General features: G+C 74.1%; 45 protein-coding genes and 1 riboswitch (2 of these 46 only partly in view). Of the genes, 36 read left to right on the forward strand and 9 right to left on the reverse strand.

What is annotated here, in order from left to right; translation table 11 throughout:
• On the reverse strand, positions 1 to 104 hold the start of the coding sequence (locus KV205_RS16100) for a (2,3-dihydroxybenzoyl)adenylate synthase (protein WP_265865045.1). 1,528 nt of this gene lie to the left of the window's left edge; only the first 104 of its 1,632 coding nucleotides appear in the window; it begins with the start codon at positions 102 to 104; its stop codon lies off the left edge, out of view.
• A gap of 218 nt (positions 105 to 322) precedes the next feature.
• On the opposite strand from KV205_RS16100, the gene KV205_RS16105 reads away from it, so the two are divergent.
• The 11 genes from KV205_RS16105 to fabV all read left to right on the forward strand — a co-directional run bounded on the left by KV205_RS16105 (position 323) and on the right by fabV (position 25,289).
• Complete coding sequence (locus KV205_RS16105) at positions 323 to 562, forward strand: phosphopantetheine-binding protein (protein ID WP_265865046.1); 240 nt, start codon at positions 323 to 325, stop codon at positions 560 to 562.
• Positions 563 to 634: 72 nt separating this feature from the next.
• Positions 635 to 1,696, forward strand: coding sequence for an LLM class flavin-dependent oxidoreductase (locus KV205_RS16110; RefSeq protein WP_308404084.1), 1,062 nt, complete (start codon positions 635 to 637; stop codon positions 1,694 to 1,696).
• Positions 1,693 to 2,838: an N-methyl-L-tryptophan oxidase gene (solA, locus tag KV205_RS16115; protein WP_265865048.1), complete on the forward strand. Its 1,146-nt coding sequence runs from the start codon at positions 1,693 to 1,695 to the stop codon at positions 2,836 to 2,838. The genes KV205_RS16110 and solA overlap by 4 nt, the downstream gene beginning before the upstream one ends.
• A gap of 26 nt (positions 2,839 to 2,864) precedes the next feature.
• Positions 2,865 to 9,311 (forward strand): non-ribosomal peptide synthetase, encoded by a 6,447-nt coding sequence (locus KV205_RS16120; protein WP_265865049.1) that lies wholly within the window; start codon positions 2,865 to 2,867, stop codon positions 9,309 to 9,311.
• Positions 9,304 to 13,536, forward strand: coding sequence for a type I polyketide synthase (locus KV205_RS16125; RefSeq protein WP_265865050.1), 4,233 nt, complete (start codon positions 9,304 to 9,306; stop codon positions 13,534 to 13,536). The genes KV205_RS16120 and KV205_RS16125 overlap by 8 nt, the downstream gene beginning before the upstream one ends.
• A 95-nt stretch (positions 13,537 to 13,631) precedes the next feature.
• Positions 13,632 to 20,963: an alpha/beta fold hydrolase gene (locus tag KV205_RS16130; protein WP_265865051.1), complete on the forward strand. Its 7,332-nt coding sequence runs from the start codon at positions 13,632 to 13,634 to the stop codon at positions 20,961 to 20,963.
• Between the two features lie 29 nt (positions 20,964 to 20,992).
• The gene (locus tag KV205_RS16135) at positions 20,993 to 21,217 is read left to right on the forward strand and encodes an MbtH family protein (RefSeq protein WP_265865052.1); all 225 of its coding nucleotides are present in this window, start codon (positions 20,993 to 20,995) and stop codon (positions 21,215 to 21,217) included.
• Positions 21,214 to 22,422 (forward strand): cytochrome P450, encoded by a 1,209-nt coding sequence (locus tag KV205_RS16140; RefSeq protein ID WP_265865053.1) that lies wholly within the window; start codon positions 21,214 to 21,216, stop codon positions 22,420 to 22,422. The genes KV205_RS16135 and KV205_RS16140 overlap by 4 nt, the downstream gene beginning before the upstream one ends.
• Positions 22,423 to 22,444: 22 nt before the next feature.
• Entirely contained in the window at positions 22,445 to 23,566 is a 1,122-nt protein-coding gene (gene hisC / locus KV205_RS16145; protein ID WP_274710481.1) for a histidinol-phosphate transaminase, read from the forward strand.
• Positions 23,563 to 24,084, forward strand: a complete 522-nt coding sequence (locus tag KV205_RS16150; protein ID WP_265865054.1) for a flavin reductase family protein — start codon at positions 23,563 to 23,565, stop codon at positions 24,082 to 24,084. Before hisC ends, KV205_RS16150 begins: the two co-directional genes overlap by 4 nt.
• Entirely contained in the window at positions 24,081 to 25,289 is a 1,209-nt protein-coding gene (gene fabV / locus KV205_RS16155) for an enoyl-[acyl-carrier-protein] reductase FabV (RefSeq protein WP_265865055.1), read from the forward strand. The genes KV205_RS16150 and fabV overlap by 4 nt, the downstream gene beginning before the upstream one ends.
• Before the next feature lie 70 nt (positions 25,290 to 25,359).
• On the opposite strand, the gene metE is transcribed toward fabV, so the two are convergent.
• Positions 25,360 to 27,678 carry a 5-methyltetrahydropteroyltriglutamate--homocysteine S-methyltransferase gene (gene metE / locus KV205_RS16160; protein ID WP_265865056.1) on the reverse strand — a complete coding sequence of 773 codons (2,319 nt, stop codon included), beginning with the start codon at positions 27,676 to 27,678 and terminating at the stop codon, positions 25,360 to 25,362.
• Positions 27,679 to 27,845: 167 nt separating this feature from the next.
• Positions 27,846 to 28,068, reverse strand: a riboswitch (cobalamin riboswitch).
• 389 nt (positions 28,069 to 28,457) lie between these two features.
• Here metE and KV205_RS16165 point away from each other — a divergent pair.
• Positions 28,458 to 30,452, forward strand: a complete 1,995-nt coding sequence (locus tag KV205_RS16165) for an RICIN domain-containing protein (RefSeq protein ID WP_265865057.1) — start codon at positions 28,458 to 28,460, stop codon at positions 30,450 to 30,452.
• A gap of 108 nt (positions 30,453 to 30,560) precedes the next feature.
• Positions 30,561 to 31,199, forward strand: coding sequence for a hypothetical protein (locus KV205_RS16170; RefSeq protein WP_265865058.1), 639 nt, complete (start codon positions 30,561 to 30,563; stop codon positions 31,197 to 31,199).
• A gap of 18 nt (positions 31,200 to 31,217) precedes the next feature.
• On the opposite strand, the gene KV205_RS16175 is transcribed toward KV205_RS16170, so the two are convergent.
• Positions 31,218 to 32,843 carry an acyl-CoA carboxylase subunit beta gene (locus KV205_RS16175; protein ID WP_265865059.1) on the reverse strand — a complete coding sequence of 542 codons (1,626 nt, stop codon included), beginning with the start codon at positions 32,841 to 32,843 and terminating at the stop codon, positions 31,218 to 31,220.
• An 81-nt stretch (positions 32,844 to 32,924) separates the two neighbouring features.
• Complete coding sequence (locus KV205_RS16180; RefSeq protein WP_265865060.1) at positions 32,925 to 33,731, reverse strand: AfsR/SARP family transcriptional regulator; 807 nt, start codon at positions 33,729 to 33,731, stop codon at positions 32,925 to 32,927.
• Positions 33,732 to 34,038: 307 nt separating this feature from the next.
• Here KV205_RS16180 and KV205_RS16185 point away from each other — a divergent pair, with 307 nt between their 5' ends.
• The 4 genes from KV205_RS16185 (at position 34,039) to KV205_RS16200 (ending at position 38,826) form a co-directional block, all read left to right on the forward strand.
• Entirely contained in the window at positions 34,039 to 34,218 is a 180-nt protein-coding gene (locus tag KV205_RS16185; protein WP_265865061.1) for a hypothetical protein, read from the forward strand.
• Positions 34,215 to 36,530 (forward strand): TOMM precursor leader peptide-binding protein, encoded by a 2,316-nt coding sequence (locus KV205_RS16190; protein ID WP_265865062.1) that lies wholly within the window; start codon positions 34,215 to 34,217, stop codon positions 36,528 to 36,530. Before KV205_RS16185 ends, KV205_RS16190 begins: the two co-directional genes overlap by 4 nt.
• A 195-nt stretch (positions 36,531 to 36,725) precedes the next feature.
• Positions 36,726 to 38,183 carry a sensor histidine kinase gene (locus KV205_RS16195; protein ID WP_265865063.1) on the forward strand — a complete coding sequence of 486 codons (1,458 nt, stop codon included), beginning with the start codon at positions 36,726 to 36,728 and terminating at the stop codon, positions 38,181 to 38,183.
• Positions 38,184 to 38,211: 28 nt separating this feature from the next.
• On the forward strand, positions 38,212 to 38,826 hold the full coding sequence (locus KV205_RS16200) for a DNA-binding response regulator (protein WP_265865064.1): 615 nt from the start codon (positions 38,212 to 38,214) through the stop codon (positions 38,824 to 38,826).
• Between the two features lie 68 nt (positions 38,827 to 38,894).
• Here the strand turns inward: KV205_RS16200 and KV205_RS16205 are convergent, their stop codons facing one another.
• The 4 genes from KV205_RS16205 to KV205_RS16220 form a co-directional block, all read right to left on the reverse strand.
• Positions 38,895 to 40,127: an acyltransferase domain-containing protein gene (locus KV205_RS16205; RefSeq protein WP_265865065.1), complete on the reverse strand. Its 1,233-nt coding sequence runs from the start codon at positions 40,125 to 40,127 to the stop codon at positions 38,895 to 38,897.
• Between the two features lie 78 nt (positions 40,128 to 40,205).
• Positions 40,206 to 41,915, reverse strand: a complete 1,710-nt coding sequence (locus tag KV205_RS16210; RefSeq protein ID WP_265865066.1) for a fatty acyl-AMP ligase — start codon at positions 41,913 to 41,915, stop codon at positions 40,206 to 40,208.
• A 185-nt stretch (positions 41,916 to 42,100) separates the two neighbouring features.
• A complete protein-coding gene (locus tag KV205_RS16215; protein ID WP_265865067.1) occupies positions 42,101 to 42,316 on the reverse strand; it encodes an acyl-CoA carboxylase epsilon subunit in 216 nt (71 codons plus the stop codon).
• A 266-nt stretch (positions 42,317 to 42,582) separates the two neighbouring features.
• Complete coding sequence (locus KV205_RS16220; RefSeq protein ID WP_265865068.1) at positions 42,583 to 43,152, reverse strand: hypothetical protein; 570 nt, start codon at positions 43,150 to 43,152, stop codon at positions 42,583 to 42,585.
• Between the two features lie 415 nt (positions 43,153 to 43,567).
• Between KV205_RS16220 and KV205_RS16225 the strand changes: the two genes are divergently transcribed.
• The 8 genes from KV205_RS16225 (at position 43,568) to KV205_RS16260 (ending at position 49,365) form a co-directional block, all read left to right on the forward strand.
• Positions 43,568 to 43,810 (forward strand): hypothetical protein, encoded by a 243-nt coding sequence (locus tag KV205_RS16225; RefSeq protein WP_265865069.1) that lies wholly within the window; start codon positions 43,568 to 43,570, stop codon positions 43,808 to 43,810.
• A gap of 50 nt (positions 43,811 to 43,860) precedes the next feature.
• Positions 43,861 to 45,576 (forward strand): acyl-CoA dehydrogenase family protein, encoded by a 1,716-nt coding sequence (locus KV205_RS16230; protein ID WP_265865070.1) that lies wholly within the window; start codon positions 43,861 to 43,863, stop codon positions 45,574 to 45,576.
• A 29-nt stretch (positions 45,577 to 45,605) separates the two neighbouring features.
• Positions 45,606 to 46,388: a 4'-phosphopantetheinyl transferase superfamily protein gene (locus KV205_RS16235; RefSeq protein ID WP_265865071.1), complete on the forward strand. Its 783-nt coding sequence runs from the start codon at positions 45,606 to 45,608 to the stop codon at positions 46,386 to 46,388.
• 122 nt (positions 46,389 to 46,510) lie between these two features.
• Positions 46,511 to 47,302, forward strand: a complete 792-nt coding sequence (locus KV205_RS16240; RefSeq protein WP_265865072.1) for an alpha/beta fold hydrolase — start codon at positions 46,511 to 46,513, stop codon at positions 47,300 to 47,302.
• A gap of 27 nt (positions 47,303 to 47,329) precedes the next feature.
• Positions 47,330 to 48,145 (forward strand): AfsR/SARP family transcriptional regulator, encoded by an 816-nt coding sequence (locus tag KV205_RS16245; protein ID WP_265865073.1) that lies wholly within the window; start codon positions 47,330 to 47,332, stop codon positions 48,143 to 48,145.
• Between the two features lie 77 nt (positions 48,146 to 48,222).
• Entirely contained in the window at positions 48,223 to 48,483 is a 261-nt protein-coding gene (locus KV205_RS16250; RefSeq protein WP_265865101.1) for an acyl carrier protein, read from the forward strand.
• 43 nt (positions 48,484 to 48,526) lie between these two features.
• A complete protein-coding gene (locus KV205_RS16255) occupies positions 48,527 to 48,916 on the forward strand; it encodes a SchA/CurD-like domain-containing protein (protein ID WP_265865074.1) in 390 nt (129 codons plus the stop codon).
• A complete protein-coding gene (locus KV205_RS16260; protein WP_265865075.1) occupies positions 48,913 to 49,365 on the forward strand; it encodes a DUF1772 domain-containing protein in 453 nt (150 codons plus the stop codon). The genes KV205_RS16255 and KV205_RS16260 overlap by 4 nt, the downstream gene beginning before the upstream one ends.
• Positions 49,366 to 49,426: 61 nt before the next feature.
• On the opposite strand, the gene KV205_RS16265 is transcribed toward KV205_RS16260, so the two are convergent.
• Positions 49,427 to 49,810, reverse strand: a complete 384-nt coding sequence (locus KV205_RS16265) for a SchA/CurD-like domain-containing protein (protein ID WP_265865076.1) — start codon at positions 49,808 to 49,810, stop codon at positions 49,427 to 49,429.
• Between the two features lie 181 nt (positions 49,811 to 49,991).
• Between KV205_RS16265 and KV205_RS16270 the strand changes: the two genes are divergently transcribed.
• The 11 genes from KV205_RS16270 to KV205_RS16320 all read left to right on the forward strand — a co-directional run.
• Complete coding sequence (locus KV205_RS16270; RefSeq protein ID WP_265865077.1) at positions 49,992 to 50,327, forward strand: TcmI family type II polyketide cyclase; 336 nt, start codon at positions 49,992 to 49,994, stop codon at positions 50,325 to 50,327.
• Positions 50,324 to 50,761: a cupin domain-containing protein gene (locus tag KV205_RS16275; RefSeq protein ID WP_265865078.1), complete on the forward strand. Its 438-nt coding sequence runs from the start codon at positions 50,324 to 50,326 to the stop codon at positions 50,759 to 50,761. Before KV205_RS16270 ends, KV205_RS16275 begins: the two co-directional genes overlap by 4 nt.
• Positions 50,758 to 52,029 carry a beta-ketoacyl synthase gene (locus KV205_RS16280; protein ID WP_265865079.1) on the forward strand — a complete coding sequence of 424 codons (1,272 nt, stop codon included), beginning with the start codon at positions 50,758 to 50,760 and terminating at the stop codon, positions 52,027 to 52,029. Before KV205_RS16275 ends, KV205_RS16280 begins: the two co-directional genes overlap by 4 nt.
• Positions 52,030 to 52,040: 11 nt before the next feature.
• A complete protein-coding gene (locus KV205_RS16285) occupies positions 52,041 to 53,267 on the forward strand; it encodes a ketosynthase chain-length factor (RefSeq protein WP_265865080.1) in 1,227 nt (408 codons plus the stop codon).
• Between the two features lie 36 nt (positions 53,268 to 53,303).
• Positions 53,304 to 53,768 (forward strand): SRPBCC family protein, encoded by a 465-nt coding sequence (locus tag KV205_RS16290; RefSeq protein ID WP_265865081.1) that lies wholly within the window; start codon positions 53,304 to 53,306, stop codon positions 53,766 to 53,768.
• 10 nt (positions 53,769 to 53,778) lie between these two features.
• Positions 53,779 to 54,234 (forward strand): DUF1772 domain-containing protein, encoded by a 456-nt coding sequence (locus KV205_RS16295; protein WP_265865082.1) that lies wholly within the window; start codon positions 53,779 to 53,781, stop codon positions 54,232 to 54,234.
• A gap of 39 nt (positions 54,235 to 54,273) precedes the next feature.
• Complete coding sequence (locus KV205_RS16300; RefSeq protein ID WP_265865083.1) at positions 54,274 to 55,029, forward strand: SDR family NAD(P)-dependent oxidoreductase; 756 nt, start codon at positions 54,274 to 54,276, stop codon at positions 55,027 to 55,029.
• Positions 55,029 to 55,358 (forward strand): antibiotic biosynthesis monooxygenase family protein, encoded by a 330-nt coding sequence (locus KV205_RS16305; RefSeq protein WP_265865084.1) that lies wholly within the window; start codon positions 55,029 to 55,031, stop codon positions 55,356 to 55,358. The genes KV205_RS16300 and KV205_RS16305 overlap by 1 nt, the downstream gene beginning before the upstream one ends.
• Complete coding sequence (locus tag KV205_RS16310) at positions 55,348 to 55,665, forward strand: antibiotic biosynthesis monooxygenase family protein (RefSeq protein ID WP_265865085.1); 318 nt, start codon at positions 55,348 to 55,350, stop codon at positions 55,663 to 55,665. The genes KV205_RS16305 and KV205_RS16310 overlap by 11 nt, the downstream gene beginning before the upstream one ends.
• A 75-nt stretch (positions 55,666 to 55,740) precedes the next feature.
• Entirely contained in the window at positions 55,741 to 56,634 is an 894-nt protein-coding gene (locus KV205_RS16315) for an NAD(P)-dependent oxidoreductase (protein ID WP_265865086.1), read from the forward strand.
• Between the two features lies 1 nt (position 56,635).
• On the forward strand, positions 56,636 to 57,671 hold the 5' portion of the coding sequence (locus tag KV205_RS16320; protein ID WP_265865087.1) for an FAD-dependent oxidoreductase. 614 nt of this gene lie beyond the right edge of the window; the window shows 1,036 of its 1,650 coding nt (coding positions 1–1,036); the start codon lies at positions 56,636 to 56,638; its stop codon lies off the right edge, out of view.

Genomic DNA, 57,671 nt, shown 5'->3' on the forward strand with positions numbered 1-57,671 from the left:
GCCCAGCCGCGCAGCAGCCGCCCCAGCGTCTCCCCCCGCCAGTATCCGGCCTCCCGGTACGCCGCTGCGGTGGCCTCCGGCCAGGGAACGCATCCGTCCTGCATTTTCAGTCCTTTCTCCTGTCAACACAATCGATGGTTTCCGGGGCTGATATTTTGGTGATGCTAACCGAGCCGTCAGAGTTTCGGCACCGCCAATATCCGACGCTTTAGGATCTGGCACAACGCGTCAATAGCCCCTTTTAAGGGGCCTTTTAGGGGCGGCGGCTAGGGTTGATTCCCGGTTGAGCCGTCAGACGGATCCGAATGGTGCGGTGTGGAAATTGAGTAACCAAGGTGTCATTCCGGGGGACAAGGCGGAGCTGCGGCGGGTGCTCGCCGACCGGCTCGGTGTCAGCGTCTCCGAGGTGACGGACGACGTGAATCTCCAGGATCTCGGACTCGACTCGATCGGTGTCATGGGCATCGTGTCGGGCTGGCAGCGAGGCGGGCTCCAGGGCGAGATCGCCGAATTCGCCGCGATGCCCACCCTCAAGGCCTGGTGGGAACTCATCTCCCGGTAAGTCACGGGGCGGCCCGCCCGGCGGCGCCTGTCATTCCCTCAGCAAGCCATTGGAGTCACGATGCAATTCGGCGTGAATTTCTTTCCCGTTGTCGACCCGGCGAAGAAGAGCGCGAGCGACTACTTCGACGAGGCGCTCCGCCTGGTGTGCCTGGCCGAGGAGCTCGGCTTCGAGCACGCCCAGTGCGTGGAGCACTACTTCTCCCCGTACGGCGGCTACATGCCGGACCCGGTCACCTTCCTCACCGCGGCCGCCGCGCGCACCAGCCGGATCCGCATCGGCACCGGAGCGGTCATCCCCGCCTTCACCCACCCGCTGAAACTGGCCGGCAAGCTCGCGATGCTGGACAACCTCTCCCACGGGCGGCTCGACGTCGGCTTCGGCCGCGCCTTCCTGCCGCAGGAGTTCGAGGCCTTCGGCATCGACATCGACGAGAGCCGGGCCCGCTTCGCCGAGGGCGTCGAGGTCTGCCGTCGCCTGTGGTCCGAGCGGGACGTGGTCTGGGAGGGCTCCTTCCACCGGTTCGGCCCCGTCACGATGCTCCCGGAGCCCGTCCAGAAGCCGCACCCGCCCATTTTCATCGCCTCCGCGATGAGCCCGGACTCGTGCGCCGCCGCCGGACGCGCCGGACACCACCTCCAGGTGGTGCCGTCGGTGACCTCCCGCGAGCAGCTCCAGTCGATGCTGGCGGGCTACCGCGAGGCCTGGCGGGAGGCCGGCCACCCGGGCAGCCCGCGCATCCAGATCAAGTACACCTGCTACGTGGCCGAGGACCGCGCCAAGGCGCTCGACCTCGCCGAGACCTTCGAGGTCAACTACGTCGAGCACATGGCCGAGGCGGTGGCGAGCTGGGGCCGGACGCGCAGCGACGCGTACCGCGGCTACGAGCAGTTCGTCGAGAAGGTCAAGAAGTACGACTTCCGACAGTCGCACGCCGACAACAAGGTGCTCGCCGGCACCCCGGACGAGGTGCGCGAGCAGATCGCCGTCCTCGTCGACTGGTTCGGCGCGGACCCCACGCTCAGCCTCCAGTTCAACCCCGGCCACATGCCCTACGAGGACGCCGAGCGCGCCATGACGCTCTTCGCCGAGCACGTGATGCCCGCCTTCACCGGCCCGGAGCAGCCGGCATGACCCGGACGCCCGACGCGGACGTCGCGGTGGTGGGGCTCGGCGCCTGGGGTGCCTCGGCCCTGTGGCAGCTGGCCTCGCGCGGCGTACGCGTGCTCGGCTTCGAGCGGTACGGGCTCGGCCACCCCTTCGGCGCGTCGCACGGCGGCACCCGGATGTTCCGCGTCACCTGCCTCGAACACCCCGGACTCGTGCCACTGGCCAAGCGGTCCCGGCAGCTGTGGCAGCAGCTGGAGACCCTCACCGGCCGCGCCCTCTTCGACCAGGTGGGCGCGGTCCTGATGGGCCCCGCGGACGGACACATCGCGGGCGGTTCGCTGCGGGCCGCCCGGGAGCACGACCTGCCCGTGGAGACCCTGACCGCCGGCGAGCTGAGCCGCTGGCTGCCGCAGCACGCGGCGTTCCAGGACGGCGACATCGGCGTCCGCGAGCCGGAGGCCGGGCTCATCCGGCCGGAGGCGGCCGTCCGCGCCGCCGTCGGCGCGGCGGCCGCGGCCGGCGCCCGGGTCCTCACCGACACCCGGGTCACCGCGATCGAACCGGCCGGCGACGGCATGGTCGTCCGCACCCCCGCCCGTGACTTCCGGGTCGGGCAGGTCGTGGTGACCGCGGGCCCCTGGCTCGACACGCTGGTGCCCGGACTGCCCCTGGAGACCGTACGGGTCCCCCAGACCTGGTTCCGGCCGGCCGGCGACCCCGCGCCGTTCACCCTCGACCGGCTGCCGCCCTTCATGCGGGAGCTCGGCGGCCGCGGCGCCATCTGGGGCCACGGCTCCCACGACGGCCCGGACGTCAAACTCGGCCTGGAGGACGGCGGAAGCGCGTTCCGGGTCACCCCCGCCGACGACTGCGACCGCGGCGTCACCCCGGAGGACTGGACCGCGGTCTCCGGCCTGCTTGCCGAGGCGGTGCCCGGCATGGGGGCCGTGCCGTCGCGGACCGAGGTCGGCATGTTCAGCCGCACCCCCGACAAGCAGTTCCTCATCGGCCGCCCGCACGGCGACCCGCGACTGGTCGTCGCCGGCGGCTGCAACTTCCACGGCTTCAAGCACTCCACCGGCATCGGGGAGGCACTGGCCGACATCGTCCTCGGCCGGCCGACCGGCTGTCCGCTGGGCTTCGCCGATCCCAACCGATTCCTGTAAGTCCTCGCCGGGAGAAAGTCTCAAGCATGCGCGATCGGGAAGAGACACGCCGGCCGCTCACCGGAGCCCAGCTCGGTGTGTGGTTCGCCCAGCAGGTCGACCCTGCCAACGCGGCCTACAACACCGCCCAGTACGTCGAGGTCGCCGCACCCGCCGACGCGTCCCGCCTGGAGCGGGCGCTGCGACGCGCGGTGGCCGAGACCGACGCCCTCACCGTGCGGTTCACCGTGCACGACGGGCAGCCCCGGCAGACTCCGGCACCGCTCGCCGGGCCGCTGCTCGACGTCGTGGACCTGAGCGCCGAGCCGGACCCGGCCGCCGCGGCCGACCGGTGGATGCGCGAGGACGCCGCCACCGCCGTCGACCTGCTGCGCGGGCCGCTCTTCCGCAACGCCCTGCTCGTGCTCGGACCGGACCGGTTCCGCTGGTACCTGCGCTGCCACCACACCCTCCTGGACGGGTACGGCTTCCAGCTGCTCGCCGCCCGCACCGCCGAGATCTACACCGCCGAGGCGGCCGGCGCGGAGCCCCGCCCGCGCTGGTTCGGCACCCTCGACGACCTGGCCGGCGCCGAGGCCGCCTACCGGGCCTCCGAGCGCTTCGGCGCCGACCGCGCCTACTGGGCCGACCGGATGGCCGGCGCCTCGGACGCCGTCACCCTGGCCCGCCGGCCCTTCGACGGCCCCGCCGTCGACCCCCTCACCACGGGCCCGGCCCGGGTCCTCGACGCGCGGCGGACCGACCGGGGCGCGGCCGACCGCGCCGCACTCGTGGTCGCCGCCCTCGCCGGCTATCTGCACCGCATGACGCAGGCCGAGGACATCACGCTCGGCGTCCCCGTGGCCGGCCGCTGGGGCGCCGCCGCCATCACCCCCGGCGTCGTCGTCAACGTGCTGCCGCTGCGCCTCTCGGTGCCGCGCGGCACCACCGTCGCCGCCCTCCTCGACCAGGCCGCCGATCGGCTGCGCGAGCTCCGGAGCCACCAGCGCTACCGCGGCGAGGACGTCCTGCGCGACCTCGGCATGGTCGGACGGCAGCTCACCGGCCCGCTGGTCAACATCAAGTACTACGACCGGGAGCTGGACTTCGCCGGCGGCCGGGCGACCGTCGCCACCGTCGCGCCCGGACCCATCGACGACCTGTCCGTCGTCGTCGGCGACGACCCGGCGACCGGCGGCCTCACCGTCGCCTTCGAGGCCAACCCCGGCCGCTACGACGAGCCCGAACTGGCCGCCCACCACCGGCGGTTCACCGGCTTCCTCACCGCCCTGGCCGAGGCGGACCCCGACACCCCGCTCGCCCGGATCCCGGTGCCCGCCACGGCCGTGCGCCGGTCCGCCCGCCCGGCCCGCCCCGCCGCCCCGCGCGGCGCCACCCTGCACGAGGCGTTCGAGGCCCAGGCGGCCCGCACGCCCGACCGCACCGCGGTGACCAGCGACGGGACGCGGCTCACCTACCGGGAGCTCGACGCCCGCGCCAACCGCCTCGCGCGCCTGCTGCTGCGCCGGGGCCTGGGCCCCGGCCGGCTGGCCGCCCTGGCCCTGCCGCGCGGCGCGGACCTGGTGACCGCGCTGCTCGCCGTACTCAAGACGGGCGCCGGCTATCTGCCGCTCGACCCGCAGTACCCCGCGGACCGCCTGCGGTTCACGCTGGAGGACGCCGCCCCGGCCCTGGTGCTCACCGACAGCGGCGCCGCCGACCGGGTACGGGGCGTGGTGGACCCGCTGCTCCTGGACGACCCCGCGGTCGCCGCCGAGCTGGACGGACTCCCCGAGACCGACCTGACCGTCGCCGAGCGCGGGTCCGACACCGGACCGGCGAGCCCGGCCTACGTCATCTACACCTCCGGCTCGACCGGCCGGCCCAAGGGCGTGGCCGTCACCCACCACAACGTCCTGCGCCTCTTCCAGCAGACCGACCACTGGTTCGGCTTCGGCGCCGACGACGTGTGGACGCTCTTCCACTCGTACGCCTTCGACTTCTCCGTGTGGGAGATCTGGGGACCGCTGCTGCACGGCGGCCGGCTCGTCGTGGTGCCCTTCGACACCAGCCGCTCCCCGGCCGACTTCCTGCGGCTGCTCGTCCGGGAACGGGTGACCGTCCTCAACCAGACCCCGTCGGCCTTCTACCAGCTCGTCGCGGCCGAACGGGAACACCCCGACCTGTCCGGGCGGCTGGCGCTGCGCTACGTCGTCTTCGGCGGCGAGGCCCTGGAGACCCACCGCCTGGCGGACTGGTACACGCGCCACGGCGACGACGCGCCGCGCCTGGTCAACATGTACGGCATCACCGAGACGACCGTGCACGTCACCTACGCCGCACTCGACCGCGAGACGGTGCGCGCCGCCCGGGGCAGCGTGATCGGCGAGCCGATCCCCGACCTCGACGTGTACGTCCTCGACCGCGAGCTGCGGCCGGTGCCGGAAGGCGCCACCGGCGAGATGTACGTGGCAGGGCCGGGCCTGGCCCTCGGCTACCTCGGGCGGCCCGGCCTGACCGCCGAACGCTTCGTGGCCGACCCCTTCGGCGCCCCGGGCAGCCGCATGTACCGCACCGGCGACCTGGCGTGCGTACTCGACGACGGGAGCCTGTGCTACCTCGGGCGCGCCGACAGCCAGGTGAAGATCCGCGGCTTCCGCATCGAACTCGGCGAGATCGAGGCCGCGTTCGAACGCCACCCCGGCATCGACCGGTGCGCGGTGGTCGTCCGCGAGGACCGGCCCGGCGACCGGCGCCTGGTGGCGTACGCCGTGCCGGCCGCCGGACCGCGACCCGACCCCGCCGGGCTGCGCCGGCACGCCGCGGGGATCCTGCCCGCCCACATGGTCCCGTCCGCCGTCGAACTGCTCGACGCGCTGCCGCTGACCGCGAACGGCAAGCTCGACCGGCGGGCCCTGCCCGCGCCCGCGGCCCCCGCTCCGGCCGCCGCCCCGGCGTCCGGGGACACCTCGCGGGAGGCGGTCGTCGGCGCGCTGTTCGCCGAGATCCTCGGCCTGCCCGCGGTCGGCGCGGGCGACAACTTCTTCGACCTGGGCGGGCATTCGCTGCTCGCCGCCAAGCTGATCAGCCGCATCCGGACCGAGCTCGGCGTCGAGCTCGCCATCGGCGCGCTGTTCGAGAACCCGAGCGTCACGGGCATCGCCGCCCTCCTCGGCGACGCGGAATCGGCCGTGCCCGCGCTGCGGCGGGAGCCCCGCCCGGAGACCGTGCCGCTGTCCTTCGCCCAGAGCAGGCTGTGGTTCCTCAACCAGGTCGAGGGCCTCTCCGCCACGTACAACGTCCCCGTCGCGATCCGGCTGTCCGGCACCCTCGACCGGGACGCGCTCGACAGCGCGCTCGGCGACGTGCTCGCCCGGCACGAGAGCCTGCGCACGCTCTTCCCGCAGACCGCGGGCGTCCCGTACCAGCTCGTCAGGCCCGCCGGGGAGTGCCGCGTCGAGACGACCCTCGTCGCCTGCCGGCCCGAGGAGCGGCCGGAACGGATCCGTGCCGCCCTGGCCCAGGGCTTCGCGCTGGAGACCGAACTCCCGCTGCGCGCCGTCCTGTTCCGCACCGGACCCACCGAGCACACGCTCCTGGTGGTGCTGCACCACATCGTCGCCGACGGCTGGTCCGTCACCCCGCTCACCGAGGACCTGGCCACCGCCTACGCGGCCCGCTGCCAGGGCCGCGAACCCGCCTGGCGGGCCGCGCTGCCCGTGCAGTACGCCGACTACAGCCTCTGGCAGCGCCGGGTGCTCGGCGACGAGCGCGCCCCCGGCAGCCGGATGGCCCGGCAGCTCGCCCACTGGACCGAGCGGCTCGCCGGCCTGCCCGAGGAGCTCGCGCTGCCCGCCGACCGGCCACGCCCGCTCACGGCCGGCTACGGCGGCGGCACCGTGCACGGCCAGGTGGACGCCGCCCTCCACAGCCGGCTGCTCCGCCTGGGCCGGGACCGCGGCTGCACCCTCTTCATGGTGCTCCAGGCCGGCCTCGCCGCCCTGCTCACCCGCCTGGGCGCGGGCGAGGACATCCCCCTCGGCACCCCCGTCGCGGGCCGCGGCGACGTGGCGCTCGACGACCTCGTCGGCTGCTTCGTCAACACCCTCGTGCTGCGCACCGACACCTCGGGCTCCCCGACCTTCCACGAGCTGCTCGACCGGGTCCGCACCACCGACCTGGCCGCCTACGAGCACCAGGACCTGCCCTTCGACCGGCTGGTGGAGGTCCTCAACCCGCCCCGGTCGCTGGCCCGGCATCCGCTCTTCCAGGTGATGCTGGCGCTGCGCGAACCGGCCCGGGACATCCCCGGCCTGCCCGGCCTCACCGCCCGCGTGGAGCCCTGCGACACCGACAGCTCGCGGTTCGACCTGTCCTTCGTGTTCGGCGAGTCGACCGGGCCGGACCGGGCGCCCGGCGGCGTCGACTGCTCGCTCACGTACAGCAGCGACCTCTTCGAACGCGAGACGGCCGAGCGGCTCCTCGCCCGCCTCGTCCTCCTCCTCGAAGCCGCGGCCGACGCCCCGGACCTCCCCATCGGCCTCCTGGAGATCCTCACCGCCCAGGAGCGTGAGGACCTCCTCCAGGGCTGGCAGGGGCCGCGGCACGAGCTCGCGGACGCCACCGCCTCCCAGCTCTTCGAGGCACAGGTGGCGCTGGTCCCGGACAAGACCGCCGCCGTCTTCGAGGGCGCCCGGCTGACCTACGCCGAGCTCAACGCCCGGGCCAACCGGCTGGCCCGCCACCTCGTCGCCCAGGGCGTGGGCCCCGAGCAGGTCGTCGCCCTCGCGGTGCCCCGCTCCCTGGAGATGGTGGTCGCCATGCTCGCCGTCTTCAAGGCGGGCGCGGCCTACCTCCCGGTGGACCCCGACTACCCCGCCGACCGCATCCGCTACATGCTGGAGGATGCCCGGCCGGCCCAGGTGCTGACCACCACCGAGGCCGCCCACACCCTCCCCGGCTCGGTCACCCCCGTCCTCCTGGACGACCCGGGAACCGCGGCCCGCGTCGCGGAGCTGCCCGCCACCGATCTGACGGACGGCGAGCGCCGCGCCCCGCTGCTGCCCGCGCACCCCGCGTACGTCATCTACACCTCGGGCTCCACCGGGCGGCCCAAGGGCGTGGTGGTCTGCCACACCGGCATCCCCGCCCTGCTCGCGAACCAGATCGAGCGGTGCGCCGTCGGACCGGACAACCGGGTCCTGCAGTTCGCCACCGCGAGCTTCGACGCGGCCTTCTGGGACGTCGCCATGGCGCTGTTCACCGGCGGCACCCTGATCCTGGCCCCCGCCTGGCGGCTGCTGCCCGGCCCCGAGCTCTCCGAGCTCGCCGCCGCCCACGACATCACCCATGTGACGCTGCCGCCGTCGGTGCTCGCGATGCTGCCCGTGGCGGGCGGCCTGCCGGCGGCCACCACGATCGTCGTGGCCGGCGAGGCCACCCCGGCCGACCTGGTCGCCCGGTGGTCGCGCGGCCGGCGCATGGTCAACTCCTACGGACCCACGGAGATCACGGTCTCCTGTGCGATCAGCCCCCCGCTGGACGTCACCGGCGAACTGCCGATCAGCCCGCCCTCGGTGAACACCCGCCTCTACGTCCTGGACCGCGGTCTGCGGCTGGTCCCGCCGGGCGTGCCGGGCGAACTGTACGTGGCGGGCCCCGGCACCGCCCGAGGCTACCTGGGCCGTCCCGACCTCACCGCGGCCCGCTTCGTGGCCGACCCGTTCGGGCCCCCCGGCACCCGGATGTACCGCACCGGGGACCTCGCCCGATGGCGCCCCGACGGCCGGCTCGAATTCCTCGGCCGGGCCGACGACCAGGTCAAGATCCGCGGCTTCCGGGTGGAGCTCGGCGAGATCGAGGAGGCGCTGAGCGCCCGTGAGGACATCGCCCAGGCGGCGGTCGTGGTCCGCACGGAACGGCCCGGCGACCAGCGGCTGGTGGCCTATGTGACGGTGCCGCCCGGCGCCCCCGGACCGACCGACCTGCGCACCTGGCTGGCCGCGTCGCTGCCCGACTACATGGTCCCGTCCGCCGTCGTCACGCTGGACGCGCTGCCCCTCACCCAGTCCGGGAAGATCGACCGGATCGCCCTCGCCGCCCGCCCGGTGAACTGGACGACGACGGGCGCGGCCGCGTACGTCGCCCCCGGCGAAGGCCTTGAGCGCCGCATCGCCACGGCGTGGTGCGCGGTCCTGGGCCTGGAACAGGTCGGCGCCCAGGACAACTTCTTCGACGTCGGCGGCCACTCGCTGACCCTGATCGCCCTGCAGAAGCGGCTCGCCGACGAGCTCGGGCGGCCGGTCCCGGTCGTCGACCTGTTCGCCCACCCCACCGTGGCCGCGCTCGCCGCACACCTCGGCGCCACGGAGGAGCACGGCGAACCGGCGGTCCGGCGCGGCGGCGCCGACCGCGCCCGGCAGCGCGCCGGACTCCAGCACAAGGCCATGGCCCGCCGGGCCGCCGACAGGAAGGGAAAGCAGCGCAATGGCTGACGACTCGCAGACGGTGCGGGACCTCGACATCGCCATCGTCGCCATGGAGGGCCGCTTTCCGGGGGCCCGCGACGTGACGGAGTTCTGGGCCGGCCTGGTGGCCGGCACGGAGTCCGTCCGGCCGGTCGGCGACGCCGAGTTCCTCGCCGCGGGCGGCGACCCGGCCGCGCTCGGCGACCCGTACCTCGTCAGGGCGGCCGCGGCGATCGACGACGCCGACCTCTTCGACGCGGACTTCTTCGGCCTGCGGGCCGAGGACGCCGAGCTGATGGACCCGCAGCAGCGCGTCTTCCTGGAGGTCTGCCACCACGCCCTCGAACAGTCGGGCCACGACCCCGAGCGCTTCGACGGGGTGATCGGCGTCTACGGCGGAGCCAGCCAGAGCCGGTACTACCTGAACCATGTGCGCCCCCGCATGGACGAGTCGGCCGAGCCGCTGCGCGCCTGGTCGGCGTCGATGGGCAACGACCCCGGCGTCTTCGCCACCCGCGTCGCCTACGCGCTCAACCTGACCGGGCCCGCGCTCACCGTCCAGACGGCCTGCTCCACCTCGATGGCCGCGATCCACCTCGCCTGCCAGGACCTGCTGTCCTACCGCTGCGACGTGGCGCTCGCCGGCGGCTCGTCCATCAACCCGGCCGCCCGGCGGGGCTACCGCTACACGCCCGACGGCCCGTTCTCGCCCGACGGCCACGTCCGGGCCTTCGACGCACGGGCCGAGGGCATGGTGCCCGGCGACGCCACGGCCGTGGTCGTCCTCAAGCGGCTCACCGACGCGGTGGCCGACGGCGACCGCGTCCGGGCCGTCATCAAGGGCACCGCCCTCAACAACGACGGCAGCCGCAAGGTCGGCTTCACCGCGCCCAGCCCGCTGGGCCAGGCCGAGGTGATCCTCGCCGCCCACGCGGCCGCCGAGGTCGACGCCGACACCATCGGCTACGTGGAGGCCCACGGCACGGGCACCCCGGTCGGCGACCCGATCGAAGTCACCGCGCTCACCCAGGCGTTCGCGGAGACCACCACGCGCACCGGGTTCTGCGCCCTGGGCTCGGTCAAGAGCAACATCGGGCACACCGACGCCGCGGCCGGCGTGGTGGGCCTGATCAAGGCCGCCCTGGTGGTGGAGCACGGCCAGATCCCGCCCACGCTCCACTACACCGCCCCCAACCCGCTCATCGACCTCGGCTCCTCGCCCTTCCATGTCAACGACCGGCTCACCGAGTGGCCGGCCGGCCCGACGCCGCGCCGGGCCGGCGTGAGCTCCTTCGGCATCGGCGGGACGAACGTCCACGCCGTCCTCGAAGAGCCCCCCGCGGCCCCCGCCGCCCCGGCCGCCCCCGCCGCCCCGGCGGCGCCCGAGACCGGCGAGGGCTGGGTCCTGCTGCCCTGGTCGGCCCGGTCCGCCGAGGCCGCCGACCGCCTCGGCGCCCGGCTCGGCGACCACCTCGCCCGTACTCCCGGCCTCGACCTCGGCGACATGGCGCACACCCTGAGCCAGGGCCGCCGCACCTTCCCGCACCGCCGCTTCGCCGTCTGCCGCGACCGGGACCAGGCGGTGGCGCTGCTCGGCGCCCCCGGGCCCGCCGCGCCGCCCGTCGACGGCCCCGCCGAGCGGCCCGTCGCCTTCCTGTTCCCGGGCGGCGGCGCGCAGTACGAGGGCATGGGCCGCGGCCTGTACGAGACCGAGCCGGTCTTCCGCGAGGCGCTCGACCGCTGCGCCGCCATCCTGGAGCCCGTCCTGGGCTTCGACGTACGAGCCGTCCTGCACCGCGGGGAGGAGGGCGCCCGGTCGAGCCTGCTGCCCGGGCTCGTCGCGACCGAGTACGCCCTCGCCACCCTGCTGATCTCCCGGGGCGTCAGGCCGCAGTCGCTCATCGGGCACTCGGCCGGCGAGTACACCGCCGCCTGCCTGGCCGGGGTGATGTCCCTGGAGGACATGCTGCCCCTGGTCGCCAAGCGGCAGTGGCTCCTGGAGCGGGCCGGCGGGGTCGCGGTCAGCGTCCGGCTGGGCGAGCGCGAGCTGGACGCGTACCTCACCGACCGGCTCTCCCTGGCCACCGTCAACGCGCCCGCCCTGTGCACCGTGTCGGGGCCGGAGGAGGACATCCGGGACCTCGAAGCCCGCTGGGACGCCGACGGCGTCGAGTACCAGCGGGTCCACTTCCCCAGCGCCGTGCACTCCTGGCTGCTCGACTCCGTCCTGGACGACTTCGCGGCCGAACTCGCCAAGGTCACCCTGCGGCCGCCCGCCATCCCGTTCGTCTCCAACCTCACCGGCACCTGGATCACCGACGCGGAGGCGACCAGCCCCGACTACTGGCTGCGGCACACCCGCCGGACCGTGCGCTTCGCCGACGGCCTCGCGGCACTCCGGGCGGGCACGGATCCCGTCCTCGTGGAGGTCGGACCGGGCCGGATCCTCACCCGGTGCGCCCAGCTGCGGTTCGGCGACGCCGTGCCCACCGTGGAGACCATGCGCCACCCGCGCGCCGAACAGCACGACCAGCAGATGCTGCTCACCGCGCTCGGCCGGATCTGGCAGCTCGGCGCCCGGCTGACGGGGGAGGACGAGCGGGCCGGCGGCCGCCGGGTCCCGCTGCCCGGCTACCCCTTCGAGCGCAAGCGGTACTGGCTGGACGAGGTCCGCCCCGCCGCCGCTGCGGCTGCCGCTGTTTCCGCCGTTTCCGTACGCGACCTCGCGGAGGCCGAACGCGAGCTGTGGCGGAGCACCGGGGTGACCACGGTGCCGGCGCGGCTGCGCGAGGACTTCGACCGGCTCGCCGGTCTGCGGGCCGCCGCGTTCCTGCGCTCGGCGGGCGTGGACACCACGGCCGGCCGTACGTACGCCCCCGATGACCTGGTCCGCAGCCTCCGGCCGGCCGGCCCGTACCGCAAGCTCGCGGACGCCCTGCTGCACCTGCTCCAGGAGTCGGGGGTGCTGGCCCGCGAGGGCGACCTGCTGCGGTTCACCGGCGGCGGCGACGCCGACGCCGCGGAGGAGGAGCGGCTCACGAGGTCCGTCACCGAGGCGCACCCGTCGCTCGCGAAGGACCTGGAACTGCTCGACACCTGTCTGGCCGGCTGCGCGGACGTGGTGCGCGGCGACACGGACGGCACCGCGGTGCTGATCCCCGACGGCCGCACGGACCTCACCGCCTCCGTCCTCGAACCGCACATGGACCAGGGCGACTTCGCCCTGTACCGCATGCTGCTGACCGAGCACGTCGTCGAGCTGGCGCGCGCGGCCGGCGGCCGCCCGTTCCGGATCCTGGAGACGGGCGCCGGGCGGGGCCGGCTGACCTGGACCGTGGCCGAGGCCCTGCGGGGCATCCCCGGAGTGCGCTACCACGTCACCGACCTGGGCCGGTCCTTCGTCCTGGAGGCCGAGCGCGAGGCGGCACGGCGGGGCATCGACTTCATGTCCTTCGGCGTCCTGGACATCGGGCAGGCCGTGGAACCCGAGGAGCTCGGCGGCGCCTTCGACGTGGTGCTCGCCTTCAACGTGCTGCACATCCCCGCCGACCTGCGGGAGACCACCCGGCACGTCCGGCGGCTGCTGGCCCCCGGCGGCCGGCTGTGCGCCCTGGAGACCGTACGGATGCCCTGGGCGTCCCAGCTGGCCGTGGGGCTGCTCCCGCAGTGGTGGGCGTTCGAGGACGACCTGCGCCGGCACACGCCGATCCTGCCGGCCGGCCGGTGGCGCGAACTGCTGGTCTCGGAGGACTTCGACGAGGTCCGGGTCCTCAGCGACGAGCGGGACGACCGGTCGCTGATCCCGCACGCCCTCGTCGTCGGCCGCCGCCCCGCCGCCGACGGTGACGGTGACGGTGGTGGCGCCGGGTCCGCGGCCGGGGCCGGGACCGCGCCGGCGCCGGAGGAGACCGGCCCGGCGCGGCAGCCGCGGCCCGCCCTCGGCGTCGCCCACCGCGCCCCGTCGACCGACACCGAACGCGTCGTCGCCCGCCACTGGGAGGAGCTCCTGCGCGTCGACGGCATCGGGGCCGACGACAACTTCTTCGACCTCGGCGGCGAGTCCCTGCTCGCGCTGCGGCTCGTCAAGCGGCTGAGCGACGAACTGGGCGTCGAACTACGGGTGAAGAAGCTCATGGAGCGGCTCACCGTCGCGACGATGGCCGCCGAGGCCGACGCGCTGCGCGGCGGCGCGGACGCCGCCCCCGCCCCCCGGATCGCCCCCAGCGCACGCCGAGGCCGGCGCACTGGCTGACCGCCCACCGCCCCCACCACCCCCACCACTCACATCCCCACCCAGACCTGATCCACCGGCGCAGAGCCGGGTGCTAGCCGCCAAGGAGTACACCGATGCCGTCAGCTACGACGAGCGAGACGCCGGAGCCGGCCGACGCCCTGGAGTTCCCGGCCACCTACGCCCAGCAGGGACTGTGGTTCTTCTACCGCCTCAACCCGCACAGCGCCTTCTACAACGTGTCGATGGTGCACCGGCTCACCGGTGAACTGGACACCGCCGTCCTCCGGTCGGCCCTGAACGACGTCGTACGGCGTCACGAGGCGCTGCGCACCACGTTCCGCGAGCACGAGGGCGAGCTGCGCCAGGTCGTCGCCGAAGCGGTGGACATCGCGCTGCCCGTGCACGAGGCCGCCGGCTCCCCGGCCGACCGCACGGCCCCGCACGAGGACCCCGCGGTGCGCGAGCAGCTGACCGGGCTCATCCAGGCCCCCTTCGACCTGGAGAACGGCCCGCTGCTGCGCGCCGCCCTGGTGCGCACCGCGCCCGCCGATCACCTGCTCGTCCTGTCGATGCACCACATCGTCGTCGACGGCTGGTCCCTGGGCATCTTCCTGCGGGAGCTCGCCGAGGCCTACCGGGCCCGACGCGCGGGCGAGGCCCCGCAACTGCCGGAACTGGACATCCAGTACGGCGACTACGCGGAATGGCAGGCCGAGCAGCTGCGCGGCCCTGCGCTCGAGGACGGCCTCGCCTACTGGCGTACGCGACTGAGCGGCGATCTGCCCGAGCTGCGGCTGGCGACCGACCGGCCGCGCCCCGAGACCCGCTCGTTCGCCGGCGCCCGCCTCGACTTCGCCTTCGACGAGCAGCTCACCGCGCGGCTGAAGGAGATGTGCCGGGCCCAGGGCGTCACCCTGTACATGGCGCTGTTCGCCGGCGTCTCCGCCCTGCTGCACCGCTACACCGGGCAGGACGACTTCGTCCTCGGCACCCCGATGGCCGGGCGCGACGACGCCCAGACCCAGCCGCTCATCGGCTCCTTCGTCAACACCCTGCCGATGCGCGCGGACCTCTCGGGCGATCCGTCCTTCACCCGACTCCTGGGCCGCGTACGGGAGATGAGCCAGGGCGCCTACGCGCACGACGACATCCCGTTCGAGAAGATCGTGGAGGACGTCGCCCCGCAGCGCGGCATCGGCGCCAACCCGCTGTTCCAGGTCACCTTCGCGCTCCAGAACTACGAGCTCGGCGGATTCGAGCTCGACGGCGTACGCGCGGAGCGCATCGCCGTCGAGGAGGGCACCGCCCGCTTCGACCTGGAGGTGCACTGCTGGGACGACCCGCACCGGCTGCGCGGCTCCTTCGTCTACAGCACCGACCTGTTCGACCGCGTCACCATGGAGCGCATGGCGGCGCACCTCACCAAGGTGTTCGAGGGTGCGCTGGCGGACCCGTCCCGGACCGTCGGCGAGCTGTCCCTCCTCACGGAGGACGACCGCCGGGTCCTGGACGCGGCCGCCGGTGCCGGACTCGATGCCGGGTTCGACGCCGACGCCACCGTGCCGGCGCTCTTCGCCGCCCAGGCGGCGGCCCGCCCCGGGGCGATTGCGGTACGGGCCCCCGGCGCCGCCCTGACCTACGCGGAACTCGACGCGCGCGTGAGCGCCCTCGCGACCCGGCTGCGCGACACCGGGCTCACCCCGGGCACCCGGACCGGCCTGCACCTCGCCGGCCCGGTCGACGAGCTGGTGGGCACCCTCGCGGTCCTGGCGGCGGGCGGCGTGTGCGTGCCCCTGAACCCGTCCGACGACCCCGCGCTGCTGCGCCGCTCGGCCCGCCGCACGGGGCTCACTCTGCTGCTCACCCGAGGCGCGGCCGGCGACTGGGCGGACTGCCTCGCCGCCGTGGACCTGGACGGCATGGACCTCGACGCGGGTCTTCCGGACGCGGCGCAGGCACCCGTACCGCCCGCGGGTTCCGCGCCCGCGCTCCTCCTCGACGTGCCGGGCGGCCCGTACGTCCTCGAACACGCGGGGCTCGCCGACCGGCTGGCCCGGCTGGCCGGACTGGCCGAACCGACCACCGCCGACACCGTCGCGCGGCACGCCGCCTGGGGCCAGGAGCGCGCCGTGTGGGAGGCGCTGCTCCCGGTCTGCCACGGGGCGAGCCTGCTGGCCGGCGACGGGGCCACCGTGGTGATCGCCGCGGACTCCGACCTGACCGACCTGGCCGGCCCGGCCGCCGTACAGACGCCGGCCGGCTCCCCGCGGGCCCTGCTGTGCCTGGCCTCCGTGCCGTCGCCCGCGCTGCTCCGCCACTGCCACGACCGCTTCGGCTCCTCGGCGCGCTGGGTGTACGCCACCCCGCAGGCCGGCCCGGTCGGTGTCGCCGAGGCGACCCCGGCGGACACGGCCCTGCTCTTCACGCCTCTCCGCCCGGTCCGGGTCCTCGACGCGCACGGAGCCCCCGTCCCGGTCGGCGTCCCCGCCCACGTACACGGCGCCGGTCCCGGTCTGGCCCGCCCCGTCGCCGGGGACCACCCGGTGGCGTCGGCCGCCGGTGGTGACTCCGGCCGGATCGACGCCGACGGCACGCTGGAGATCCTCGGCCGCCGCCCCGGCACCGCCGTCGTGTCCGGCGTGTCCGTCGATCTCGCCGAGGTGACCGCGGCGATCCTGGCCGAGCCGGCGGTCGCCGAGGCCGCGGTCGTCGAGCGCCGTGCCGCCGCCGGGCACACCGAGCTGGTCGGCTACGCCGTCCGCCGTGGCCAGGTGACCGCGCAGCGCGTCGCGCAGGCGGCGCGTGCCGCGCTGCCCGGCGGCGCCGCTCTGGCCGCGGTCGTGTTCGTGACGGCCCTGCCGCGTACCCCCGGCGGCGGTGTGGACACCACCGCGCTGGGCGAACTCCCGGTCCTCGACGCCCAGTTGGCGGGCTCGTGGGAGCAGGCGCTGGCCGAGCGGGGCGCTCCGGCGGTCGTGGTGGTCGCGGAGCGCGACCCGGCGCCGGCCGACGACGACTTCGTCGATCCGCGGGCCCTCGCCCGCGACACCGCCGCCGAGCCGGCCCCGGCCCGGCACTCGGACGTGCCGGCGATCAGCAGCGGCGGGCCCGCGCTCGACCCCGGTGCGGTGAACCTGGCCGAGGTGCTGCGCCGGGTGGCCGCCGACCCCGCCTCCGGCGACATCGTGTACGTCTCGCCCGACGGGGCGGAGGACCACCAGTCGTACGGCGAGCTGCGCGACGAGGCGTCCCGGGTCCTGGGCGGGCTCCGCGCGCGCGGCGCGCGCCCCGGCGACAAGGTGATCCTCCAGCTCGCGGACAACCGCGACTTCGTGACCGGCCTGTGGGCCTGTGTCCTCGGCGGGTTCGTCGCCGTGCCCCTCGCCGTGTCCCCCACCTACGCGGAGGACACGGCCGCCACCAACAAGCTCGCCGGCGCCTGGACGCTGCTCTCGGGTCCGCTGCTGCTCACGGACCGCACGCTCGCGGGCCCGCTGCGCGGCCTCGGCGACCGGCTCGGCTGGGCGGAGCCGCGGCTCGCCGTGCTCGACGAGCTGCGCGACGGCCCCCGGGCCGACGACTGGCACGACTCCCAGGCGGACGACCTGGTCCTCCTGCTGCTGACCTCCGGCAGCACCGGCCGTCCCAAGGCGGTCGAGCTGCGGCACGGCAACGTGCTGACCCGCACGGCGGCAGCGCAGCACGTCTACGAACTGACCTGCCGGGACGTCTCGTTCAACTGGATGCCGCTGGACCACGTCGGCGGCATCGTGATGTCCCACATCCGCGACGTCTTCGTCGGCTGCCGGCAGATCCAGGCCCCCACCCAGTGGGTGCTCGCCGATCCGCTGCGCTGGACGGCGAAGATGGCCGAGCACCGGGTGACGACCACCTGGGCCCCGAACTTCGCCTTCGGCCTGATCGCCGAGCGCGCCGCCCAGCTCGCCGGGCAGGACTGGGACCTCAGCGCCCTGCGCGTGGTCATCAACGGCGGCGAGGCCATCGTCCCCCGGGTCACCCGGCGCTTCATGGAGGCGCTGGCCCCGCTCGGGCTGCCCGCCACCGCCATGCGTCCGGCCTGGGGCATGTCGGAGACGTCCTCGGGCGAGGTAGACGACCGCTTCGACCCGGCGGCCTGCGCCGACGACGCCCAGTTCGTCCAAGTCGGCGCCCCCTTCCCGGGGTTCACCATGCGGATCGTCGACGGGGACGACACCGTCGTCCACGAGGGGGTGCCCGGCCGGCTCCAGGTCAGGGGACCGGCGGTCACCTCCGGCTACCACCTGAACCCGGAGCAGAACGCGGAGTCGTTCACCGAGGACGGCTGGTTCGAGACCGGCGACCTCGCCGTGCTGTGGGACGGCAGGCTGACGATCACCGGCCGGGCCAAGGACGCCATCATCATCAACGGCCACAACTTCCACTGCCACGAGCTGGAGGAGTGCGTCGAGGAGCTCGACGAGGTCGAGCGGTCCTTCACCGCGGCCTGCGCGGTGCGCACCGCCGACAGCTCCACGGACGAACTGGCCCTGTTCTTCTGCCTCAAGGACGGGGTGGCCGACGCCGAGGCCATCGCCCGCATCCGCGCCAAGCTGCTGCGCGAGGCCGGGGTCAACGCCTCCTATCTGGTGCCCGTCACCCGGGACCGCATCCCCAAGACCGAGATCGGCAAGATCCAGCGCAGCCTGCTGCGCAAGGAGTTCGAGGCCGGCGCGTTCGCGGCCGAACTGCGGGGCACCGGAGCCGTGACGGACGACGGCACCGCCCTGCCCAACTGGTTCCACCGGCCCGTGTGGCGGCGGGCCGCGGCCGGCCCCCGGCCCCTCGCGCCGGCCACCGGCCACACCCTGCTCGTCGCCGACGGGCACGGCCTCGCGGACGCCCTGGCCGGCCTGCTCCGTGCCCGGGGCGAGCGCTGCACCGTCCTCCCCGCCGACACCGCCCGCACCACCGACACCGCACACGCCCGGGAGGCGTACGGCGCCGTCGACCGCGTCGTCCACCTCGCCGGCTGCGCCCCGTACCAGGAGCTGCCCGCCGGTACGGAGGAGCTCGCCACGGCCTACCGCGAAGGGCCGCTGGCCGTCGCCGAGCTCGCCGGCGCCGTGGCCCGGGCCAACCCCGAAGGCCGCCCGGTGACCCTGGCCGTGGTCGCCACCCACAGCCAGTGGGTGCGCGAGGGCGACCGCGTGATGCCCGAGCGGGGCGCCTCGGCCGGCGTGGTGAAGTCCGCCGGCCAGGAGTACGACTGGCTGCGCGCCACCCACCTCGACGTGGAGCCGCAGCAGCCCGCCGACCTGGCGCACCGGATCCTGGAGCTCCTGGACGCCGCCGGCAACGAGCCCGAGCAGGTGCTGCGCGGCGGCGAGCGCTGGGTGCGTCGTATCGAGCGGCTGCCCGCCGCCCCGTCCGCGGCCGTCGGGCTCACCCGGGGCGAACTCGTCGTCGTCAGCGGAGGCCTGGGCGGCCTCGCCGTCGAGACCGCCGCCCACCTGCTCTCCGCATATGGCGTACGGCTGCTGCTGCTCGGCCGTACCGCCCTGCCCTCCGAGGACGGCTGGGACGAGGCGCTCGCCGCCGGCGGGCGGACCGCCGAGCGGATCGCCGCCCTGCGCCGGCTGCGCGCCCTGGGCGAGGTGCACTACGCGGCCGCCGACGTCACCGACGAGGCCGCCGTGCGCGTGGCCCTCCACGACGCCGAGCAGCGCTTCTCGGCGCGGGCGGCCACGGTCCTGCACCTCGCCGGCCACTTCCACGAGGCCCCGGTGACCGAGGCCTCGGAGGCAGACTGGGCGGAGGTCACCCGGGCCAAGGTGCTCGGCGCCGCCGTCCTGCACCGGCTGATGAAGGACCGGCCGGGGGCGCGCTTCCTGTCGTACTCCTCGGTCAACGGCTTCTTCGGCGGCGCCAACGTCTCCGGATACGCCGCCGCCAACGCCTTCCTGGACGCGCTGGCCGTCCACCAGTCCACCGCGCACGGCATGCGCGCCCAGAGCCTGGGCTGGACCATGTGGGACGAGCTGGGCCTCAGCCGCGGATATGCGCTGAAGGCCCTGACCGAGGCCCGCGGATACCGCGTCCTCGCCCCCGGACAGGGCGTCGCCTCCCTCGACGTCGCCCTGCGGCACGGCACCCCGCAGCTGCTGATCGGCCTCGACCACACCGCGCCCTGGGTGGCCGGCCGGCTGCTGACCCCGACCGCGCCCCTGCACCGGCTGGTCGGCTACCGCACCGCCGGGTCCACCGGATCCGCCGACGACGCCCGTGGTGCCCTCGGCCTGCCGGACCGCTACGGGACCCGTACGGACTGCGAGTTCGCCACGGTGGCCGAGCTGCCCGTCACCGAGAGCGGAGAGGTCGACCGCCGGCGGCTCGCCGAGACGGGCGGCACCGGTGCCGCGACCGCCGCGGCGGACGACCGCCCGCACACCGAGGCAGAGCAGCTCATCGCCGCCATCTGGTGCGACCTGCTCGGCCTGGCGGAGGTCGGCGTCCACGACAACTTCTTCGACATCGGCGGGCACTCGCTGCGCGCGGCCATGCTGCTCAGCCGGCTCCGCGCCGAGCTGGGCGTGGACCTGACCATCGCCTCGCTCTTCGAGAACCCCACCATCGCCGGACTGGCCCGGCAGCTCGACCCGATGACGGCCCAGGACCCGCTGGCCGTGGTGCTGCCGCTGCGCCGCGAGGGCGACGCCGCCCCGCTGTTCTGCCTGCACCCCGGCGGCGGCATCAGCTGGTGCTACTCCGGCCTGCTCGGCGGCCTGCCGGACCGGCACCCGGTCTACGGCATCCAGGCCCGCGGCCTGAACGGCACGGAGCCCCTGCCCACCACCCTTGACGAGATGGTCGACGACTATCTGGCGCAGGTGCGCGAGATCCGGCCGACCGGCCCGTACCACTTCCTCGGCTGGTCCTTCGGCGGTGTCATCGCCCACGCCATGGCGACCCGGCTGACCGCCGAGGGCGAGCGGGTCGGCGTCCTCGCCATGATCGACGCCTGGCCGGCCGACCCGGAGCTCGACCCGGAGTTCGGCGACGACCTGAACGTCGAGAAGGAGATGCTCGGCGCGCTGCTCGCCGACGCCGGATACGAGGGCCCCGTCGACGAGGAGCTCACCCGCACCCGGGCACTGGAGATCCTGCGCAGCGAGGGCAGCCCGCTCGGCAACCTCACGGAGGAGAGCATCACCTCGCTCGTCGCCATCGCGGCGAACAACGTCACGCTGCGCGCCGGCGAGCTCCGGCCGTACGACGGCGATCTGCTCCTCTTCCACGCGGACGGGGACGACCGCGACGCGGACGCCGTGACGCGCAGCTGGCAGCGGTTCAGCACCGGCCGGATCGACAACCGCCCGATGCCCTACGGCCACAACAGCATCATCCACCCCAAGCCGCTGGCCGAGATCGCCGCGGCGGTCGGAGAGCGGATGGCGAACGGATGACCCGCCCGGCAGCACCACAGGAGAAGACCATGACCAATCCCTTCGACGACCCGGACGGTACCTACCGCGTGCTCGCCAACGACGAGGGGCAGCACTGCCTCTGGCCGGCGGCGCTGGACGTCCCCCGGGGCTGGCACACCCGGCGGGACGCGGGCACCCGGCAGGAATGCCTCGACTACGTCACCGAGCACTGGACGGACCTGCGCCCGGCCGGCCTGCTGCACGCGGCGGACGCGACGGGCGGCGCCCGGTGAGCGACGCGAGGACGCCCGTCGGCGTCGACCTGCTGAATCCCGACGTCTACGCGGTGGACAACCAGCCCCGGCTGTGGCGGCGGCTGCAGAACGACTGCCCGGTCGGCTGGCACGAACCCACGCCCGGCGTCCCCGGGTTCTGGGTGCTGTCCCGGTACGCGGACATCATGGAGGTGTTCAAGGACACCACCACCTTCAGCTCGGCCCGCGGCAACATCCTGGGCACCCTGCTCGCCGGCGGCGACCCCGCCGGCGGGCAGATGCTGGCCGTCACCGACCCGCCGCACCACCGCGACCTGCGCCGCATCCTCCAGGGCGGCTTCTCGGCACGGTCGATGCGGCGCATCGCCGACAGCGTCCGCGTGGTCGCGCGACGGCTGGTCGCCGAGGCCGTGGCCCGCGGCGGCTGCGACTTCGTGGCGGACATCGCGGCGCGCATCCCGCTGGAGGCGATCTGCGAACTGCTCGCCGTCCCCGTCGAGGACCGCGCGCGCATGCTGGAGCTCACCTCGACGGCGCTCGACGCGGAGAGCACGCCGATGGAGGCCGCCAGGGCGCAGAGCGACATCATGAACTACTACGCGAAGCTGGTGCCCGAACGCCGGGCGGACCCGGGGGACGACGCCGTCAGCATGCTGGCGACCGGGGCGATCGACGGACGGCCGCTGAGCGAGGTCGAGGTCTTCCTCAACTGCTACAACCTCATCATCGGCGGCGACGAGACCACCCGCTTCTCCGGCGCCGGCGGCCTGCTCGCGCTGATCGAGCACCCGGACCAGTGGCGGCTGCTCAAGGAGCGGCCCGACGTCATCGACAGCGCCGTGGAGGAGATCGTCCGCTGGACCTCGCCCGCGCTGCACATCGCGCGCGTCGCGACCGCCGACACCACCGTCCGGGGCGCCCGGATCGCCGCGGGCGACATCGTCACGCTGTGGATCGGCGCGGCCAACCGGGACGAGGAGGTGTTCGACGACCCGTACGCCTTCGACCTGGCGCGCACGCCCAACAAGCACATGGCGTACGGCTTCGGACCCCACTTCTGCCTGGGCGGCGCGCTCGCCCGGATCGAGATGCGGATCCTCTTCGAGGAGATCCGCGACCAGGTGGGCACCGTCCGCCTGGCCGGTGACGTCGCCTACTCGCGGTCCAACTTCCTCACCGGCGTCAGCAGGCTCCCCGTCGCCTTCACCCCGAGCACCCGCTGACGTCCCCGACCAAGGAAGAGGCATGATGCCGAGCACCACCAGGCCCCGACTGCGCCCGGCCCTCGACGCCGTTCCCGGCTACACGCCGGCCCGCGTCCCCGCCGGCGAGGCACCGGTCCACCGGCTGGCCGCCAACGAGAGCCCCTACCCGCCGCTGCCCGGCGTCCTGGAGCGGCTCGCGGCCACCGCGGCCGACGCCCACCGCTACCCCGACTGGGGCTGCCGCGAGCTGACCGCCGAACTCGCCACACGGCTCGACGTCCCCGCCGCGCACCTCGCGGTGGGCAACGGCTCGGTCGGCCTCACCCAGCAGCTGCTGCAGATCACCACAGGACCGGGCGACGAGGTCCTCTTCGCCTGGCGCTCCTTCGAGGCGTACCCGGTGATGACCCGGCTGGCCGGCGCCGTACCGGTCCAGGTGCCGCTGACCGGCGACGAACGGCACGACCTCGAGGCCATGGCCCGGGCCGTGACCGGGCGGACCCGGCTGATCATCGTCTGCAACCCCAACAACCCGACCGGCACCGTCGTCGGCCGCGCCGCCCTGGAGACCTTCCTGGACCGGGTGCCGGCGGACGTCCTGGTGGTCCTGGACGAGGCGTACATCGAGTTCGCCGACGACCCGGACCACCCGGACGGCGTGGAGCTCTACCGGGACCGCCCCAACGTCTGCGTCCTGCGCACCTTCTCGAAGGCGCACGGCCTCGCGGGGGTACGGGTCGGGTACGCCGTCGCGCACGAGCCGGTGGCCGCGGCCCTGCGCAAGGCCGCGGTCCCCTTCGGCGTGAGCCAGCTCGCCCAGGACGCCGCCGTCGCCTCGCTGCGGGCCGAGTCCGCGATGCGCGAACGCGTCGCCGCGCTGACGGCCGAGCGCGCCCGGGTCGTCGCGGAGCTGACGGCCCGGGGCTTGACCGTCGCCGAGACGCGGGCGAACTTCGTGTGGCTCCGACTCGGCGCCCGTACCGAGGAGTTCGCCGACGCCTGCGCCGCGGCGGGCGTGTCCGTCATGGCGTTCCCGGGCGAGGGCGTACGGGTCACCATCGGGGAGGCCGCCGCCAACGACGCGTTCCTGGGCTGTGCGTCGCGCTTCCGCACCGGGCACGCGGCGGCCGGGCACACCGGGAAGCAGGGGAGCACCGCATGACCGCCACCGTGGCGGAGACCCGGTTCAAGGACGTCATGGCCGGCGTGAGCGGCCCGGTGACCGTCGTGACCGCCTTCGACCAGGGCGTGCCGCACGGCACCACGGTCACCGCGTTCGCCTCCCTCTCCCTCGACCCCCCGATGGTCACCGTCGCGCTGAGCGAGACCTCCACCCTGCTGCCCAGGATCATCCGGTCCGGACGGTTCGGCGTGAACGTGCTCGCCGCCTCCCAGGAGGAGCTGGCCGGCCGCTTCGCCCGGCGTGACGTGGACCGCTTCGCCGGCGCGGACTGGCACGCCGACAACGGGCTGCCGCGGCTCGCCGGCTGCCTCGGCTGGGTCACCTGCGACATCGCGGGGACGGTCCGGGGCGGCGACCACGTCCTGCTGCTCGGTGCGGTGACGGGCGCCCGGCGGAGCTTCCGGGAAGCGCCTCTGATCTACGTCGATCGTGCCTTCGGTACGCTCGGACCCGGCTCCAAGATCATGCCCGCTGTCACGTCAAGGACTATTTCATGAGCGAACGCGTCATCACCCCGCGCAACCGCGGCTTCCTCTTTCTGGACGCGCACCCCGCCGGTTGCACCCGCCTGGTGAACGACATGTGGCGCTCGGCCGCCGCCCGGCCCGCCGAGGACCTCGGCGAGGACGCGCCCGTGGCCCTGGTCATCGGCTCCTCCTCCGGCTACGGCCTGGCCGCCGCGGTCGCCGGGCTCGCCCGCGCGGGCATCCGCGGCATCGGCGTCTCCTTCGAGAAGGCGCCGACCGCGCGCCGGACCGGCACCGCGGGCTGGTACCGCACCGCGGCCACCGCCGAACTGGCCCGGGAGGCCGGGCGCGAGATGTACTTCCTCAACGGCGACGCGTTCTCCGACGACATGAAGGACCAGGTCGCCGACCTGATCGAGAAGCGTTTCGGCCGGCTCGACCACCTGATCTACTCGGTGGCGGCCCCGCGCCGCACCGACCCCGAGACGGGCGTCACCTACGCCTCGGCCCTCAAGCCGATCGGCGGCACGGCCCGTACCAAGACCCTCGTCTTCGACGAGGACGGGCAGCCGGACGTGCGGGAGGTGGCGACCGAGCCCGCCGACGAGGACGAGATCGCGCAGACGGTCGCCGTGATGGGCGGCACCGACTGGGAGCGGTGGGTGTCCCACCTGGCCGGCCGGCGGCTGCTCGCCGACGGTTTCAGCACGGCGGCCCTGTCGTACATCGGCTCTCCGCTGACGGCCGACATCTACCGGCAGGGCACGATCGGCGCCGCCAAGGCCCATCTGGAGCAGACCGCCCGGACGCTCGACGCGCGGCTGCGCGAGCTCTGCGGGGGGCGCGCGGTGACCTCGGTCAACGGCGCCGCCGTCACGCAGTCGTCGACCGCCATTCCGGGCATCGCCCTGTACACCGGCCTGCTGCGGGGCGTCCTCGCGGACGGCATGGTGTCCCCGGTCGACCAGCTGGCGGAGCTGTGGGACCAGCTCACCGGCCGGAGCCCGCTCGTGACGGACGACGAGGGGCGGGTGCGGCTCGACACCTGGGAGCTCACGGGCGACGTGCAGGACGCCGTCGGCGACCGCTGGCGGTCCGCCACCAACGAGACCATCGCGGACCTCGCCGACCTGGACTGGTTCCGTGACAGCGTCCGCCGGCTGTACGGCTTCAGCGTGCCCGGCGTCGACTACGCCGCCCCGGTCGAGACGGACGTCGCCTGGCCCGCTCTCTGACGACCCGGCCCGGCGCCGCCGCCGTGGGGACCGCATCCGGTCCCCACGGCGGCGGCGTTTCGCGTCGGCGTCAGGAGCCGTCGAGCTCCTCCCGTACGGTACGGGCGGCCGCGACCAGGTGCTCCAGGGAGGCGCGGGTCTCCGGCCGGCCGCGGGTCTTCAGACCGCAGTCGGGGTTGACCCAGAGCCGGTCGGCGGGAATGGCCTCAAGTCCCCTGCGCAGCAGCTCCGTCGCCTCCGCGACGGAGGGCACGCGCGGTGCGTGGATGTCCCAGACGCCGGGTCCTGCCTCGCGCGGGTAGCCGTGGGCGGCGAGCTCCCGGGCGACCTGCATGTGGGAGCGGGCCGCCTCCAGGCTGATGACATCGGCGTCGAGGTCGTCGATGGCCTGCACGATGTCGCCGAACTCGGCGTAGCACATGTGGGTGTGGATCTGGGTGTCCGGCCGCACCCCGCTCGTGGTCAGCCGGAACGCCTCGGTCGCCCAGGCCAGATAGGCGCCCTGGTCGGCGGCGCGCAGCGGCAGCGTCTCGCGCAGCGCGGGCTCGTCGACCTGGATCACGGCCGTCCCGGCGGCCTCCAGGTCGGTCACCTCGTCGCGCAGGGCGAGGGCGAGCTGCCGGGCGGTGTCGGCGAGCGGCTGGTCGTCGCGGACGAACGACCAGGCGAGCATGGTGACGGGACCGGTGAGCATGCCCTTGACCGGCTTGGCGGTGAGGGACTGGGCGTACGTCGTCCAGCGCACGCTCATCGGTGCGGGCCGCGCGATGTCGCCGGCGAGGATCGGCGGGCGGACGTAGCGGGTGCCGTACGACTGGACCCAGCCGTGCCGGGTGGCCAGGTAGCCGTTCAGCTGCTCGGCGAAGTACTGGACCATGTCGTTGCGTTCGGGCTCTCCGTGCACCAGGACGTCGAGGCCGGTCTTCTCCTGGAGGGCGATCACCTCCTGGATCTCCGCCCTGATGTGGTCCTCGTAGCCGTCGGCGCCGATCCGCCCGGCGCGCAGATCGGCGCGGGCGGCGCGCAGTTCGGCGGTCTGCGGGAAGGAGCCGATGGTCGTGGTCGGCAGCGGCGGCAGGCCGAGGCGGGCGCGCTGGGCGGCGGCCCGCTCCGGGTAGGGCAGGGAGCGGCGGGCGTCGGCGCCGGTCACGGCGGCGGTACGGGACCGGACCGCCGGGTCATGGGTGAGGGGGGAGCCGGCCCGGGAGGCGAGGGCGGCGCGGTTGGCGGCGAGTTCCCCGGCGATCGCGCCGGTGCCCTTCGACAATCCCCGGGCCAGGGCGGCGAGTTCGGCCGTCTTCTGCCGGGCGAAGGACAGCCAGCGCGCGATCTGCGGGTCGACGTCCTGTTCGGCGGACGCGTCGAGCGGCACATGGAGCAGCGAGCAGGAGGCGGAGACGTCCACCCGGTCGGCGAGGCCGAGCAGGGTGCCGAGCGTGGCGAGGGACCTCTCCAGGTCGTTGACCCAGATGTTGCGCCCGTCGACCACGCCGGCGACCAGGCGCTTGCCGGGCAGGCCGCCGACACCGGCGAGCGCGTCCAGGTTGGCGACGGCGGGTCCGGTGAAGTCGAGCGCGAGGCCGTCGACCGGGGCCTTGGCGAGGACGGGCAGGGCCTCGCCGAGGCGGTCGAAGTAGGAGGCGACGAGCAGCTTCGGCCGGTCGGCGAGGCCGCCGAGCTCCCGGTAGGCGCGCCGGGCCGCGTCGAGTTCGGCGGAGGTGCGGTCCTGGACGAGCGCCGGTTCGTCGAGCTGGACCCACCGGGCGCCCGCCGCCCGGAGATCGGCGAGGACTTCGGCGTACACGGGAAGCAGCCGGTCGAGGAGCGTCAGCGGGTCGAAGCCTGCCGGGGCGCCCGGTGCCGGCTTGGCGAGCAGCAGATAGGTCACCGGCCCGACGAGGACCGGCCGTGCGGTGAGCCCGAGCGCGAGGGCTTCGGCGAGTTCCGCGACCTGCTTGCGCGAGTCGGCCGTGAAGACGGTGTCCGGGCCGAGTTCCGGCACCAGATAGTGGTAGTTGGTGTCGAACCACTTGGTCATCTCCAGCGGCGCGACGTCCTGGGTGCCGCGTGCCATCGCGAAGTACCCGTCGAGGGCGTCGGCTTCGGCGGCGGCACGGTGCCGCTCGGGAACGGCGCCGACCATGACGGTGGTGTCGAGGACATGGTCGTAGAGCGAGAAGTCGCCGGTCGGGACCTCGTGGAGACCGGCTTGGGCGAGCTGCTGCCAGACGGTGCGGCGCAGTTCGGCGGCGGTGGCGTGGAGGGCGCCGGCGGTGACGCGGCCCTTCCAGTACCCCTCGATCGCCTTCTTGAGTTCCCGGCCCTGTCCCTGGCGGGGGTAGCCGTACACGGTGGCCCGTGCTGCCGCGGCTGCGGACGTGGTGGTCACGGAGATCTCCTTCGCGAGACGAATCCCTGAGATCCCGGGGACGGGACGAGAGCGCGAAGGGGTGACCGACCGGGCGGGACGGGAACGCGCCGCAACGGCACGGTCGTTCGCCTGATCTGTATCGCCGACCCGCCCTCGAGGTCACCGGGATGTCCGCGCGCGGAATCGTCCGCGTGCGGGCAACGGGCAGGTCTTCGGACTCGCGGGCACGTCTCGTCGTACGAGACTCCTACTGGCCGTCGCTTCCCAGGCCCTTGCGTCGGGCCCAGTGCTGTGTGACGGCGGTCGTTCCCGCTCACCGCTGCGGGGCAGTCCCGGATTCCCACCGGGTTCCCTCTTACGACGCCTCCCGCCTGGCGGACGGGGCGAACCAGCTGCACGGCCACCATACGGCAGCGCGGCCGCGTCCGGTGGCCGGTCGGGCGTACGCGTTGGGTGACGAGGGGAATTCGCGAGGTAGTAATTAGGTGAATCCCATACTGAATTACCGTCAATAAGCGTGGCCGGTCTATCTCGATTCGGTAACGAGATTCCCGAAAAGGCCTGGACCTTTCGCCCGTGAATCCTCAACTCGCCTTGTTTTTAAGGAAGTTGATTGTTCATCAGATCGAACGCCGAGGTAACGGTCAGATATCTCGGCGCCCATTCCCCTTTGCCCGAATTCTCCACCGCACCCGTCTGGCAGGCTTCCGCGCACCCACTCCTCCGACCAAGGATTTGAGGTGCGCATGACTAGACATCGCAGGAAGCGTGAACACAGACGCAAGAGCAGGGGGCTGATGCTCGCCACCGTCGCCGTGGCGTCGGCGGCGGTGATCGCGGGCGGGGTCGCCTACGCCGGTATCGGGGGTGACACCGGCGCCGGGGTGCCCGCACAGGCGCGGATACCCGCGGCGGCCCCCCTCGCGCCCGCCGCCGTCCCGGCCAGGGACGAGGAACCGGAGCCCATCGTCGGCAAGCCCGCCAACGACACCCGGCGCGGCATGATCTACGACGGGCTCAAGGCGGCCGCCAAGGGCGACCGTTGCACCGGCGTCTACCGCACCGACGCCGGACTGTGCACCCACGGGCCCGACGCCCCGCCCAAGGGCGTGGACATCAAGGCGAACGTGCCGCCCGCCGTCACCACCAGGACTCCCGCGGCCGCCGCGCGCCCGCAGGACGCGCCCGCCGCCGACGCCGACCGGGCCACGTCCGGTGCCGCCGCGGCCACGAAGCCGGCCGCCGCCCCCTCCGGTGGCCAGGCAGTCGCCGCCGGGCCCGCGGGGCAGACCGTCCAGTGCGACGGCGACGGCAGCACCGGCAACCGCGTGCAGGTCGTGTACGTGCACGGCTCCGGCCGGGACCGGTACGGCGAGTACCTCGCCTCGTTCCGCAAGTGGGCGGCCGACGCCGACCTCATCTACTCCACGAGCGCCCGGGAGACCGGCGGCGTACGGCACATCCGCTATGTGACCGCGGCCGACTGCACGCCGACCGTGCTCGACATCGAGCTTCCGGCGTCCGCGCTCTCGGAGTTCAGCGCGACGAACAACGCGCTCGCCGCCAAGGGCCTGAACCGGCGCGACCGCAAGTACATGATCTTCGCGGACACCAACGTCTACTGCGGCATCGGCACCTTCGCCGGTGACGAACGCCCGAGCCAGAACAACCAGAGCAACTTCGGCCCCTCCTACGGGCGCACCGACTCCGGCTGCTGGGGCGGTCACACCGCGGCGCACGAACTCGGGCACAACCTCGGGGCCGTCAACAACAGCGCACCCAACACCAGCCGCGGCGCCCACTGCACGGACGAGTACGACGTCATGTGCTACTCGGACACCCCGTACTACCCGCAGATGCGGTACGTGTGCACCAACCAGGCGGCCGAGAACATCCTGGACTGCAACCACGACGACTACTTCCACACCAACCCCAAGGCCGGCAGCTATCTGGCCACGCACTGGAACATCGCCGACAACCAGTTCCTGATGCGCTCCGACGGCGGCGGCACCACCCCCGACCCGAACCCCACCCCGACGCCCACCCGCACCCCGACGCCCACCCCGACCCCCACACCGACCAGGCCGCCCACCGGCGGGCCGACGGCGACGGTCAGTCAGATCCAGTCCACGGCCGCCGTCGTGAGCTGGCCCCGGGTCGACGGCGCCGCCTGGTACCAGGTCCTGCTCGACGGCAGGCACCTGACCTGGGTCCAGTCGCAGGCGCAGTCGCTGCGCATCTACAACCTCAGGCCCGGCACCGAGTACCAGGTCGCCGTCTCGGTCCGCGACCGCAACGACCGGGACAGCGGGGCCGGACGGACGACCTCCTTCCGTACGGCCGGCGCGGGCGGCGGCACGACCACCCCCGGCACCCGCTACACCCTCGGCAACGCGGGCACCGGCATGGCCGCCGAGGTCTGGGGCGGACGCTCCGCCGACGGCACGGTGCTCGTCGGAGCGCGGGCCAACGGCTACGCCCAGCAGCAGTGGCTGTTCGACGACGCCGGCGGCGGACTCGTCCGGATCCGCTCCGCCGTCTCCGGCAAGTGCCTGCAGACGGGCGGGGCCCCCGCCGCGGGCATGTGGATCGCCCAGCAGGCGTGCGGTGGCGCCGCCACGCAGAAGTGGAAGCTGTCCGCCGGCCGTGACGGCGCGCTCACCGTGACCGACCCGAGCGGCGGCTACGCCCTGACGGTGAGCAACCGCCCGTACTACGGCAGCTGGCTGCTCGACCTGCAGCGCACCAACGGCGGTGCGACCCAGGCGTGGACGGCCCAGAAGGTCTCCTGACCCAGGCCGTTCCACCCGCGGCGCCGGTGGACGGGCCCCCCATGGCCGTCCACCGGCGCCCTCGCCCCGCACCTCACGATGTACCCACGCACCAGGAGCACCGCAACGATGCGTACACCCCACGCCTTCCGGGCCGGCCCGGGCCTCGGCCTCCTGACCGGAATCCTCGCCCTGGTCCTGGCCCTCGCCGCACCGACCACCGCCCGGGCCCACGGCGACACCGTCAAGGTGGTGGTGACCGGCCAGCGGGACGGTCATGTCACGACCGAGATCACCTGGGAGAACGACGGCGACGCCGTCGACGAGACCGTCGCCGCCACGGTGAACGCCACCAGCCCCGACGGATCCCGCTCCCTGGGCCCGTGGCCGCTCGTCCGCGACCCCGGCACGCGCACCGGCTGGAGCACCGCCGAAGTCCTCGCCCCCGGCACCTGGAAGGTCACCGTCGACGTGGGCTTCCCGTCCCTCGGCCACGCGGAGGCGCAGATCTCGGTCCCGGTGATCGACCCCTCGCCCCCCGCCCCCCGTCCGACCCCGACCCCCACCACGCCCGCGCCGCCCTCCACGACCCCGTCCGCCCCGGCGCCGCCCGCCCCGGCTCCGTCCTCCGCCTCGCCCTCCCCGAGCCCGGCCGGCCACGGAGCCGCCCGCGCGGTCGGCTGGACCCTGGCCGGCCTGGCCGCGATCGTGCTCGCCGGCGCAACGGCCGGCATGCTCGTCCGGCGCGCCCGCGTCCGCAGGCGCTGAGGACGGGACCCGGCCCCCTCACATCGGCGGATTGCCGTGCTTGCGTTCCGGGAGCGCTGCGTGCTTCTGGCGGAGCATCGCCAGGGCGCGGGTCAGGGTGCGCCGGGTGTCGGCCGGGGCGATGACATCGTCGACCAGGCCGCGCTCGGCGGCGTAGTAGGGGTGCATCAGCTCGGACTTGTACTCCTTGATGAGGCGGGCGCGGGTCGCGTCCGGGTCCGGGGAGGCGGCGATCTCGCGGCGGAAGACGACGTTCGCCGCGCCCTCCGCGCCCATCACCGCGATCTCGTTGGTCGGCCAGGCGAAGGAGAGGTCGGCGCCGATGGAGCGGGAGTCCATGACGATGTAGGCGCCGCCGTAGGCCTTGCGGAGCACCAGGGAGATGCGCGGGACCGTCGCGTTGCAGTAGGCGTAGAGGAGTTTGGCGCCGTGCCGGATGATGCCGCTGTGCTCCTGGTCGACGCCCGGCAGGAAGCCCGGCACGTCGACCAGGGTGACCAGCGGGATGTTGAAGGCGTCGCAGAACTGCACGAAGCGGGCGGCCTTCTCCGAGCCGTGGATGTCGAGGACGCCGGCGAGGGCGGTGGGCTGGTTCGCCACGATGCCCACCACGTGCCCGTCCAGGCGGGCGAGCGCGCACACCACGTTCCGCGCCCAGGCCTCGTGGACCTCGAAGTAGTCCCCGTCGTCGACGATCTCCTCGATCACCGCACGCATGTCGTACGCCTGCTGGGGGCCGGCCGGGACCAGCGAGGTCAACGCGTCCGTGGGCCGGTCCGGCGGGTCGTCGGTGCGGACCACCGGGGGGAGTTCGCGGTTGTTCTGCGGGAGCAGGGACAGCAGATGGCGGACGTCCGCCAGGCACTCCGCCTCGTCGTCGTAGACGAAGCCCGACACCCCCGACACCCCGGCGTGCACATCGGCGCCGCCGAGCCCGTCATGGCTGATCTGCTCGCCGGTCACCGCCTGCACCACGTCCGGGCCGGTGATGAACATCTGCGAGGTGCCCCGCACCATGAACACGAAGTCGGTCAGCGCGGGGGAGTAGGCCGCGCCGCCCGCGCACGGCCCCAGGATCACGCTGATCTGCGGGATCACCCCGGAGGCCCGGGTGTTGCGGCGGAAGATGCCGCCGTACCCGGCGAGCGCCGTCACGCCCTCCTGGATCCGCGCGCCCGCGCCGTCGCTCAGGCCCACGACCGGCGCGCCCGCCGCCTCCGCCAGGTCCATCACCTTGTGGATCTTCTCCGCGTGGGCCTCGCCCAGTGCGCCGCCGAAGACCCGGAAGTCATGGGCGTACGCGAAGACCGTGCGCCCGTGCACCAGGCCCCAGCCGGTCACCACGCCGTCGCCGTGCGGCTTGCGCGCCTCCAGGCCGAAGCCCGAGGCGCGGTGCCGGCGGAGCGGCTCGATCTCGGTGAACGTGCCCTCGTCGAAGAGGAGTTCCAGCCGCTCGGGTGCGGTGAGCTTGCCCTTGGCGTGCTGGCGCCGGGTGGCCTCCGGGTCGGGGCCGCGGCTGAGCTCCTCCTTGAGGCGTTGCAACTCGTCGGTGGAGCGCCGCAGATCGGGCTCGGGAGCGGGGGCCGGGGTGGGGGAGGCGAGGGGGGTCGGACTGTCGGCGAGCAGTTCGTCGAAGGTCGTCATTGCGGCACCGTAGAGCGCCGTACTCGAAGCCTCCGGCACCTCCTCTGGAGGACCGCTCGACAGCTCGACCGTCCTACGGTCCTACCGGGCCCGCTCCGCCGTCGCCGTCGCCCGCAGCGCGTGGTCCGGGTCCCCGGAGAGCACCGCCCGGTGCAGGTCCTGCAGCGCCGCCGACGGTTCGAGCCCCAGCTCGCGGACGAGCGAGCCGCGCAGCCGCTGGTAGGCCTCCAGGGCCCGCCAGCTGCCGCCGGTCCGGTGCAGGGCGCGCATCAGCTGGGCGCAGAAGCCCTCGTGGAGCGGGTGGCGGGCGGCGAGGACGCGCAGTTCGGGGACCACCTCGGCGTGCCGGCCGAGCCGCAGGTCCGACTCGATGCGGCGTTCGAGCGTCGTGGTGCGCTGTTCGTTGAGGCGCAGCACCTCCAGTTCGAGCACCGATCCGGCCGGTACGTCGACCAGGGCCGGGCCCTGCCACAGGCCGAGGGCCCGGCGCAGCAGGTCGGAGGCGGCGCGGTGGTCGCCGACCTCGAAGGCGGTGGCGCCGGCCGCGGCGAGCCGGTCGAACTCGTGGGCGTCCACCCGGCCGGGCTCCACCTGGAGCAGATAGCCGCCGAACCGGGTGACCAGGATGTCCTTGGCATCGCGCCGCGGGTCGCCGTCGAGCGCGGCGGTGAGCCGGCGGCGCAGCTGGAGGATGTACGTCTGGAGCGTGGTGGAGGCGCTGCGCGGGATGCACTCGCCCCAGATCTCCTCCATCAGCGTCGGCACCGACACCACCCGGTCGGCGTGCAGGGCGAGCAGCGCGAGGAGCTGGCGGGGCTTGGCGGCGCTGGGTACGACCGACACACCGCGTTCCTGCGCGGCGAGCGCCCCCAGGATCTGGATGTCCATGCTTTGTCCCCCTTGGGCCACGGCCGTCGGCGTCCCCGTGACGGCCCGTTCGGAGTCCGGCACTCGAGATTCGCACCTGCCCCGCTCGCGGCCCAGTGAGCGGAGCACGACCCCCGGCATGAAAATGTCATGTCGCGCCGATGAGTGCTGCACTGCCGGAGGTTCCTGTTCCGGAAGCAGACTTCTGGCCAGACGCCGAGTCCGGATCCGGTTCCTCGGCGCGGACGGTTCCGAGCGGGTGACGTGCTGCGTCTTCGCAACTGGCAGGTCCGCCCGCCCACTTCGGTCATTCCTGGGGGCACACGTCATGAACATCACCGAGGACATCCTTCGCCTTCTCCCGTCGGACGCGCTCACCGCCGAGGCCGGGCCGGCCGCCGGCACGCCGGCCGGTATATCGGTCGAGAGCCTCACCCGTACCGACGCCGCGGGCGCGGCCTGGTGCTTCTGCATCGCCAGCACGTTCGACGCCCGGGTGGGTGCGTGACCGAGGCGCAGAGCCCGGCCCGCGGCCCGTTCGTGGCGTTCAAGCGCCATGTGCGGGCCGTGTCGGTCCCGGGGGAGGCGGTGTTCGTGTGGTCCGACCAGGACATGACGGCCGTGCGCGGTGCCGGTGCGGAGACCCTCCTCGGCCTGCTCGACGGCCGGCACACGCTGTCCGAGGTGCTCGCGGAGGCCGCGGCGACGATGCCGGCCGACGTGGCGGGCGGGGTGATGCGGCAGCTGGCCGAGGCCAATCTCGTGGGCTACCGCCACGGCGGCCCGGGCCCGTCCGTCTCGGCCGAGCGCTCGGCGGCGGAGGCGTACTGGGACCGGGCCGGTCTCGACGGCGCGGCCGCCGACCGCGCGGTGCGCGGCCGGCTCGTGTCGGTGATCGGGGTCGGCGCGGTGGACGAGGCGGCCGCCCGGGCGGCCTGCCGGGCTTCCGGCCTCACCCCGGTCGGCGCGGACGCCGACGCCGACTTCGCCCTCGTGCTGTGCGAGGACTATCTGATGCCCGGACTGCGGGAGACGGCCGAGCGGTTGCGGGCCGCCCGGCGCCCGTGGCTGCTCGCCAGCCCCTTCGCCGCCGAGCCCTGGACCGGCCCGGTCTTCGAACCGGACGGCGGCTCCGGCGGCGGCTTCGATGGCGGCTCCGGCAGCGGCTCCGACGACGGCGCGAGCGGCGCCTCCGAAGGTGCCTGCTGGAGCTGTCTCACGCACCGGCTGCGCGAGCACCACCGCGGCGAGCTCTCCGTACGCCAGGCCCTCGGTCTCGACCGGCCGGGCATGCGGCCGGCCTCCTCGCTGCCCGCCGTACGGGCCGTGGGGCTGCACAGCGCCGTCCTGGAGGCGGCCAAGTGGCTGGCAGGGCTGCGCACCGCCGAGCAGCGCGCGGTGTGCGTCCTGGACGGCCTCACCCTGCGTACCACCCACCACCCGGTACGGCGCCGCCCGCAGTGTCCGGCCTGCGGGGACCCCGCCCTGGTCGCCGACCGGGCCCGGCGGCCGGTGGTGCCGGTGTCGCGGCCCAAGGCCGAGGGCTCCGGCAGCAACGACCGGGCGCTCTCCGCCGAGCAGCTCCTCGACCGGTACGGGCATCTCATCGGCCCCGTCACCGGCATCGTCCCGGAGATCCGGCCCATGGCCGGGCTTCCCGAGGGCCTGCACGCCTACGACTCCGGACACAACCTGGCCCTGCGCGGCCACTCCCCGGCGAGCCTGCGCAAGGTGCTGCGGGCACGCAGCTCGGGCAAGGGCACGACGGCGGCCGAGGCCCGGGCCAGTGCGCTCGGCGAGGCGGTGGAACGTTACTGCGGCACCCGGCAGGGCGACGAGGCCACGATCACCGACACGCTCGCCGGGCTCGGCGCGAGCGCCGTCCACCCCCACACGTACCAGCTCTTCCACGAACGGCAGTACGCCGACCGGGACCGCTGGAACGCCGCGCACACCCCCTTCCACCAGGTCTGCGCGCCCTTCGACCCGCACCGGCCCACCCAGTGGACCCCGGTCTGGTCGCTCACCGCCGGTGTCCAGCGCTTCCTTCCCACCTCCACGCTGTACTTCGACTGCACCCCCGGCGGCGCGCCGGACGGGCAGTGGGCCGACTCCAACGGCAACGCGGCGGGCAGCAGCACCGAGGACGCCCTGGTGCAGGGCTTCCTCGAACTCGCCGAGCGGGACGCGGTGTCGCTGTGGTGGTACAACCGGCTGCGCCGGCCGGGCATCGACCTCGACGCCTTCGACGAACCGTGGCTCGCGCGGCTGCGCGCGGCGCTCGGCCGGGCGGGCCGGCAGGTCTGGGCCCTCGACCTCACCTCCGACCTCGGGATCCCGGTCATGGTGGCGGTCTCCCGGCGCGCGGGAGCCGAACCACCCGACCTGGTCTACGGGTTCGGGGCCCACTTCGATCCCCGGCTCGCGCTGCGCCGGGCGCTCACCGAGATGGTCCAGACACTGCCGCCCGCCGCCGCGGCCGCCGCGCCCCGGTCCCCGGAACGGCCGTATCTGCTGCCCGATCCGGGCCAGTCGGCCCGTACCCCCGCCGCCTGGCCGGCATATGCCCGTACGCCCGATCTGCTCGACGACGTCGAGACGGTCCGCGCCCTCGTCGCCGCGCACGGCCTGGAGTGGCTCGTCCTCGACCAGACCCGGCCGGACGTCGGCATTCCGGTCGTGAAGACACTGGTACCGGGACTCCGTCACTTCTACGCGCGGTTCGCGCCGGGCCGGCTCTACGACGTGCCGGTCCGGCTCGGGGAACGGGTCCGTCCCACGCCCTACGAGGAGCTCAACTCCGAACCGCTGGCCTTGTAGTTCACGGGTGATGGTGGACTGGTCCCGGATCCGCCGGGTGTCGGATTATAGTTCGGTCCGCGCACACTCCCGACATCCATTGCGAGGAGTCGACACATGGCGGGCCGTTTCCGGGCCTCGGAACACGACCTCATCCACATCGAGGAGCACAGGGAGGGGGCGTTACCGGGCACCGGGTCACGGACCCCGCCCGCCATGGCCGCCAGGTCCGCCGCCGCGTCCGCCGCACCGGACGACGGCCGGGGCGGCCGGGGCGGCCGGGGCATCCTTGCGCCGCGGTTCGCCCGGGGCATCAGCACCGTGGTCTTCGCGGGGTACGGCGCCGTCACCCTGCTCAACGTGCAGAACGCGGTGTCGAGCCGGCTCGGGCAGGTGCTGTGCACCCTCGTCGTGGGCGCGCTGTACACCCTGCAGATCGCGCAGGCGTCGCCGGCCGCCCGCCGGTGGTCCGGCCGGCGCCGGGCGGCCATCCTCGTCACCCAGGCGGGCCTCACCTTCGGGCCCATGGTGTGGCTGGGCATCGCCTGGGGAAGCATGGCGGGACCACTGGCCGGATCGATTCTTCTGATGCTTCCCGGCCGCTGGGCCTGGACCTGCTACGGCGTGGTCACCCTGGCCATCCTCGGCTGGTCGGTGGGCAGCGAGGGGATCTCGACCCTGGAGACGGGTTACTACGCCGTCTCCACCGCGCTGACCGGGCTCGTCATCTACGGGTTCACCCGGCTGACCGACCTCGTGCGCGAAGTCCACGACGCCCGCGCCGAGATGGCCCGGATGGCGGTCACCCAGGAACGGCTGCGGTTCGCCCGGGACCTGCACGACCTGCTCGGCTACAGCCTCTCCGCCATCACCCTCAAGTGCGAGCTGATCCACCGGCTCACCCCGGTCAACCCCGAGCGGGCCCGCGAGGAGGTCGCCTCGGTGCTCGGCGTCGCCCGGCAGGCGCTCGCCGACGTCCGGCTCGTGGCCAGCGGCTACCGCGACATGTCGCTCTCGGCGGAGGCCGAGTCGGTGGCCGAGGTGATGGCGGCGGCCGACGTCGAGACCGAACTCGACATCGACTGCGGCCGGCTCCACCCCTTGGTGGACACCGTGCTCGCGACCGCCCTGCGCGAGGGCGTCACCAATATGCTCAGGCACAGCAAGGTGCAGTCGTGCACCGTCACGGTGCGGGTCGAAGGAGAGTCGGTGCGACTGGACCTGGTCAACGACGGCGTCGTCGCGCAGGACCGGCCCGACGCCCCGGACCGCGGCAGCGGTCTGGGCAACCTGCGCACCCGGCTCGCCGCGATCGGCGGCGAGATGCGGGCCGGGACCGAGGCCGGGAACCGCTTCCGCCTGACGGCCGTCGCCCCGCTGCGGCCGCCCAAGGGCGAGGACGCGGAACCGAGGCTGCCGCGCGGCCGCCTGGAAGCCTGCCTGGCCGCCGCGGAGAGCGCGGAGCACGCGGATCCGCCGGTACGGGGCGATGCGGGCGTACGAGGCGATGCGGGCGTACGAGGCGATGCGGGCGTACGGGGAGACGCGGGCGTACGAGGTGACTCGGGCGGCAGTGAGGACACGGACGGTGGTGGAGGTGCGGATGGTGCTGGAGAGGTGAGCGCACCCGGAACATCGGGCAGACGCGGAGACGCGGGCAGACGAGCCGTCTGAGCGCACACAGGACACATCGGGGGAGCACATGCTGACGATCAAGATCCTGCTCGCCGAGGACGTGCACATGGTCCGGGGCGCGCTGGTGGCGCTGCTGGAACTCGAGCCGGACCTCCAGGTCGTCGCGTCGGTCCCCCGGGGGGACCTCATCGTGACGTCCGCCCTGGAGGCCCGCCCGGACGTCGCCGTCATCGACATCGACCTGCCGGGGGTCGACGGGCTCACCGCGGCCGCGGAGCTGCACGACCGGCTGCCGGACTGCCGCACCCTCATCCTCACGAGCCTCGGCAGACCCGGGACCCTGCGGCGGGCGATGGCGGCGCGGGTCTCCGGCTTCCTCCTGAAGGACTCCCCGCCGAACCGGCTCGCCCAGGCGGTGCGCTCGGTCGCCGCCGGGCAGCGGGTGATCGACCCCGAACTCGCCCTCAGCGCCTGGGAGGCGCCCGACAACCCGCTCTCCCCGCGCGAGACCCAGGTGCTGCGGCTCGCGGCGCGCGGCGCCGACGCCGCGGAGATCGCCGACCACCTCTTCCTCACCCAGGGCACCGTACGCAACTACCTCACCGCCATCGTCGACAAGCTCAACGCGCGTAACCGCATCGACGCCATCCGCATCGCGGAGGAGGCGGGCTGGATCCCGTAACCGGCCCTTCCGGACAGATCGGCCCGGACCGACCGGACCGACCGGCCCGCCGGACCGCGCGGCGGAGTTCAGCGCTCCGCCAGCGGCCCCGCGTCCAGCTTCGACAGCACGCCCGCCAGATGCACCGCGTCGCTCTCCGGGCCGCGACATGCCGTCAGACAGACCGGCCCCCGCGCCCCCGCCATCCGGCGCAGGAACGGAGTGAGCACAGCCCGGGGCCCGATCTCCACCACATGGCTGGGGGCCTCCCGGGCGAGCATCCGGCGGGCCGCGTCGGCGAACCGCACCGGCGTGGTGAGCTGCGCCGTCCAGTACGCCGTCGTCAGCGGCTCGTCGTACTCGCGGCCGTACACCGTGGAGTAGTACGGCAGTTCCGGCCGCCCGCCCGGCACATGCCGGGCCGCGGCCTCGAAGCGCGGCGCCATCGGCTCCATCAGCGGCGACTGGAAGGCGTGCCGCACCTGGAGGAAGGTGCTGGCGATGCCGATCTCCGCAAGGCGTTCGCGGACCCGTTCCAGGCCCTCCACCGGGCCCGAGAGCACCGTGGCGCGCGCCGCGTTGACCGCGCCGATCGTCACCTGCGGCTCGCCCGCCGCCGCGTCGGCCGCCTCGAAGGGGCTGGCGCAGGTCGCCATCATCCCACCGCCGGACGGCAGATACTGCATGAAGGCGCCACGGGCGCACACCAGCCGGGTCGCGTCGTCGAGCGACAGCGCCCCGGCCACCACCGCCGCCACGAGCTCGCCGGTGCCGTGGCCGAGCACGGCCACCGGACGCACGCCCTCCTCCATCACCGTCATCGCCAGCGCGTAGCCGACCGCGAAGAGCGCCGGCTGGGTCAGCGCCGTCTGGTGCACCCGGTCGTCCCCGCCGAGGATCAGCTCGGCGACCGAACGGCCCAGATACGGGGCGATCGCCTCGTCCGCCGCGCCGAGATGGCGCCGGTACGCGGTGAGTTCGCGGTGCATCCCGGAGGTCATCCCGGGATGCTGGGCGCCCTGCCCGGTGAACACGAACGCCGCCCGCACCAGGCCCGAGTTCCGGCGCATCCCGTACCGCATCGCCAGATGGCGGGCGAGATCGCGCACCGTCGGATGGGCCCACAGGTCCGCGAAGTCGAACAGCGGGCCGAACTGCTCCTCGATGTCCCCGCACAGGCTGAGCACGGACACCGAGTCGATCCCCCAGGCGGACAGGTCCTCGTCGTCGCCGACCTCCCGCCCCGCGTACCGCGCCACCCGCCCGGCGAGCCAGCTCGCGAACTCCCGCTCGTCGGGCCCGCCCGGTGCCTTGCCGCTCATGCCTTCCCCCTCTGTCGTCCCTCCCCGCCGGCGGAAGTACCGACCGGGTCGCCCGCGGCCAGCGGCGCGGGCCCACCGCTAGCGGCGTGAACCTGCCGCTCCGACCAGGTCGTCGGCCAGGTACTGGTGCAGCGGCCGCAGGCCGCCGCTCAGGAACAGCCGGCGCATCGCCACCCGTTCGACCTTTCCGCTGCTGGTGCGGCGGACGGTGCCGGGGCGCACCAGGAGCACGCCCGCCACCGCCACCTGGAACTCCTCGCTGAGACAGCGCCGTACGTCCGTCACCAGCTCCTCCAGGTCGAGCGCGTACCGCTGGTGGGTGCGCAACTCCTGGACCACGACCACCCGTTCGCGCTCGCCCGGGACGGAGAAGGCGGATCCGGTGCCGAACAGCGAGCTCACCCGCTGGACCGTGCGCTCCACGTCCTGCGGATAGAGGTTGCGGCCCGCGACCATGATCACGTCCTTCAGCCGGCCGGTGACATAGAGCCGACCGTCGTCCACCGTGCCGAGGTCACCGGTGCGCAGCAGCCCGCCCGTGCCGTCGGCCGTCACCGCCCCGAAGCGTTCGGCGCTCGCCTTGCGGTCGCGCCAGTACGCCCCGGAGACGCCCGGACCGCTCACCCATATCTCGCCGATCCGCCCGTCGGGGAGCACCCGGCGGCTCTCCGGGTCCACGATCAGGACCTGCCCGGCCGCCTCCGCGACCCGCCCGACGGACACCAGGGAGGTCCGGGCGCGCCGCCCGGGCTGGGCCTCGCGCACCTCGCCCTGCTCCAGGGCCCCGGTGTCGACCGTGCGCTCGCCGTCCGCGGCCGGGCCGCCGGAGACCAGCAGGGTGGCCTCGGCGAGGCCGTACGCCGCGTGCAGGGTGTCCGGGCGCAGACCGGCGGCGGCGAACCGCTCGGTGAACGCCCGCCGGGTCTCGGCGCGCACCGGCTCGCCGCCGGAGACCGCGATCCGCCAGCCCGACAGGTCGAGCCCGGCGAGCTCCTCGTCCGAGACCCGCCGCACGCACAGGTCGTACGCGAAGTCGGGGGCGCCGCTCACCTCGATCCCGTACCGTCCGATCGCCTCCAGCCAGCGGGCCGGCCGCTTGACGAAGGCCTCGGGGGAGAGCGTGACGGAGGTGCCGCCGAGCCAGAGCGGATGGAGCAACTGCCCCACCAGGCCCATGTCGTGATGGAACGGCAGCCAACCGCCGATCCGGGCGTCGGGGCCCGCACCGAGCAGCCGGGCGAGGGCCTCCTGGTTGGCGAGCAGATTGCGGTGGGTGACCACCACGCCGTTCGGGCTGCCGGTGGACCCGGACGAGAACTGCAGATACGCCACGGTGTCCGGATCCGCCTCGGGCAGCCGCTCGGTGCCCGTCCCGCCGACCGCGTCGGCCGCGAGACAGGGCACCGAGCCGTGCCCGTGCCGGGCGAGCAGCCGGGACACGTCCGGTGCGAGCGACGCGCAGGTGAGCGCGGCCCGCGGATGGGTCTGCCGGACGATCCCGGCCACCCGCTCCTCGTGGTGGCTGCGGCCGTCGTAGGGCGGCACCGGCACGGCGACCGCCCCGGCGTACAGACACGCCAGGAACGACACCGCGAACTGGGCCCGGGACTCGTGGAGCAGCAGCACCGGCTCGCCGGTGGCGCCGTCGGCGAGCAGCCGGCCGGCGAGCCGGCGGGCCCGGGCGTCGAGCGCGCGGTACGTGAGCGAGGCGGGGCGACCGCGTTCGTCGCTGTCCGGCAGCAGGAGCAGCGCGGTGCGCTCCGGTGCCCGCCCGACTCTGTCGGTCATCAGTTCGGTGAAGGTGCGATGGTCGCTCAACTCGGCCCCCTGCGTGTCGTACGGGCGCTGACGCCCCCGGCGGTCGGCGCCCGTCTCTCACCCGCCGATCGACCGTAGGCACGACGGCTGGACGGGCACTCGACCGGCGCTGGGCCGGGCCGGAGCGGAACGGGCGCGCGCGGGGGCTTGCGTCCTCAGCGGGGCGCCGTCCAGCCGACCCTCGGGCGCACCCGCCGCGGCGCGCCCCAGGGCGCGCGCGGAGCCCGGGCCGCCGGGTCGTCGGAGTCCTCCGCCGCGGCCGCCGCACGCACCCTGGCCAGCAGGACGGCCGTCAGCGCGGCGAGTTCCACGGGGTCCGGCCGCCCCCGTACGACGACGAAGGCGGGCTGCGTCTCGGTGGTCTCGTCCATGGGGCCGATGCTGGGTCCGGCGACTCGAGAAGTCCTCGGGAAGGGGTGGGGGCGGGGGTGCGGGGGAGAGGCGGTCGAGGGGACCCGGGAGGGCCCGGATCGGGCCGGCAGAGGCCCGGGGCAGGCTCTGGGGGAGGCCGCCGTCGGAATGCCCCCGGCGGCGAGAGCGCCCGGTCACCTGCCGGGCCCGGCCGGGCGGGAGGTCTCGACCGGGCCGGCGGAAGGCCGCTCGGCGGACGTGCCGGTGGAGCGCCGCCCGGCGGCCGTCAGCCGGCGGTCAGCGGGCGCGCCGGGTCCACGGCGACGCGGGCGGTGCCCGCCAGGCCGCCGAGCCGGGTACGCCAGGGCGCGCCCGCCCGGACCCGCTCGTCGGCCGCGGGGTCGTGCCACCACAGCAGACCCGTGTACGCGTACGGGTCGGCCACCGAGCGCAGCAGCAGGCTGCCGCCGAAGGCCTCCTCGGCCACGCACGCGCCGACCAGTGAGCCGAAGTCCAGCTCGAAGCGGTCCGGGTCGGCGGTGTGCGCGACCGCGGCCCGCAGCAGGACCAGGCGGGCGGCGTCGGCGGGCGTGCCGTTCGGCGCCATCCGGCCGACGGTGACGAGGAGTTCGGCCTCCGCGGGCGCGGGCGGCGCCGCCGGCTCCTCGCGTCCGGCCCGCAGCAGCCGGTCGAGGCCGGTCCACTGCTCGACGTGCACATAGGCGCCGGGGCGCCCGGTCAGGGCGGCGGTCACCTGGGAGACGAAGCCCCGGCGGGACTCCCGGCGCCGGGCGTGGGCGAGCAGGCCGGTCTCGAACTCCCCGGGCGGCGCGGTGGTGGTGAAACGTCCGATCACGGTCAGTTCCGGCTCACGCTCGCGTGGATACACCGCCCGGCCCCCCTTCTCGTCCCGGTGGTGCGTGCAGTCCCGGACATCCGACCACAGGCTGCTTGAGAACCGCTTGAGGAGGCCCTAGGGGGTGTCTCGCCGATCATGCCGGGCTCTCGGCGTCTGGCACGCGCGCTCGCCGCGTTGTCGTCGGTCGGCAACGGCCCCCTCGGCCTGGCGGCCGGGGAGGTACCCCCACCGCGTTGACTCCCTCCTCCGCCTTGCGATCACACGCACCAGACGCCGCTCGCTGATCCGGCCTGATCGGCGAGACACCCCCTCGGTCCCGGGCAGGGCCCGCGCGCCCGAGAGTTCCTCGAGGATCCACCGAGCCGCCGCGGGGACCGTGGCCTTCCCGAAGTCTCGGAAGGGAGGGCCCGACGTGCCCGCAACCGGAAACAGCGACGGCGTCGCCACCCGTGTGCTCCTCGGGCGGCTCGCGCGGTCGGTGTGGACCTCGCTCGTCGCCTACGGCTCCATGTGGGTGCCCGTGGACGAGAACCCGCTCTGGCAGCGCTACCAGCAGGCCATGGCGGCCGACCCGCGGACCGGAGGTCCGCAGGCCGGGGCCCCGCGGCCCGACGGCGGAACCGATTCTGACCGGAAGACCTCGAGCGCGAATTGAGCGGTGCCCGCCGACACCCGGCGGACGGGGCGGAGGAACGGAGGGATGGCATGACGACGGTGGTGGACCCGGTCGACTCCTCGGAGGTCGCCGTCCAGGAACGCATCGCCCGGCTCGAACACGAGTTCGGCGACCTCGACGACCCCGGAAACCCGCTGGGCGCCCAGCAGTTCCTGGCCGCCGACGAGGAGCGGCGGCTGCTGCCGGCCGCCGAGCGGCTGCTCGACGCCTTCGGCCTGAACGCCGAGTTCGTGCCCGTCGCCCTCGGCGGCCGGCTCGACCGGCTCGACGTGCTGGCCCGGGTGCTGCGCGTGGTGTTCCGCCGCGACGCCGCCCTGGGCCTGGGCTACGGCCTCACCTCGTACCTCGCCGCGGTCGGCGTGTGGACGGCCGGCACGCCCGGCCAGCGGCAGGAGACCGCCGCCCTGCTGCTCGCCCACGGCAGGATGGCCTGCGCCTACCCCGAGCCGCCGCAGGGCAACGACTTCCTGCGCAACCGGCTCACCGCCGTGCCGGACGGCGCCGGCTACCGCGTCGGCGGCCGCAAGGAGGCCCTCAACAACGGGGCCCGGGCCGGCGCCCTCGTGCTCTTCGCCGACACGCCCGACGGGCTGAGCGCACTCCTGACCCCCGGACCCGCCCACCCCGACGGCGCCGGCATCCGGCTGCTGCCGCGCCGCCCGACCACCGGCGTACGCGGCTGCGCCGTCCAGGGCCTCGCCTTCGACGGGCCCCGGCCGCCCACCGGACGGCTCCTCGGACCGGCGGGCGGCGGCACCCGACTCGCCGAGCACGTCTTCCCGCTCACCCGCAGCGCCGGTCTGTCGATGACCCTCGGCTGCGCCGACACCGCCCTGCGCACCACCACCGCCTTCGCCCGCTCCCGGCGCCGCCGCAGCCCCGCCTCGCTGCACTCCTCGCGGACCCGCACCGCGCTCGTGAACGCCTTCGCCGACCTGCTGGTGTGCGACTGCCTGTCCCTCGTCGCCACCCGGGCCACGCATGTGCTGCCGCGCGAGAGCCGGACCCTCGGCGCCGTCGCCAAGTACCTGCTGCCGATGGTCCTCACCGAGACGATGGACGACCTGTCGATCGTGCTCGGCTCCGAGGCGTACGCCACCAGCGGCGGCTACGCGATCTTCCAGAAGACCGCCCGCGACCTGCCGATCCTCGGCCTGGGCAGCGCGGGCGCCTCGGCCAGCCGGGCCGTGCTCGTCGCCCAACTGCGCCGGCTGCCCGCGTTCGGTACGCCACAGGCGCAGGGCGACGCCGAACTCGGCGCCCTCTTCCGGCCGTTCGACGCGGCCCTGCCGCCGTGCGAGGTCTGGGAGAACGGCCGGCCCGCCGACCGGGACTCGCTGCTCGGCTCCCTGGAGGAGTCGGCCCGGCACGCCGACGGACCGCTCGCCGAGGCCGCCGGGGTGCTCGTGGCGCAACTGGCCGTGCTGCGCGAGGGCTGCGCCGAACTCGCCGCCCGGCCCGCCGCCGAGCCCCCCGGCCCCCGCGCCCTCGCCCTGGCCGACCGCTACGCGCTGCTCGTCGCGGGCGCCGCCTGCCTGGGCGTGTGGCGCCACCGCCCGCCCGGCGGCTTCCTGGCCGGCCCGGACTGGGCGGCCACCGCGCTCACCCGCGTCGCCGGCCGGCTCGACCGCACGGCGGTCCGGATGCCGGAGGCCGCCGCCGACCAGCTGCTCGGCGAGCTGCTTCACCGCTTCGACGACGCCCGCAGCTACGACCTGTACGCGACCGCGCTCGGCCGCTCGTGACCGTACGAGGCGTGACCAGGAGGTACGACATGGAACACCCGGTGCGGCATCGCGGGGGCGGGGGCTCGTGGCGGGAGGTGCGGGACGCGGTCGCCGGGGACGGCAGCTGTGTCGTGTACGCGGCCGTCGACGACTGGGTGCCGGCGGACCCCGGCGCGCCGGGGCTCGCCGCCGATCTGGGGCCGGACGACCACGCGCGGCTGGTCCGGATGCCCGCCTCGCGCAACCGGGACCGGTTCGTCGCCGCCCGGCTGCTGCTCAAGTCGGCGGCGGGCGCGGTGCTCGACGCCCTGCCGCACGAGCTGGAACTGGCGTACAAACCGGGCGGCCGCCCGTATCTGCGCGGCATCGGCCATCTGGACGTCGGCCTCAGCCACACCGAGGGCCTGCTCGTCGTCGGCCTCACCCGGGTCGGCCGGATCGGCGTGGACACCGAGCCGGCCGACCGGCGGATGCTGGAGCTCGGCACCGAGCACCAGGCCTGCACCCCGCACGAACTGGCGGCCCTGGAGCGGGTCCCCCCGGAGCGGCGCAACCGCGAGCTGGTGCGGCTGTGGACGCTCAAGGAGGCCTACAGCAAGGCGATCGGGCAGGGACTCCGGTTCCGCTTCACCGAGTTCGGCTTCGGGCCGCCGGTCGGGTCGCCCGGCGGCCCGACCCGCATGCTGCGGCCCGACGGAACCCCCGGCGCGGGGCGCGAGTGGACCTTCCACAGCTGGCCGGTCGAGGACGGCCGCACCGCCTACACCGTCAGCGCCGCCGTCCACGACCCCGGCTTCGACGACCGGGCTCCAGTGCCAGTTGAGCGATGAACGAGGCACTGCGGTGACCCTCTCCTCGCGCATCTGACCGAAAAGGTGCGGCAAGAAAGCACGGCCACACACGGCCGGATGAATCACGGCCACATGCAGCGCGGCGTACGAAGGGGGATCGGGTGCAGCGCTATCTCGCGGTCCGGCCGGGGCCCGCCACGGACGGGATCCGGCTGTTCTGCTTCCACCACGCCGGCGGCGGCGCCATGACCTTCGCCGGCTGGCAGCGGCGCATCGGCCCGGACGTGTCCGTCCTGCCGGTCCGGCTGCCCGGCCGGGAGACCCGGCGGCGCGAGGACCGGATCACCGACGGCGCCCGGCTCCTCGACGAGCTCCAGGCCGACCTCGGCCCGCTGCTCGACGAGCCGCACGCCCTCTACGGGCACAGCCTGGGCGCCCTGGTCGCCTACCGGTTCGCCGAGCACCGGGTGCGCGCCGGGCTGCGCCCGCCCGAGCTGCTCTCGGTCGGCGCCTGCTCGGCGCCCCAACTGCCCGCCCCGGTCCTGGAGACCCTGCTCAGCCCGGAACTCCCCGACGAGGAACTGATCCGGGCGCTCGGTGACAACGAGTCCATCCCCGCGCTGCTGCGGGGCCGGATCGGCTGGCTGGCCGGCACCCTCGCCACCCTGCGCACCGATCTGCTCCTCGCCCAGGACCTGCGGTCCGCGCCCGTGACCGCGCTGCCCTGCCCCCTCGACGCCTACGCGGGCGAGGTGGACCCGCTGGTCTCCGCGCCCGAGGTGCAGGCCTGGCAGGAGTGCACCACCACCCGTTTCCGGCTGCGGACCGTCCGCGGCACGCACTTCTTCGTACGGGGCCGGGACGTGCCCCGGGCGATGGGGGAGGCCCTGCGGGCCCCTGCGACAGGACCCGGTGCGGCGCGTCCCGGCACGGCGCCGCGCCAGGCCGGCTGATCCACGTAACCCGAAGGAGATCCGCGCATGGACATCAGCGTGCTCGGCCCGTTCCGGGCCACCCTGTCCGGGGTGCCGGTGCACCTCACGGCGGTCAAACCGCGCAAGGTCTTCGCCCTGCTCGCCCTCCAGGCGGGCGAGCTCGTCTCGGTGGCCTCGCTGGTGGAGGAGGTGTGGGGCGAGCATCCGCCCCGCAGCGTCCAGACCACCCTGCAGACGTACATCCTGCAGATCCGCAACGCCATCGGCGCCGCGCTCGGCGACGGCACCGAGCGCGCCGCCCTGCCCAACGGCGTCAAGAGCGTGCTCGTCACCGAACCCGGCGGCTACCGCCTCGACAGCCACGGCGGTCTGCTCGACGCCCATGAGTTCGACGCGCTGTCCTCGGCCGGCCACCGGGCCCTGCACCAGGGCGACTGGCCCGGCGCCTCCTCGTACTTCGGCCGGGCGCTCGCCCTGTGGCACGGGCGCGCGCTCGCCGACGTGCAGTGCGGGTCGCTGCTCGAAGTGGAGGCCACCCGGCTCGACGAGTCGCGGATGAGCGTCCTTCAGCGGCGGATCGAGGCAGACCTGAGGCTCGGGCGCCATCATGAGCTGGTCGGCGAGCTCTCCGGGCTCGCCGCGCGTCATCCCCTGCACGAGGCGGTGCACGAGCAGCTGATGCTCGCGCTGTACCGGGTCGGGCGCCGCAGCGACGCCCTCTCCGTCTACCGGCAGCTGCGCCGCTGCCTCAACCAGAGCCTCGGCCTCGACCCCTCGCCCAGCGTCGAGCACCTGCACCAGGCGGTGCTCGACTCCTCGCCGCGGCTCGACCTGGACGCGCGGCTGGCGAGCGCCAACTGACCCGTACCGACCGACCGTATCGACCGACCCGTCGACCGACCCGTATCGACCGATCGAGAGGAACCATCGTGACCGACATGAACCTGTCCGAGCTGGGGGCGCTCCTGCTCGAATGCGTCGGCGCCCCGGAGGAGGGCATGGCGCTGGAGGGCGAGGCCGCCCTCGACACCCCGTTCCTGGAGTTCGGCTACGACTCGCTCGCCCTCCTCCAGGCCACCAGCGTGATCAACCGCACGTACGGCATCGTCCTCGACGACGACGCCGTCATGGAGGCCGAGACCCCGCGGATGCTGCTCGCGCTGATCGGCGCGGCGCCGCGCGCCGGCGCGATCCGCTGACCCACCGACGGACCCCACCCGACCGAGCAGACGGAGGAGACCCATGCCCTACGCAGCCATCACCTACCGGGTCAAGCCGGGATTCGAGGAAGAGATCACCAAGATCTTCACCGACTTCCGGAGAGTCGACACGCCCGACTTCACCGGCGCCGACGGGGAGCAGGCCGGCCGGCTGCTCGGCACGGCCGTGTTCCTGAAGGACGACGTGGTCGTCCGGGTCATCCACTACGAGGGCGACTTCGCGGCCGTCGGCCGGCACATGGCCGCCCAGCAGGGCGTGCACAGCGCGGAGGCCGCGCTCCTGCCGTACCTCGCCGAGCCCCGTGACACCCGCTCGCCGCAGGCGTTCGCGGAGTACTTCCGGGAGGCCACCATGCACACCCTGGTCCAGCTGACGGTGGACACCCACCCCACGGAGGCCCGGGCGTCATGACCGAGGTGCTGGCCGTCGTGGCCGTGCTCGGCAGCGGGGTCACCGCCGGAGTGCTGTTCGCCGTCGCGCTGAGCGTGCTGCCCGCGCTGTTCGCGATGGAGACCGGCACCTATGTGCACGCGCACCAGCTGCTCGGCCGCAACTGGGACCCCACGATGCCCGTCATCGTGCTGAGCAGCACCCTGGCCGACGGGGTGCTCGCCGTGGCGGCCGACGGCGCCGCGCGCCCGCTGTTCGCGGTCGGCGCGGTGCTGCTGCTCGGCGTGTCCGGGGTGTCCCATCTGTGCAACGTCCCCATCAACCGCCGGGTCAAGGCGATCACCGACCCGGCGGTCATCCCGCCCGACTGGGAGGACCCGCGCCCGCTCTGGCGCCGCTTCCACTATCTGCGCACCGCCCTGGCCCTCGTGGCCCTGATCCTCAACGGGGCGGCGCTGGCTGCAATCTGATTTCACGTCAGATCACATCCGTCGGGCCGCACTCCCGGAGTGCGGCCCGGCGGATGTTGCGTCAGCCCTGCGCGGCGGGCAGATCCCGTACCGAGATCTGCGCGACCGTGTTCAGCAGGCTGCGCTGGAAGGTGGCCACGAAGCCCTCGACCGTGTCCGTGTCCCGGGGCCGGCTCAGATACGGCTTCAGCTTCCGTTCCACCTCGCGCACGCCCGGCTGCGCGGCCATGTGCCGGGCCACGGCCTCCAGATCGCCGGTGTACTCGATGACCCGGACCAGGGTGTCGTCGCGCAGGAACACCGCGGTGGCCAGGATCGTGCCGGCCTGCTCGCCCGCGGCGTCCTCGACCCGGCTGCTGCGCACCCGCTTGAAGTCGCCGAAGATCTCGGCGAGTTCCTTCTCGTACCCCGGCTTGATGTCGTACGTGATCGCTGCGAACGGCATGCCCGTGCCCTCTCCCTCAACCGCTGTCGTGGACGTTGCCGCCAGGCAAGCCCGACCGGCTCGGGCCCCGCTCGAAATCCCCCGTAACAGCGGCGGACCCCGCACCCTGGAGAGGATTTCGAGCGGCCCTCCAGACCCCGGTGCGACGTTCTCCCGTGACCACCGACCACCGGGAGGACCCGTGCACCGCACTCTGATCGTCGCCAAGCTGCGGCCGGACAGGACGGACGACATCGCGAGGATCTTCGAGGAGTCCGACGCCACCGACCTGCCGCACATGATCGGCGTGAGCCGCCGCACCCTGTTCCGGTTCCACGGCCTGTACTTCCACCTGGTGGAGGCCGACGGAGACATCGGCGCCAACCTCTACCGCGCCCGCAGCCACCCGCTCTACGACGACATCAACACCAAGCTCGCCGCGTGCGTGGAGCCGTACGACCCGGACTGGAAGGAACCGAAGGACGCGATGGCCACGCCCTTCTACATCTGGACCAAGGACGGAGGGCGGATCCAGTGACCACCGCCATCACCCGCACCGTGAAGGTGGCCGCCGCCGAGGTCGCGGCCAACACCAAGCGCGGCGGAGACATCCGCGTCACCCTCAGCCCCAAGACGGTCGGCTGCACCTCCGGCTTCGGCGGCGTGCTCGACCTGGCGCCCGGCGACTGGATCACCGAGCACTACCACCCGTACTCCGAGGAGTTCCTGCACGTCGTCGAGGGCACCCTGGAGATGACCCTGGACGGCAAGGACGTCGTCGCGCTCGGCCCCGGCGACTCGCTGTGCGTGCCGATCGGCGTCCGCCACCGGCTCCTCAACACCGGTGACACCACCGCCCGCTGCGCCTTCCACCTGTCGCCGCTCGCGCCGCGCCCCGAGCTCGGCCACGTCGACACCGAGCAGGCGCAGCGCCCCGAGCAGGCCAACCCGGACGTCGGCGGTGCCCGGTGACCCGACGGGCCGTCATCACCGGCATCGGCGCGGTCGTGCCGGGCGGGGTGGGCCGGGAGGCCTTCTGGCGGACGCTGTCCGAGGGCCGCACCGCCACCCGGCGGATCACCCTGTTCGACCCGGCCCCGTTCCGCTCGCAGGTCGCCGCCGAGGTCGACTTCGACCCGGCGGCGGCCGGCCTCACCGCCCGGCAGATCCGCCGCATGGACCGGGCCGCCCAGTTCGCCGTGGTCTCCGCCCGCGAGGCCGTCGCCGACAGCGGCATCGAGCTGGCCGCCCTCGACCCCACCCGGATCGCGGTCTCGATCGGCAGCGCCGTCGGCTGCACCATGGGCCTGGAGGAGGAGTACGTCACCCTCTCCGACGGCGGCAAGCGGTGGCTCGTCGACCACGAGTACGGAGTGCCGCACCTCTACGGCTACATGGTGCCGTCGACGCTCGCCGTCGAGGTCGCCTGGGAGACCGGCGCCGAGGGCCCGGTCGCGCTGATCTCCACCGGCTGCACCTCCGGGCTCGACTCCATCGGGCACGGCGTGCAGCTCATCGAGGAGGGCACCGCCGACGTCGTCGTCACCGGCGCCACCGACGCCCCCATCTCGCCCATCACCTCCGCCTGTTTCGACGCGATCAAGGCGACCACCCCGAACAACGCCGACCCGGAGCACGCCTCCCGCCCCTTCGACGGCGAGCGCGACGGCTTCGTGCTCGGCGAGGGCGCCGCCGTCCTGGTCGTCGAGGAACGCGAGGCGGCGCTCGCCCGCGGCGCCCGGATCTACGCCGAGGTCGCCGGCTTCGCCAGCCGCAGCAACGCCCACCACATGACCGGCCTCAAGCCCGACGGCCGCGAGCTCGCCGAGGCCGTCACCGTCGCCCTCGACCGGGCCCGGCTCGACCCGACGGCCGTCGACTACATCAACGCGCACGGCTCCGGCACCAAGCAGAACGACCGCCACGAGACCGCCGCGTTCAAGCGCAGCCTGGGGCAGCACGCCTACGACATCCCGGTCAGCTCCATCAAGTCGATGATCGGGCACTCGCTCGGCGCGATCGGCTCCATCGAGGTGGCCGCCTGCGCCCTGGCGCTCGACCGCCAGGTGGTGCCGCCCACGGCCAACCTGAAGACCAAGGACCCGCTCTGCGACCTGGACTACGTGCCCGTCACCGCCCGGGAGCACGCCATGGACACCGTGCTCACCGTCGGCAGCGGCTTCGGCGGATTCCAGAGCGCCATGGTCCTGTCCCGCCCCGGCACCGTCCGGGCCGCGTGAGAGGAGGAGCCATGACGTCCGTCGCGAACGCCGCCCCCGTCGTCACGGGGCTCGGCATCGTCGCGCCCACCGGCATCGGCGTCGCTGCGCACTGGGCCGCGGTCCTGGCCGGCAAGTCCGGCATCGGCCGGATCGGCCGCTTCGACCCCAGCCCCTACCCGGTGCGGTACGCCGGCCAGGTGCCCGGCTTCGACACCGCCGAGCAGGTGCCCAGCCGGCTGATCGTGCAGACCGACCACTGGACGCACCTCGCCCTCGCGGCCGGCGAGGCCGCCCTCGCCGACAGCGGCGCCGACCTCGGCGCCATCGGCGAGTACGAGATGGCCGTGGTGACCTCCTCGTCCTCCGGCGGCACCGAGTTCGGCCAGAAGGAGATGACCGCCCTCTACCAGCACGACCCCGGCTGGGTCGGCGCCTACCAGTCCATCGCCTGGTTCTATGCCGCCACCACCGGACAGCTCTCCATCCGGCACAAGATGCGCGGCCCGTGCGGCGTCCTCGCCTGCGAGCAGGCCGGCGGCCTCGACGGCATCGCCCAGGCCCGGCGGCTGCTGCGCGGCGGCTCGCGCCTGGTCGTCACCGGCGGCACCGACGCCTCGCTCTGCCCGTACGGCCTCACCGCACAGCTCACCACCGGCCGGCTCTCCACCGTCCCGGACCCGGAGCACGCCTATCTTCCCTTCGCCGCCGAGGCCTCCGGCCATCTGCCCGGCGAGGGCGGCGCGATCCTCGTCCTGGAGACCGCCGAGGCCGCCGCCGAGCGCGGCCTGGGCAGCGGCTACGGACGGATCCTCGGCCACGCCGCCGGTTTCGACCCGGCCCCCGGGTCCGACCGGCCGCGCGCCCTGCGCCGTACCGCCGAACAGGCCCTCGCCGACGCCGGCCTCACCCCCGCCGACATCGACGTCGTCTTCGCCGACGCCGCCGGCAACCCGGCCGACGACCGCGCCGAGGCGGAGACCATCACCGCGATCTTCGGCCCGCGCGGGGTGCCCGTCACCGCACCCAAGACGCTCACCGGCCGGCTCTACGGCGGCGGCGCGCCGCTCGACGTGGCCACCGCGCTGCTCGCCCTGCGCGAAGGCGTCATCCCGCACACCGCGCACGTCCACGAGCCCGCCCCGGGCCTGGAGATCGACCTGGTCACCGGCGCCCCGCGGGAGCGGCCGCTGCGCCACGCGCTGGTCCTGGCGCGCGGCCACGGCGGCTTCGCCTCCGCCCTGGTGCTCGGCCGCTGAAGGCCGCCGACCCCACCGACCACCGAGGGAGTTCCCATGGCAGGACACACCGACAACCACATCGTCATCGACGCCCCGATGGACGTCGTGTGGGACATCACCAACGACGTCCCCGGCTGGCCGAACCTGTTCAGCGAGTACGCCTCCGCCGAGATCACCGAACGCGACGGCGACACCGTCGTCTTCCGCCTCACCATGCACCCCGACGAGGACGGCAACGTCTGGAGCTGGGTCTCCCGGCGCACCGGCGACCCGGTCACCCGCACCGTGCGCGCCGAGCGCGTCGAGACCGGCCCCTTCGAGTTCATGCGCATCTTCTGGGAGTACACCGAGGAGCCCGGCGGCGGTGTCCGGATGCGCTGGGTGCAGGACTTCCACATGAAGCCCCAGGCCCCGGCCACCGACGAGGCCATGACCGAGCACCTCAACCGCAACACCAAGGTGCAGATGGCGCTCATCAAGGAGCGGGTCGAGGCCGCGGCACGCGCCCTGACCCGCTGAGGAGGCGGCCGTGCTGAACGTCCTCGCCCCCCTGCTGCTGCTCGCCAACGGCCTCGCGGCCGGCGTGATGCTCGGCACCCAGCTCGGCGGCTTCCCCTACATGGCCTCCCTGCCGGTGAACCGCTATGTCTACGCCCACGCGTTCCTCGGACAGCGCTACGACCCGACCATGCCGATCTGTCTGATCGGCACCGTCGTCCTGGACGCGGTCCTGGCGATCACAGCGCCCGACCCGACGGCCCAGCTCCTCTTCGCCGTCGCGGGGTTCCTCACCGCGACCACCCCGGTCATCGCCGTCACCAAGAACGCGCCGGTCAACCGCTGGATGCGCACCCTCGACCCGGACGACCTGCCCGCCGACTTCAAGGACCCGCGCCCGGAATGGGGCGCCTGGAACAGCCGGCGCAGCTGGATCACGCTCCTCGCCCTCGCCGTCAACTGCACGGCGCTCGGCTTCCTGCTCTGACCATTCCGATCCCACTGTTCTCATGCGAAGGGAAGATCCATGGACCTCGAACTGCGGGGCAAGAAGGCCCTGGTCACCGGCGGCACCCGCGGGGTCGGCCGGGGCGTCGTCCTGGCGCTCGCCCGGGCCGGCGTCGACGTGATCACCTGCTACCAGAACGACAGCGACCACGTCGCCTCCCTGGAGCGCGAGCTCAAGGAGACCGGCGGCGACCACCATGTGCTGCGCGCCGACCTGTCCCGGCCCGAGGAGATCGCCGCCCTGCTCGGCCGGGTGCGCGAACTGCACGGCGACCGCCTCGACCTGCTCGTCAACAACGCCGGCACCATCAGCCACATCCCGTACGCGGACCTCCCGCTGGACGAGTGGCAGCGGATCTTCGCCACCAACGTCACCGGCGCCCACCTCGTCATCCAGCACGCCCTCCCGCTGCTCGGCGCCGGCTCCTCCGTGGTCACCGTCGGCTCCCGCGCCGTCGAGGCCGGCATCCCGCTGCGCGCCCACTACACCGCCACCAAGGCCGCGCTGGCCGGCCTGAACCGGTCCCTCGCCAAGGAGTTCGGCGCGCAGGGCATCCGCTTCAACCTGCTCGCGCTCGGCGTCATCGAGACCGAGAACTTCCACGCCATGCCCGCGGAGCAGCAGAAGGTCATGAAGGAGCGGTACGGCGCCAAGACCGCCCTCGGCCGGCTCGGCACCCCCGACGAGGTGGCCGGCGCCGTGCTGTGGCTCGCCAGCGACCTGTCCCGCTACGTCACCGGCAACACCATCGGCGTCGACGGGGGGATCTCCTGATGACCTTCCGGGTGATGCTGCGCATGGAGATCGAGCCGGGCAAGGAGGCCGACTTCGAGAAGGCCTGGCTGGCCGGGACCGAGGCGGTCACCGGCCACCCCGCCAACCTCGGCCAGTCCCTCGCCCGCGAGGAGGGCGGCCCGGACGGCCACAGCACCTATGTGATCGTCAGCGACTGGCTGGACGAGCCGCGGTTCCGCGCGTTCGAGAACAGCCCCGCCCACCTGGAGCACCGGGCCACCCTCCACCCGTACCGCAAGGGCGGCACCTTCCACGTCATGACGGTGCTCCACGGCATCGAGGGCCGGGCGGCCGCCGATGCCCGGTAAGGGCCAGGTGCGGGTCGTCGTCTACCAGGCCGCGCACGACGAGGAGCAGCTCGCCGCCGTCCGCGCGGCCTACCACCAGGTCAGCGAACGGCTCGCCAAGGTGCCCGGCATGCTCGGCAACGAACTCCTGCGCAGCCCCGCCGACCCCACCGCGCTCGCCGTGATGAGCCGCTGGGAGTCCATGGCGGCCTTCCTGGCCTGGGAGGCCGGCGCCGAGCACCGCCAGGACACCGCCCCGCTGCGCCCCTTCCGCGACACGCGTACGCCCGTCCCGTTCGCGGTGTACGAGGTGGACGCCGCGTACTGACCGCGGCGCCGCCCGTACGCGTACCCGTACCCGTACCCGTACACGTACACGTACTCCGAAGAGAGAGAACCCACCATGGCAGAGCGTCAGTTGGCGTTCATCGGGCTCGGCAGCATGGGCGGCGGCATGGCCCGGCGGCTGCTGGAGACCGGGCACACGCTGACCGTCCACAACCGCACCGCGCAGAAGGCCGCCCCGCTCGCCGAGGCGGGCGCCCGGCTCGCCGCCACCCCCGAGGACGCGGCGGCCGGCCACCGGCTCGTCCTGCTCAGCCTCAGCGACGAGAAGGCCGTCGAGGAGGTCCTCTTCGACCGGGTCGTCCCGGTCCTCGCCCCCGGCTCCGTCGTCGTCGACACCTCCACCGTGTCCCCGGGTTACGCCCGCGAGGCCGCCGCCCGGCTCGCCGACAAGGGCCTGCGCCGGGTCGAGGCCTGCGTCGTCGGCAACCCGCTGCAGGCCCGCAAGGGCGAGCTGCGGGTCTTCGTCTCCGGCGACCCGGCGGACCTGGCGGAGGTCCGCCCGGTCCTGGAGGCCTTCGGCAGCGAGATCGTGCACGTCGGCGCGCCCGGCACCGCGACCAGCCTCAAGCTCATCCTGAACCTGCTGCTCGGCGCCCAGGTCGCCGCCCTCGCCGAGGCCGTCGCCTACGGCACCGCGGCCGGCCTGGACCGCGACCAGCTCATCGGCGTCGTCGCGAACAGCGGCTTCAGCTCGCTCGTGATGCGCTTCCGCGCCGACCTGATGCTCAAGCGGAGCTACGAGCCGGCCTTCTTCCGCTCCGCGCTCATGGCCAAAGACATCCGGATCGCCCTGGCGGCAGCCGCCGGACACGGAGCCGCGATGCCCGTCCTCGACGTGGTGCACGAACGGTTCAACGAGGTGCTCGCGGCCGGCGACGGCGACAAGGACGCGTCCGTGCTCGTCGAGCACCGGCCCGGCGCACCGACGAGGCAAGGAGAAGGAGGGTGAGATGGTGCTGAGCACCACCCGGAGCACGCTCCGGAACACCGACGTCCTGGTGGTCGGCGGAGGGATCGCGGGTCTCTCCGCCGCCGTCTTCCTCGCCCAGCAGGGCGTGGACTGCCTGCTGGTCGAGCGGCGGGCCGAACTGTCGGGACACCCCAGGGCCCGCGGAGTGCATCCGCGGGCCATGGAGCTGATGCGCGCCGCCGGCGTCGAGGCCGAGCTGCGCGGCACCCCCTCGGCCCGGCTGCTCGCCGACAACTCCGGGGTCATCGCCGCGACTTCGCTCGCCGGACCCGAACTGGGCGTCCTGGACGAGAAGTACGTCATGGACGTGGGCGCCGACATCGGCCTGCTGTCCCCGACCGGCTGGTGCCTGTGCCACCAGGGCGAACTGGAGGACGTGCTGCGCGGCCGCGCCGAACGCCTCGGCGTCGCCCTGCGGTTCGGCACCGAGCTGGTCTCCTTCGACCAGCACGGCGCCGGAGTCACCGCGCTGCTCCGGGACCGCGCCACCGGCGCCGACCGGACGATCGAGGCCCGCTACCTGGTGGCCGCCGACGGCGCCCACAGCGGCATCCGCGACACCCTGGGCATCGCCTTCGACGGCGAGACCCTCGGCCACTACCTCAACATCCACTTCGACGCCGACCTCACCGAGCCGCTCGCCGGCCGCCGCTTCCTGATGTGCTACACGGCGGGTGAGGGGGTGCGCGGCGCGCTGGTGCCGCTGGACAACGCCACCGAGTGGCTGCTGCACGTCGCGTACGACCCGGCGACCACAGAGCCGGAGTCGTTCACCGAGGAGCGCTGCGCCGAGCTCGTACGGGCCGCCGCCGGAGTGCCCGGGCTGCGGCCGCGGATCCGCTCCGTCTCGCCGTGGGACGGCGCGGCCCGTACGGCGGGCCGGTTCCGCGACGGCCGGGTCTTCCTGGTCGGCGACGCCGCCCATGTGATGCCGCCCAGCGGCGGCTTCGGCTCCAGCACCGGCATCCAGGACGCCCACAACCTGGCCTGGAAGCTCGCGGCCGTCGTGGCCGGCT

Origin of the sequence: Streptomyces sp. SKN60, assembly GCF_026236535.1 — a bacterium.
In the GTDB taxonomy this organism is placed as follows: domain Bacteria; phylum Actinomycetota; class Actinomycetes; order Streptomycetales; family Streptomycetaceae; genus Streptomyces.

Excerpts from the sequence above, each read along its gene's own strand:
- solA (WP_265865048.1), top strand. The coding sequence starts at position 1,693 with ATGACCCGGACGCCCGACGCGGACGTCGCGGTGGTGGGGCTCGGCGCC.
- KV205_RS16120 (WP_265865049.1), top strand. The coding sequence starts at position 2,865 with ATGCGCGATCGGGAAGAGACACGCCGGCCGCTCACCGGAGCCCAGCTC.
- KV205_RS16125 (WP_265865050.1), top strand. The coding sequence starts at position 9,304 with ATGGCTGACGACTCGCAGACGGTGCGGGACCTCGACATCGCCATCGTC.
- KV205_RS16130 (WP_265865051.1), top strand. The coding sequence starts at position 13,632 with ATGCCGTCAGCTACGACGAGCGAGACGCCGGAGCCGGCCGACGCCCTG.
- KV205_RS16135 (WP_265865052.1), top strand. The coding sequence starts at position 20,993 with ATGACCAATCCCTTCGACGACCCGGACGGTACCTACCGCGTGCTCGCC.
- hisC (WP_274710481.1), top strand. The coding sequence starts at position 22,445 with ATGATGCCGAGCACCACCAGGCCCCGACTGCGCCCGGCCCTCGACGCC.
- KV205_RS16150 (WP_265865054.1), top strand. The coding sequence starts at position 23,563 with ATGACCGCCACCGTGGCGGAGACCCGGTTCAAGGACGTCATGGCCGGC.
- fabV (WP_265865055.1), top strand. The coding sequence starts at position 24,081 with ATGAGCGAACGCGTCATCACCCCGCGCAACCGCGGCTTCCTCTTTCTG.
- KV205_RS16165 (WP_265865057.1), top strand. The coding sequence starts at position 28,458 with ATGCTCGCCACCGTCGCCGTGGCGTCGGCGGCGGTGATCGCGGGCGGG.
- KV205_RS16170 (WP_265865058.1), top strand. The coding sequence starts at position 30,561 with ATGCGTACACCCCACGCCTTCCGGGCCGGCCCGGGCCTCGGCCTCCTG.
- KV205_RS16175 (WP_265865059.1), bottom strand. The coding sequence starts at position 32,843 with ATGACGACCTTCGACGAACTGCTCGCCGACAGTCCGACCCCCCTCGCC.
- KV205_RS16180 (WP_265865060.1), bottom strand. The coding sequence starts at position 33,731 with ATGGACATCCAGATCCTGGGGGCGCTCGCCGCGCAGGAACGCGGTGTG.
- KV205_RS16185 (WP_265865061.1), top strand. The coding sequence starts at position 34,039 with ATGAACATCACCGAGGACATCCTTCGCCTTCTCCCGTCGGACGCGCTC.
- KV205_RS16195 (WP_265865063.1), top strand. The coding sequence starts at position 36,726 with ATGGCCGCCAGGTCCGCCGCCGCGTCCGCCGCACCGGACGACGGCCGG.
- KV205_RS16200 (WP_265865064.1), top strand. The coding sequence starts at position 38,212 with ATGCTGACGATCAAGATCCTGCTCGCCGAGGACGTGCACATGGTCCGG.
- KV205_RS16205 (WP_265865065.1), bottom strand. The coding sequence starts at position 40,127 with ATGAGCGGCAAGGCACCGGGCGGGCCCGACGAGCGGGAGTTCGCGAGC.
- KV205_RS16210 (WP_265865066.1), bottom strand. The coding sequence starts at position 41,915 with ATGACCGACAGAGTCGGGCGGGCACCGGAGCGCACCGCGCTGCTCCTG.
- KV205_RS16215 (WP_265865067.1), bottom strand. The coding sequence starts at position 42,316 with ATGGACGAGACCACCGAGACGCAGCCCGCCTTCGTCGTCGTACGGGGG.
- KV205_RS16230 (WP_265865070.1), top strand. The coding sequence starts at position 43,861 with ATGACGACGGTGGTGGACCCGGTCGACTCCTCGGAGGTCGCCGTCCAG.
- KV205_RS16235 (WP_265865071.1), top strand. The coding sequence starts at position 45,606 with ATGGAACACCCGGTGCGGCATCGCGGGGGCGGGGGCTCGTGGCGGGAG.
- KV205_RS16245 (WP_265865073.1), top strand. The coding sequence starts at position 47,330 with ATGGACATCAGCGTGCTCGGCCCGTTCCGGGCCACCCTGTCCGGGGTG.
- KV205_RS16250 (WP_265865101.1), top strand. The coding sequence starts at position 48,223 with ATGAACCTGTCCGAGCTGGGGGCGCTCCTGCTCGAATGCGTCGGCGCC.
- KV205_RS16255 (WP_265865074.1), top strand. The coding sequence starts at position 48,527 with ATGCCCTACGCAGCCATCACCTACCGGGTCAAGCCGGGATTCGAGGAA.
- KV205_RS16260 (WP_265865075.1), top strand. The coding sequence starts at position 48,913 with ATGACCGAGGTGCTGGCCGTCGTGGCCGTGCTCGGCAGCGGGGTCACC.
- KV205_RS16265 (WP_265865076.1), bottom strand. The coding sequence starts at position 49,810 with ATGCCGTTCGCAGCGATCACGTACGACATCAAGCCGGGGTACGAGAAG.
- KV205_RS16285 (WP_265865080.1), top strand. The coding sequence starts at position 52,041 with ATGACGTCCGTCGCGAACGCCGCCCCCGTCGTCACGGGGCTCGGCATC.
- KV205_RS16290 (WP_265865081.1), top strand. The coding sequence starts at position 53,304 with ATGGCAGGACACACCGACAACCACATCGTCATCGACGCCCCGATGGAC.
- KV205_RS16300 (WP_265865083.1), top strand. The coding sequence starts at position 54,274 with ATGGACCTCGAACTGCGGGGCAAGAAGGCCCTGGTCACCGGCGGCACC.
- KV205_RS16305 (WP_265865084.1), top strand. The coding sequence starts at position 55,029 with ATGACCTTCCGGGTGATGCTGCGCATGGAGATCGAGCCGGGCAAGGAG.
- KV205_RS16310 (WP_265865085.1), top strand. The coding sequence starts at position 55,348 with ATGCCCGGTAAGGGCCAGGTGCGGGTCGTCGTCTACCAGGCCGCGCAC.
- KV205_RS16315 (WP_265865086.1), top strand. The coding sequence starts at position 55,741 with ATGGCAGAGCGTCAGTTGGCGTTCATCGGGCTCGGCAGCATGGGCGGC.